The organism is Streptococcus oralis, assembly GCF_023611505.1.
Taxonomy (GTDB): Bacteria; Bacillota; Bacilli; order Lactobacillales; family Streptococcaceae; genus Streptococcus; species Streptococcus oralis_CT.
In genome coordinates this window covers 114926-172254 of sequence record NZ_CP097843.1, presented here as the reverse complement: position 1 = coordinate 172254, position 57329 = coordinate 114926, and the positions used below count along the sequence as shown (strand labels likewise).

At 40.7% G+C, this 57329-nt stretch carries 57 protein-coding genes and 3 pseudogenes (2 of these 60 running past the window's edge); 17 read left to right on the top strand and 43 right to left on the bottom strand.

Features of this window, described 5'->3' with window-relative positions; genetic code table 11:
* From dapD to pbp1b, 3 genes are all read right to left on the bottom strand, one after another.
* Positions 1 to 372, bottom strand: partial view of a 2,3,4,5-tetrahydropyridine-2,6-dicarboxylate N-acetyltransferase gene (gene dapD, locus M9H69_RS00960; protein ID WP_250315679.1) — the 5' portion only. The gene continues 327 nt to the left of window position 1, outside the view; 372 of the gene's 699 nt are visible here — the first part of the coding sequence; the start codon lies at positions 370 to 372; its stop codon lies beyond the left edge, outside the window.
* Positions 373 to 456: 84 nt separating this feature from the next.
* Positions 457 to 1368: a DMT family transporter gene (locus M9H69_RS00955; protein ID WP_061599196.1), complete on the bottom strand. Its 912-nt coding sequence runs from the start codon at positions 1366 to 1368 to the stop codon at positions 457 to 459.
* Between the two features lie 77 nt (positions 1369 to 1445).
* Entirely contained in the window at positions 1446 to 3947 is a 2502-nt protein-coding gene (gene pbp1b / locus M9H69_RS00950) for a penicillin-binding protein PBP1B (protein WP_049501515.1), read from the bottom strand.
* A gap of 140 nt (positions 3948 to 4087) precedes the next feature.
* On the opposite strand from pbp1b, the gene tyrS reads away from it, so the two are divergent.
* Entirely contained in the window at positions 4088 to 5344 is a 1257-nt protein-coding gene (tyrS, locus tag M9H69_RS00945; protein WP_250315678.1) for a tyrosine--tRNA ligase, read from the top strand.
* A 52-nt stretch (positions 5345 to 5396) separates the two neighbouring features.
* Positions 5397 to 6245 carry a putative RNA methyltransferase gene (locus tag M9H69_RS00940; protein ID WP_250315677.1) on the top strand — a complete coding sequence of 283 codons (849 nt, stop codon included), beginning with the start codon at positions 5397 to 5399 and terminating at the stop codon, positions 6243 to 6245.
* Positions 6246 to 6355: 110 nt separating this feature from the next.
* Here M9H69_RS00940 and M9H69_RS00935 read toward each other — a convergent pair whose 3' ends face one another.
* The 3 genes from M9H69_RS00935 to malQ form a co-directional block, all read right to left on the bottom strand.
* Positions 6356 to 6562, bottom strand: coding sequence for a hypothetical protein (locus tag M9H69_RS00935; protein WP_247955341.1), 207 nt, complete (start codon positions 6560 to 6562; stop codon positions 6356 to 6358).
* A gap of 251 nt (positions 6563 to 6813) precedes the next feature.
* A complete protein-coding gene (gene glgP / locus M9H69_RS00930) occupies positions 6814 to 9072 on the bottom strand; it encodes a glycogen/starch/alpha-glucan family phosphorylase (RefSeq protein ID WP_250315676.1) in 2259 nt (752 codons plus the stop codon).
* Positions 9073 to 9094: 22 nt separating this feature from the next.
* Entirely contained in the window at positions 9095 to 10612 is a 1518-nt protein-coding gene (malQ, locus tag M9H69_RS00925; protein ID WP_000747316.1) for a 4-alpha-glucanotransferase, read from the bottom strand.
* A 474-nt stretch (positions 10613 to 11086) separates the two neighbouring features.
* Between malQ and M9H69_RS00920 the strand changes: the two genes are divergently transcribed.
* From M9H69_RS00920 to M9H69_RS00895, 6 genes are all read left to right on the top strand, one after another.
* Positions 11087 to 12355, top strand: a complete 1269-nt coding sequence (locus tag M9H69_RS00920; protein ID WP_195217012.1) for an extracellular solute-binding protein — start codon at positions 11087 to 11089, stop codon at positions 12353 to 12355.
* Between the two features lie 124 nt (positions 12356 to 12479).
* Positions 12480 to 13772 carry a sugar ABC transporter permease gene (locus M9H69_RS00915; RefSeq protein WP_223330432.1) on the top strand — a complete coding sequence of 431 codons (1293 nt, stop codon included), beginning with the start codon at positions 12480 to 12482 and terminating at the stop codon, positions 13770 to 13772.
* Position 13773: 1 nt separating this feature from the next.
* A complete protein-coding gene (locus M9H69_RS00910; RefSeq protein WP_195217014.1) occupies positions 13774 to 14616 on the top strand; it encodes a sugar ABC transporter permease in 843 nt (280 codons plus the stop codon).
* Between the two features lie 181 nt (positions 14617 to 14797).
* A complete protein-coding gene (locus M9H69_RS00905; protein ID WP_250315675.1) occupies positions 14798 to 15598 on the top strand; it encodes a DUF1189 domain-containing protein in 801 nt (266 codons plus the stop codon).
* 9 nt (positions 15599 to 15607) lie between these two features.
* Positions 15608 to 16594 carry a LacI family DNA-binding transcriptional regulator gene (locus M9H69_RS00900; protein ID WP_250315674.1) on the top strand — a complete coding sequence of 329 codons (987 nt, stop codon included), beginning with the start codon at positions 15608 to 15610 and terminating at the stop codon, positions 16592 to 16594.
* Positions 16595 to 16664: 70 nt separating this feature from the next.
* A protein-coding gene (locus M9H69_RS00895) for an IS3 family transposase (RefSeq protein ID WP_250315673.1) occupies positions 16665 to 18016 on the top strand; the annotation gives its coding sequence in 2 pieces (ribosomal slippage) (positions 16665 to 17115 and positions 17115 to 18016; 1353 coding nt in all).
* A gap of 50 nt (positions 18017 to 18066) precedes the next feature.
* Here M9H69_RS00895 and M9H69_RS00890 read toward each other — a convergent pair.
* The 8 genes from M9H69_RS00890 to hisS all read right to left on the bottom strand — a co-directional run bounded on the left by M9H69_RS00890 (position 18067) and on the right by hisS (position 24582).
* Entirely contained in the window at positions 18067 to 19008 is a 942-nt protein-coding gene (locus tag M9H69_RS00890) for a YitT family protein (RefSeq protein WP_250315672.1), read from the bottom strand.
* Positions 18986 to 20749, bottom strand: coding sequence for an aspartate--tRNA ligase (gene aspS, locus M9H69_RS00885; RefSeq protein WP_250315671.1), 1764 nt, complete (start codon positions 20747 to 20749; stop codon positions 18986 to 18988). The genes M9H69_RS00890 and aspS overlap by 23 nt, the downstream gene beginning before the upstream one ends.
* Before the next feature lie 151 nt (positions 20750 to 20900).
* Entirely contained in the window at positions 20901 to 21119 is a 219-nt protein-coding gene (locus tag M9H69_RS00880) for a hypothetical protein (RefSeq protein ID WP_000832176.1), read from the bottom strand.
* Between the two features lie 17 nt (positions 21120 to 21136).
* Complete coding sequence (locus M9H69_RS00875; protein ID WP_250315670.1) at positions 21137 to 21778, bottom strand: CPBP family intramembrane glutamic endopeptidase; 642 nt, start codon at positions 21776 to 21778, stop codon at positions 21137 to 21139.
* 9 nt (positions 21779 to 21787) lie between these two features.
* The gene (locus M9H69_RS00870; protein ID WP_213988772.1) at positions 21788 to 22486 is read right to left on the bottom strand and encodes an ABC transporter permease; all 699 of its coding nucleotides are present in this window, start codon (positions 22484 to 22486) and stop codon (positions 21788 to 21790) included.
* Positions 22479 to 22955, bottom strand: a complete 477-nt coding sequence (locus M9H69_RS00865; RefSeq protein ID WP_250315669.1) for a DUF443 family protein — start codon at positions 22953 to 22955, stop codon at positions 22479 to 22481. Before M9H69_RS00865 ends, M9H69_RS00870 begins: the two co-directional genes overlap by 8 nt.
* Positions 22952 to 23158, bottom strand: coding sequence for a helix-turn-helix transcriptional regulator (locus tag M9H69_RS10350; RefSeq protein WP_000916948.1), 207 nt, complete (start codon positions 23156 to 23158; stop codon positions 22952 to 22954). The genes M9H69_RS00865 and M9H69_RS10350 overlap by 4 nt, the downstream gene beginning before the upstream one ends.
* A 143-nt stretch (positions 23159 to 23301) precedes the next feature.
* On the bottom strand, positions 23302 to 24582 hold the full coding sequence (gene hisS / locus M9H69_RS00855) for a histidine--tRNA ligase (protein ID WP_250315667.1): 1281 nt from the start codon (positions 24580 to 24582) through the stop codon (positions 23302 to 23304).
* A 167-nt stretch (positions 24583 to 24749) separates the two neighbouring features.
* On the opposite strand from hisS, the gene M9H69_RS00850 reads away from it, so the two are divergent.
* Entirely contained in the window at positions 24750 to 25091 is a 342-nt protein-coding gene (locus M9H69_RS00850; RefSeq protein ID WP_001204052.1) for a metal-sulfur cluster assembly factor, read from the top strand.
* A 59-nt stretch (positions 25092 to 25150) separates the two neighbouring features.
* On the opposite strand, the gene ilvD is transcribed toward M9H69_RS00850, so the two are convergent.
* Positions 25151 to 26854 (bottom strand): dihydroxy-acid dehydratase, encoded by a 1704-nt coding sequence (gene ilvD, locus M9H69_RS00845; protein WP_250315666.1) that lies wholly within the window; start codon positions 26852 to 26854, stop codon positions 25151 to 25153.
* A gap of 220 nt (positions 26855 to 27074) precedes the next feature.
* Here ilvD and rpmF point away from each other — a divergent pair, with 220 nt between their 5' ends.
* On the top strand, positions 27075 to 27257 hold the full coding sequence (gene rpmF / locus M9H69_RS00840; protein ID WP_000290417.1) for a 50S ribosomal protein L32: 183 nt from the start codon (positions 27075 to 27077) through the stop codon (positions 27255 to 27257).
* Positions 27258 to 27272: 15 nt separating this feature from the next.
* Positions 27273 to 27422 carry a 50S ribosomal protein L33 gene (gene rpmG, locus M9H69_RS00835; RefSeq protein ID WP_001265622.1) on the top strand — a complete coding sequence of 50 codons (150 nt, stop codon included), beginning with the start codon at positions 27273 to 27275 and terminating at the stop codon, positions 27420 to 27422.
* Between the two features lie 448 nt (positions 27423 to 27870).
* Here the strand turns inward: rpmG and M9H69_RS00830 are convergent, their stop codons facing one another.
* From M9H69_RS00830 to M9H69_RS00805, 6 genes and pseudogenes are all read right to left on the bottom strand, one after another.
* Positions 27871 to 28920, bottom strand: coding sequence for a DUF389 domain-containing protein (locus M9H69_RS00830; RefSeq protein WP_000126416.1), 1050 nt, complete (start codon positions 28918 to 28920; stop codon positions 27871 to 27873).
* Complete coding sequence (locus M9H69_RS00825; protein WP_001253404.1) at positions 28917 to 29240, bottom strand: potassium channel family protein; 324 nt, start codon at positions 29238 to 29240, stop codon at positions 28917 to 28919. The genes M9H69_RS00830 and M9H69_RS00825 overlap by 4 nt, the downstream gene beginning before the upstream one ends.
* A gap of 13 nt (positions 29241 to 29253) precedes the next feature.
* Positions 29254 to 29595 carry a hypothetical protein gene (locus M9H69_RS00820; RefSeq protein WP_000397556.1) on the bottom strand — a complete coding sequence of 114 codons (342 nt, stop codon included), beginning with the start codon at positions 29593 to 29595 and terminating at the stop codon, positions 29254 to 29256.
* Positions 29577 to 29822: pseudogene (locus tag M9H69_RS00815) on the bottom strand (TMEM175 family protein); the annotation flags it as partial. The gene M9H69_RS00820 and the pseudogene M9H69_RS00815, both read right to left, overlap by 19 nt.
* 398 nt (positions 29823 to 30220) lie before the next feature.
* Positions 30221 to 30559 (bottom strand): Cd(II)/Zn(II)-sensing metalloregulatory transcriptional regulator CadX, encoded by a 339-nt coding sequence (gene cadX, locus M9H69_RS00810; RefSeq protein ID WP_000711083.1) that lies wholly within the window; start codon positions 30557 to 30559, stop codon positions 30221 to 30223.
* An 11-nt stretch (positions 30560 to 30570) separates the two neighbouring features.
* Positions 30571 to 31185: a CadD family cadmium resistance transporter gene (locus M9H69_RS00805; RefSeq protein WP_000250556.1), complete on the bottom strand. Its 615-nt coding sequence runs from the start codon at positions 31183 to 31185 to the stop codon at positions 30571 to 30573.
* A gap of 28 nt (positions 31186 to 31213) precedes the next feature.
* On the opposite strand from M9H69_RS00805, the gene M9H69_RS10375 reads away from it, so the two are divergent.
* Positions 31214 to 31399: a hypothetical protein gene (locus M9H69_RS10375; RefSeq protein WP_009013804.1), complete on the top strand. Its 186-nt coding sequence runs from the start codon at positions 31214 to 31216 to the stop codon at positions 31397 to 31399.
* A gap of 286 nt (positions 31400 to 31685) precedes the next feature.
* Here the strand turns inward: M9H69_RS10375 and M9H69_RS00800 are convergent, their stop codons facing one another.
* The 13 genes from M9H69_RS00800 to M9H69_RS00740 all read right to left on the bottom strand — a co-directional run bounded on the left by M9H69_RS00800 (position 31686) and on the right by M9H69_RS00740 (position 42121).
* A complete protein-coding gene (locus M9H69_RS00800; RefSeq protein ID WP_000710706.1) occupies positions 31686 to 31898 on the bottom strand; it encodes a hypothetical protein in 213 nt (70 codons plus the stop codon).
* 66 nt (positions 31899 to 31964) lie between these two features.
* On the bottom strand, positions 31965 to 32156 hold the full coding sequence (locus tag M9H69_RS00795) for a hypothetical protein (protein ID WP_000177340.1): 192 nt from the start codon (positions 32154 to 32156) through the stop codon (positions 31965 to 31967).
* Positions 32157 to 32444 carry a hypothetical protein gene (locus M9H69_RS00790; RefSeq protein ID WP_000542381.1) on the bottom strand — a complete coding sequence of 96 codons (288 nt, stop codon included), beginning with the start codon at positions 32442 to 32444 and terminating at the stop codon, positions 32157 to 32159.
* A gap of 113 nt (positions 32445 to 32557) precedes the next feature.
* On the bottom strand, positions 32558 to 32785 hold the full coding sequence (locus tag M9H69_RS00785; RefSeq protein ID WP_009013763.1) for a hypothetical protein: 228 nt from the start codon (positions 32783 to 32785) through the stop codon (positions 32558 to 32560).
* Between the two features lie 72 nt (positions 32786 to 32857).
* Positions 32858 to 33073: a hypothetical protein gene (locus M9H69_RS00780; RefSeq protein WP_000043341.1), complete on the bottom strand. Its 216-nt coding sequence runs from the start codon at positions 33071 to 33073 to the stop codon at positions 32858 to 32860.
* 75 nt (positions 33074 to 33148) lie between these two features.
* Positions 33149 to 33331, bottom strand: coding sequence for a hypothetical protein (locus M9H69_RS00775; RefSeq protein WP_000780387.1), 183 nt, complete (start codon positions 33329 to 33331; stop codon positions 33149 to 33151).
* A gap of 617 nt (positions 33332 to 33948) precedes the next feature.
* A complete protein-coding gene (gene rpsD / locus M9H69_RS00770) occupies positions 33949 to 34560 on the bottom strand; it encodes a 30S ribosomal protein S4 (protein WP_000092756.1) in 612 nt (203 codons plus the stop codon).
* Between the two features lie 202 nt (positions 34561 to 34762).
* A complete protein-coding gene (locus tag M9H69_RS00765; RefSeq protein ID WP_250315665.1) occupies positions 34763 to 35797 on the bottom strand; it encodes a sensor histidine kinase in 1035 nt (344 codons plus the stop codon).
* Entirely contained in the window at positions 35794 to 36492 is a 699-nt protein-coding gene (locus M9H69_RS00760) for a response regulator transcription factor (RefSeq protein ID WP_000751225.1), read from the bottom strand. The genes M9H69_RS00765 and M9H69_RS00760 overlap by 4 nt, the downstream gene beginning before the upstream one ends.
* Positions 36493 to 36572: 80 nt before the next feature.
* Positions 36573 to 39107, bottom strand: a complete 2535-nt coding sequence (locus M9H69_RS00755) for an SSURE domain-containing protein (RefSeq protein ID WP_250315664.1) — start codon at positions 39105 to 39107, stop codon at positions 36573 to 36575.
* A gap of 157 nt (positions 39108 to 39264) precedes the next feature.
* Complete coding sequence (locus M9H69_RS00750; RefSeq protein ID WP_250315663.1) at positions 39265 to 39930, bottom strand: potassium channel family protein; 666 nt, start codon at positions 39928 to 39930, stop codon at positions 39265 to 39267.
* A gap of 13 nt (positions 39931 to 39943) precedes the next feature.
* A complete protein-coding gene (locus M9H69_RS00745; RefSeq protein ID WP_250315662.1) occupies positions 39944 to 41323 on the bottom strand; it encodes a TrkH family potassium uptake protein in 1380 nt (459 codons plus the stop codon).
* Between the two features lie 33 nt (positions 41324 to 41356).
* Positions 41357 to 42121 (bottom strand): nucleoside phosphorylase, encoded by a 765-nt coding sequence (locus M9H69_RS00740; RefSeq protein ID WP_250315661.1) that lies wholly within the window; start codon positions 42119 to 42121, stop codon positions 41357 to 41359.
* Positions 42122 to 42207: 86 nt separating this feature from the next.
* Between M9H69_RS00740 and M9H69_RS00735 the strand changes: the two are divergent.
* Positions 42208 to 42330: pseudogene (locus M9H69_RS00735) on the top strand (MerR family transcriptional regulator); the annotation flags it as partial.
* A 330-nt stretch (positions 42331 to 42660) separates the two neighbouring features.
* On the opposite strand, the gene M9H69_RS00730 reads toward M9H69_RS00735, so the two are convergent.
* From M9H69_RS00730 to M9H69_RS00705, 6 genes are read right to left on the bottom strand one after another with little or no spacing between them, the layout of a single operon-like run.
* Positions 42661 to 45792, bottom strand: a complete 3132-nt coding sequence (locus M9H69_RS00730) for a type I restriction endonuclease subunit R (RefSeq protein ID WP_250315660.1) — start codon at positions 45790 to 45792, stop codon at positions 42661 to 42663.
* Between the two features lie 2 nt (positions 45793 to 45794).
* Positions 45795 to 46979: an AAA family ATPase gene (locus M9H69_RS00725; protein WP_250315659.1), complete on the bottom strand. Its 1185-nt coding sequence runs from the start codon at positions 46977 to 46979 to the stop codon at positions 45795 to 45797.
* A gap of 19 nt (positions 46980 to 46998) precedes the next feature.
* Positions 46999 to 47607, bottom strand: coding sequence for a restriction endonuclease subunit S (locus tag M9H69_RS00720; RefSeq protein WP_250315658.1), 609 nt, complete (start codon positions 47605 to 47607; stop codon positions 46999 to 47001).
* Positions 47608 to 47611: 4 nt separating this feature from the next.
* Entirely contained in the window at positions 47612 to 48823 is a 1212-nt protein-coding gene (locus M9H69_RS00715) for a restriction endonuclease subunit S (RefSeq protein ID WP_250315657.1), read from the bottom strand.
* Complete coding sequence (locus M9H69_RS00710; protein WP_250315656.1) at positions 48823 to 49827, bottom strand: virulence RhuM family protein; 1005 nt, start codon at positions 49825 to 49827, stop codon at positions 48823 to 48825. The genes M9H69_RS00715 and M9H69_RS00710 overlap by 1 nt, the downstream gene beginning before the upstream one ends.
* Complete coding sequence (locus M9H69_RS00705; RefSeq protein WP_250315655.1) at positions 49817 to 51373, bottom strand: type I restriction-modification system subunit M; 1557 nt, start codon at positions 51371 to 51373, stop codon at positions 49817 to 49819. The genes M9H69_RS00710 and M9H69_RS00705 overlap by 11 nt, the downstream gene beginning before the upstream one ends.
* Before the next feature lie 342 nt (positions 51374 to 51715).
* On the opposite strand from M9H69_RS00705, the gene M9H69_RS00700 reads away from it, so the two are divergent.
* Entirely contained in the window at positions 51716 to 52033 is a 318-nt protein-coding gene (locus M9H69_RS00700) for a hypothetical protein (RefSeq protein ID WP_002879441.1), read from the top strand.
* 247 nt (positions 52034 to 52280) lie between these two features.
* Here M9H69_RS00700 and M9H69_RS00695 read toward each other — a convergent pair whose 3' ends face one another.
* Both M9H69_RS00695 and M9H69_RS00690 read right to left on the bottom strand, forming a co-directional pair.
* Entirely contained in the window at positions 52281 to 53516 is a 1236-nt protein-coding gene (locus tag M9H69_RS00695) for a carbohydrate-binding domain-containing protein (RefSeq protein WP_250315654.1), read from the bottom strand.
* A gap of 272 nt (positions 53517 to 53788) precedes the next feature.
* A pseudogene (locus M9H69_RS00690) lies at positions 53789 to 54352 on the bottom strand (sugar O-acetyltransferase).
* Between the two features lie 177 nt (positions 54353 to 54529).
* Here M9H69_RS00690 and M9H69_RS00685 point away from each other — a divergent pair.
* Genes M9H69_RS00685 through M9H69_RS00675 form a run of 3 tightly spaced genes read left to right on the top strand, consistent with a single transcriptional unit; the run spans position 54530 to position 56800 of the window.
* Entirely contained in the window at positions 54530 to 54838 is a 309-nt protein-coding gene (locus M9H69_RS00685) for a rhodanese-like domain-containing protein (protein ID WP_250315653.1), read from the top strand.
* A gap of 20 nt (positions 54839 to 54858) precedes the next feature.
* Positions 54859 to 56514 carry an FAD-dependent oxidoreductase gene (locus M9H69_RS00680; RefSeq protein WP_250315652.1) on the top strand — a complete coding sequence of 552 codons (1656 nt, stop codon included), beginning with the start codon at positions 54859 to 54861 and terminating at the stop codon, positions 56512 to 56514.
* Positions 56504 to 56800 (top strand): rhodanese-like domain-containing protein, encoded by a 297-nt coding sequence (locus tag M9H69_RS00675; RefSeq protein WP_250315651.1) that lies wholly within the window; start codon positions 56504 to 56506, stop codon positions 56798 to 56800. The genes M9H69_RS00680 and M9H69_RS00675 overlap by 11 nt, the downstream gene beginning before the upstream one ends.
* Before the next feature lie 359 nt (positions 56801 to 57159).
* Here the strand turns inward: M9H69_RS00675 and M9H69_RS00670 are convergent, their stop codons facing one another.
* Positions 57160 to 57329, bottom strand: the 3' portion of a protein-coding gene (locus tag M9H69_RS00670) for a metal-sensitive transcriptional regulator (protein ID WP_000185161.1). 88 nt of this gene lie beyond the right edge of the window; the window shows 170 of its 258 coding nt (coding positions 89–258); its start codon lies beyond the right edge, outside the window; it ends in the stop codon at positions 57160 to 57162.

Genomic DNA, 57329 nt, shown 5'->3' with positions numbered 1-57329 from the left:
GGTTCCTGCACCGATTTCAGCACCAATATTGATAACGGCTCCCATCATGATAACAGCATTGTCACCAATTTCAACTTGGTCACGGATAATCGCACCTGGCTCGATACGAGCGTTGATAGCACGTTTATCTAGCAAAGGAACTGCAGAGTTACGAGCATCTTGCTCGACAACATAATCTTGATTTTCTACCAAACCTTCAAGAAGCGGAGCGATATCCTTCCAGTCTCCGAATAAAACATTTCCTAGTTTAACAACAGAGCTTGGTACAGCAGTTGCGAGTTCTCCCTCAAAGGTTACTTTGACACTGGTTTTCTTTTCAGCATTGGCGATAAATTGGATAATCTCTTGAGCATTCATTTTTGTAGCAGTCATAGGCGCCTCCTGGTTCGTTATAATGATACCTATTCTACCAAAAAAGGCTTCAAATTTGAAGCCTCAACTATCAAATAAGCATCTTTACTTGGCTTGTTTTGCTTCTTCTACAGATAAGAAAATCATCGGAACGATAATCAACACCATAGCTAAGGCCAAAAAAACATCCATGACCAATCCTAGAAAAAGAACACTTAATAGAGCTGAAGAGAGAGGCTCGCTAGCGCTCACTACAGAGACAACGAGAGGGGAAACGAGAGAGACAGCCTTCATAGACAGGAAAAAGGCAAAAGCGGTGCCAAACACGGCAATCATCAGACAAATCAGCACGCTTACCAGATCCATTTGAAAGCTTATCTGATAGATAGGGTAAAGGAAATTACTAAAGAGCCCTGCCAGAATCATCCCCCAACCAACAGTAGGGACAAATCCATAGTGGCGGGCAAATCGTTGGGGAAGGATGACATTAAACATGACCCCTACCGCACTGAGCAAACCAGTCACTAGAGCCAAGGGCGTCATGGATAACTGGGACAAGTCCCCTTTTGTGGCCATCAAAAAAACACCTAGCATGGCAATCAAAACATAGAGAATCGCTGTAATCGAAGCCTTTTTCTGGTAGACAATGCGATTGTAAAACAGGATAAAAACTGGGCTGATAAATTGCAAAATGGTCGCCGTCGTCGCATTGGAATACTCAACGCAGAGATAGAAGAAAAACTGCACAGAAAAAATACCTAGAATAGCATAGGCTAAAAAAGGTAGATAATTTTTCTTATCACGCCAGATATCCAATAATCGAGTGCGCAACTGAAAGGCCGATAAGCCTAAAACCAAACTCCCCGCTACCAGTAAACGCATAGAAGTAATCCATCCAGAAGACACTGGATAATGAGTGAAAAAATACTCTCCTAAAATCCCACAGATCCCCCAGATTAGGCCTGAGAGTAGCGAATATAGTGTTCCCTTAACAATCTTTTTCTGATAATGATTCATATTATTATTGTAACACGAAACCAACAAAGAAAAAAGTAGCAACAAGGGGAAATTACTAACCTTGCTGCTACTCTATCTTAACGATTAAATAGACGTGAACGTCCTGAAGAGCCACTCTGAGTATTTCCACTCGAACTTGTTGTTCCCGAACCGCTACTTGAGCTTGGAGGAGTTACTGCAGGAATGCTTCCTAGAATATTCTTCCAAGCATTCTGATAATCTGCATCGCTTCCTCCAATAGCGAAGCGGTAGGCGGTTACTGGCGCCCCTTCTTTAGTAGCCCAGTAACTTGTTACGGTAGAACCGGAAACGTTAACTTCTTTGCCATTAATTGAAACCTTGCCCGGCTTCTCCCCTGTCGACTTGAGAACTTGTGACTTGGTCACACTTGAGTCAAGATTAAAGCGCTCATTCCCCCAAATGCCAGGTTTTGCTTGTTGAATAGCATTAACCAAGTGGGCCATATAGTTGGCATTGCGGTAGTGGCCCGCCCCTTTGGCTAGTGGTCGGTTGTCATCGTGACCTAGCCAGCCACCCAAGGTCAAGCGAGGCGTAGAAAGCATAAGCCACATGTTTTCATCTTCATTGGTTGTACCAGTTTTTCCAATCCAGTCGGCGCTAGCGAGGCTTGGATTGATGGTAGCCAAGTCTGTCTGGAAACTTGAGGTAATCCGAGATGAAATGACATCCCGAAGGAGACTTTGCATGATGGTCGCTGTCGCTTTTGAGTAAACTTGGACAGGTTTATCTTTATGTTCATAAACCACTCGACCATCTGTTGACTCGATCTTCGCGATCATGTGTTTCTTATGGTAAACTCCGTTGTTGGCCAGAGTCTGATATCCGTTAGTATGCTGAGCAACTGTAACGTCAATTCCTCCGCCCATCGGTAAACTCTCAATACCATATTCTGGGATTTCGTAACCCATTTTTTCCATATAGCCTTTAACATCAACACCCTTCTCTCGAAGTGTACGATAAGTCCAGTAGGCTGGGATATTCCATGAGTAGTTAAGGGCCTCCCCTAACGTCATCATGCCCGTACCAGGACTATTGACATACATGATGGGATTGCCGTTTGAAAAGTTGGTTGGATAGTTTGATAAGATACTTGCACTTCCCATCAGACCTTGGTCAATGGCAATACTGTAAGCCAATATCGGCTTAGTAGTCGAAGCAGGAGAACGTTTTGTGTCGATAGCGTGGTTATTCTGATTTTTTTGATAATTGCGACCACCGACAAATCCAAGAATAGCTCCCGTTTGGTTGTCCATGAGGACATTCCCCACCTCAGGCTGGCCTGTCGAATCATCTAGCAGATAGCCGTAGGTTGCCACCGCATTTTGCATCGCAGCATGAACATTTTTATTGATAGTTGTCGTAATCTTATACCCACCATTTTCAATTTCCTTAGTCGCTAAATCACGATAAGCTTTCTGGATGGATTCATTCTTTTGCTCTTGTACAGAAACATTATCTCTCTGAATCAGGTAGTCATACATTCGATCAGTAGCTTCTGCCAAGGTTGCGAAGTAGAGATAGTCACGCGAAGTACCGCTGACACTACCAGATGGTAAGAAGTCTTTCTTAAAATCATAATCCTTGTACTTGTCGTAATCTTCCTGACTTAGAGCCCCTGTCCGGTACATATTATAGAGAACATCTCTAGCCCGTTTGATCCCCAGAGCCAAATCCTCCTCACTCTTCATACTACCGTCAGATTCATAAGGGGAGTAACTGATTGGGCTCTGTGGCAATCCTGCAATAAAGGCTGCTTGAGGGACCGTTAAATCCGAAGCCTTAACCCCAAAGATTCCTTCTGCAGCCTGTTGGGCACCTGCAATATTTTGGCCTTTATGATTGCGACCAAAAGGAGCAATATTAAGGTAGGTTGTTAAAATCTCATCCTTACCCATAGCCCGCTCTAAAGCTAGAGCATCAATGATTTCTTTGGCCTTACGAGCTAGAGTGGGAGCATCCCCCACCACTTGCTGCTTGATAACCTGCTGAGTCAAGGTCGAACCACCACTGGATGACCCCAGACCGACAAAAGTTCCCAGGGTCGCACGAATAACGGCCTTAGGCACGACTCCCTTGTGCTCGTTGAAATTCTCGTCCTCTGTCGCAATGATAGCCTTCTTAAGATTGTCTGAGATAGCATCTGAAGCGACTGAAGTGCGCAACAAATCGCCCTCGATCGAGGCAATGGTACTGCCGTCAGAATAAGTGATTTCTGAGATAGAGGCAATATCCTTCACTTGCTTGACCAACTCTTCTGCTTGAGGTACCTGGGCCTTGTCAAATAGAGCGACTCCATAACCCATAGCCACCCCAGCACCAAACAGTCCACCGATAAAACCTAGGATAAAGAGAGTATTAAAAACTATTTTAAACCCACTCAAAACCTTAGCAAAATTAGATCCTGCCCTTCCAACTTTGTCAGAAGAGGTCCCCTTTTTACCGGTTTTCTTATTAGCCAGTTTTTCTGCTAGTCTTTTCTTCCATTTTGCAATTCGTTGCATTAGCTGCTGGAAAAAATGCAGCATTTTTGTTTTTAATTCATTAATTCTTTCTTTCATGAATGTCCTCGCTTTCTCTATTATACCATAAAAGGGAAACTTTCAATAAAATAGCCACTTTCTTCCCTATTCTACTAGGCTATTAATCAAGTTTGTGATACAATAGGTAGAAACAATATTTTATAAAGGAGAAAAGACACATGCACATTTTTGATGAGCTAAAAGAGCGTGGTTTGATTTTTCAAACGACTGATGAAGAAGCTTTGCGCAAAGCCCTAGAAGAAGGTCAAGTTTCTTATTATAGTGGCTACGATCCAACTGCTGACAGCCTTCACCTAGGCCACCTTGTCGCAATCTTGACCAGTCGTCGTTTGCAATTAGCAGGTCACAAACCTTATGCGCTCGTTGGCGGTGCTACAGGTCTCATCGGAGATCCGTCCTTCAAAGATGCTGAGCGTAGTCTCCAAACAAAAGACACAGTAGATGGCTGGGTCAAGTCTATCCAAGGACAACTTTCTCGTTTTCTTGACTTTGAAAATGGTGAAAACAAAGCTGTCATGGTCAATAACTACGACTGGTTTGGCAGCATCAGCTTCATCGACTTCCTCCGTGATGTCGGAAAATACTTCACTGTCAACTACATGATGAGCAAGGAGTCTGTGAAAAAACGGATTGAAACTGGAATTTCTTACACTGAGTTCGCTTACCAAATCATGCAAGGATATGACTTCTACGTCCTTAACCAAGAGCACAATGTTACCCTGCAAATCGGTGGTTCTGACCAGTGGGGAAATATGACAGCTGGTACCGAATTGCTTCGTCGTAAGGCTGATAAGACTGGTCACGTCATCACTGTCCCACTCATTACAGATGCAACTGGTAAGAAATTTGGTAAATCTGAAGGGAATGCTGTTTGGCTCAATCCTGAAAAGACTTCTCCATACGAAATGTACCAATTCTGGATGAACGTTATGGACGCTGACGCTGTTCGTTTCTTGAAAATCTTTACTTTCTTGTCACTGGATGAGATTGAAGACATCCGTAAACAATTCGAAGCAGCACCACACGAACGCTTGGCTCAAAAAGTCCTAGCTCGTGAAGTTGTCACACTTGTCCATGGAGAAGAAGCCTACAAAGAAGCCCTTAACATCACTGAGCAACTCTTTGCAGGAAACATCAAAAACCTTTCTGTCAAAGAACTCAAACAAGGACTTCGTGGCGTACCAAACTATCAAGTACAAACAGACGAAAATCACAACATCGTTGAACTTCTTGTATCTTCTGGTGTGGTTAACTCCAAACGCCAAGCCCGTGAAGATGTTCAAAACGGTGCTATCTACGTCAACGGCGACCGCATCCAAGACCTTGACTATGTCTTGAGTGACGCAGATAAGTTAGAGAACGAACTCACTGTTATCCGCCGCGGTAAGAAAAAATACTTCGTTCTAACATACTAAAAACAGACTGGATGCATTTGCTATCCAGTTCTTTTTTTGCTAGACTAAAACTATGAATACAAACCTCAAACCAAAACTCCAGCGCTTTGCTTCTGCTAGTGCCTTTGCCTGCCCTATCTGCCAAGAAAACCTATCCTTAGTAGAGAGCAGTCTCAAGTGTAGCAACCGCCATTCTGTTGACTTGGCAAAATTTGGCTATGTCAACTTGGCTCCGCAAATCAAGCAATCTGCCAACTACGACAAGGAAAACTTTCAAAACCGCCAACAAATTCTTGAAGCTGGTTTTTATCAGGCTATTTTAGAAGGTATCTCGGACTTACTAATAACTAATCCATCCGCAAAAACAGTCTTGGATATCGGTTGTGGCGAAGGTTTCTACTCTCGTAAGCTCCAAGAAAGTCACTCTGACAAAACCTTTTACGCCTTTGATATTTCAAAAGATTCCGTTCAAATCGCTGCCAAGAGCGAACCAAACTGGGCGGTCAACTGGTTTGTCGGCGACCTGGCTCGTCTTCCTATAAAAGACGCCAGCATGGATATCCTGCTTGATATCTTCTCGCCTGCCAACTATGGGGAATTCCGTCGCGTTTTATCCAAAGACGGTATTTTGATCAAGGTCATCCCAACTGAAAATCACCTCAAAGAAATCCGTCAAATGGTGCAGGACCAGCTGACAAAGAAGGATTATTCCAACCAAAATATCAAAGAACATTTCCAGGAACATTTCAGTATCCAATCTAGTCAGATTGCTTCCTTAACAAAACCTATCTCGGCTGAGCAACGCCAAGCCCTGCTTGCCATGACGCCCTTACTCTTTCACGTTGACCATACCAAGATTGACTGGAGCCAACTGACAGAGATTAACATTGAAGCAGAGATTCTAGTTGGGAAAGCACTGTAATTAAAACTTTCAGATAAGACAAAAACCCGCACCTCTTCTTGAGGTGTGGGTTTAAATCGCGATTCTTCAACTGTCTATCCGAAAAGTGGAAAAAATTTTAACCTCTCCATTTATCTTCGATTCGAAATGACAAATTTATCAATGAATAATAAGTGAAATGAGGCAAGTGTAATCCCCAAATAGCACCCATGATAAGAGATTTCTTGATGGGTAAGTGGAAAAAGAGTACGATTCCCCATCGAGAGTGATGACAAAACCACAAATAGTATCCAAAATAAATCAGTCCATTTATATTTTGAAAAATATTTTTTCCACATAAAAACACCTTCTTTCTTCACCACAATGCTATTATAATACAAATTATAAGCGGATACAAGAAATACGAGGCCATCAACTACGAAGAATCATGAGACTGAAATACAGTAAAAAGCAGTATTTCTAAAACTTCAACGTATCTATGATTTATCTCTTTTTAGACCTGATTGGCTAAAATCCACATCATTCAAAAAAGCGAATTTCAATTGAAATTCGCTTTTTTTTACAAAGTGATTAGTATAAATTTTGTATCTTAGTTCAAGTGCCAGATATCTTCGTTGTACTGAGCGATTGTACGGTCAGATGAGAAGAATCCTGCTTTGGCAATGTTAACGATGACTTTATCCAACCATGCGTCACGGTTTTCGTAGTCAGCAAGCATTTGCTCTTTGACCTTGATATAGTCTTCCAAATCAAGGAGAGTCATGAACCAGTCTTTGTTGATCAATTCGTTGTAAAGACGTTCCAAGCGTTCTTTCTTACCTACTGCAAGAACAGCATCGCTCACAATGAAGTCAACCAAAGGTTTGATAGCTTCACGAGCATAGAATTCGCTTGATTTGTAAGCTGCTTTTGCGTAAAGGTCGATAACAGTTTCTGAATCTTCACCAAAGATATAGATGTTTTCGTCGCCAACCAACTCAGCGATTTCCACGTTAGCACCGTCCATAGTACCAAGAGTCAAAGCACCGTTCAACATGAATTTCATGTTACCAGTACCTGAAGCTTCTTTAGAAGCAAGTGAGATTTGTTCTGAGATATCACATGCTGGGATAAGGAAGCTTGCTGCAGTAACGTTGTAGTTTTCAACCATAACCACTTGCAAGTGTGGAGCTACTTCTGGATCATTTGCAATCACTTCTGACAAGCAAAGGATCAAGTGAATGATGTCTTGGGCGATTGTGTAGGCAGGAGCTGCTTTACCACCAAAGAAGACTGTGATTGGACGAGCAGGGATGTTACCAGCCTTGATATCAAGGTATTTGTGGATGACATACAAAGCGTTCATTTGTTGGCGTTTGTACTCGTGAAGACGTTTGATTTGGATATCAAAGATAGAGTTTGTATTGATTTCCACACCTTGGTGATCTTTCAAGTGACGAGCCAATTTACGTTTGTTGTGAGCCTTGATGCTTTCCAATTTTTCTTTGACAGCTGCTTTGTCTTCGTAAGACAAGAGTTTTTCAAGCTCATCTGCTTCATGGTGCCATCCCTCTCCAATAATCTCATCCAAGTAGTGAGATAGTCTTGGGTTGGCATGCATGAGCCAACGACGGAATGTGATACCGTTTGTTTTGTTGTTGAATTTTTCTGGGTAGATGTCGTAGAAAGCTTTCAACTCTGAGTTCTTCAAGATCTCAGTGTGGAGTGCTGCTACCCCGTTAACACTGTATCCGTAGTGAATATCCATGTGAGCCATGTGTACACGGTCGTTTTCATCAATGATTTGAACAGCTGGGTCTTTGTATTCTGCTTTCACACGACGGTCCAATTCTTTGATGATTGGTACCAAGTGAGGAACCACTTCTTGCAAGAATTCAAGAGGCCATTTTTCAAGGGCTTCAGCAAGGATTGTGTGGTTCGTGTAGGCAGTCATGCTACGAACGATAGAGATTGCTTCGTCAAGTTCGATACCACGTGCAGTCAAAAGACGAATCAATTCAGGGATCACCATTGATGGGTGAGTATCGTTGATTTGTACAACTGCGTAGTCCGCAAGGTCATGCAAGTTGCTTCCTTTTTCGATCGCTTCGTCAATGATCAATTGCGCACCGTTTGAAACCATGAAGTATTGTTGGAAGATACGGAGCAATTCACCTTGCTTGTCGCTATCGTCTGGGTAAAGGAAGAGAGTCAAGTTGCGAGCGATGTCTGTCTTGTCAAAGTTGATACCATCTTCGATGATAGAAGAATCAACTGAATCCAAGTCAAACAAACGCAAGCGGTTTTTAGTAGCTGTCTTGTAACCAGGTACATCGATATCGTAAAGAGTAGATGTCAATGTGAAGTGTGCAAATGGCACTTGGTAGCTACGGCTTGAGCGTACCAACCAGTTTTGCTCTGTCAACCAAGCATTAGGAATCGTTTCTTGTTGGTTGTTTTTAAGAACTTGTTGGAAAAGACCAAAGTGATAGTTCAAACCAACACCGTCACCATTCAAACCAAGTGTAGCGATTGAGTCGATAAAGCAGGCAGCCAAACGTCCCAAACCACCGTTACCAAGTGATGGTTCCAATTCTACTTCTTCGATTTCGATTAAGTCTTTACCTGCAGCTGCAAGTTCTTTTTTCACATCGTCGTAAAGACCAAGGTTGATCAAGTTGTTTGACAAGAGTTTACCGATTAAGAACTCAGCTGAGATGTAGTAAACTTTTTTCTTACCAGTGTTGACTGGTTTTTGACTGCTAGCAAGCTTGCTGTAGTTGAGAAGAGCAAGGTAAAGCTCTTCATTGCTACATTCTGCAATGGTTTTATTGTAATGCTTTTGTACAAATTCTTTTAATGGTAACATTTTTGTGTCTCCTGATATTGTCTTATTTCTTTAATTCTACCAAATTTTCATTAATTCGGCGATAAATTGTAGTCAAGTCAAGCAAAGTTTCTTCAACAGCTGGTGTCAATTGATCTGCTGTCATACGCCATGACCAGTTTCCACCAAGAGTAGATGGGTAGTTCATGCGAGCTGCCTCATCTAGTTCTAGCAAGTCTTGCATGGTTGCAATAGCCATGAAGCTAACGGATGAAAATACTGTACGAAGCATTGCGTGCGGCACTGTTTCATACTCTTTACGGTTGGTGTAACGCGCCATGTACTCACGAGTTGGATCGTCGATCTCATTACGATACCAACCAAGAACTGTATTGTTATCGTGTGTTCCTGTGTACATAACAGAGTTGGCAGGTGCCAAGTGTGGGCTATCGATACTTTCGTCTTCTGGGTTGAAGGCAAATTGAAGAATCTTCATTCCTGGGAAGCCTGTGCGTTCACGCAACTCGATGACTTCATCTGTCATGAAACCAAGGTCTTCCGCGATGATGTTTAGCTCACCAAGCTCTTCCTTAACGGCTGCAAAAAGCTTGTAGCCAGGACCTTTCACCCATTTACCAGGAGCTGCTGTATCGGAACCAGCAGGAATTTCCCAGTAAGATTCGAAACCACGGAAGTGGTCGATACGAACGATGTCATAAATCTTGAAGCTTTCGCGCAAGCGTTCAATCCACCATTTGTAGCCGTCTTTGTCCATAGCTTCCCAGTCATAGATTGGGTTTCCCCAAAGCTGACCAGTGGCAGAAAACTCATCTGGTGGGCAACCTGCGATGCAGGTTGCTTTACCAGTGGCATCTGTCTTGAAGAGATGTGGATTTGCCCACATGTCGCTTGAATCTTCCGCAACGTAGATAGGCATGTCTCCAACAATTTCGATGTGGTTGTCGTTAGCGTAGGCTTTCAATTTCAACCATTGTTGGAAGAAGAAATATTGAGTCACACGGTGATAAACCAACTTGTCTGCCAATTTCTCACGGTAGCTTTCAAGTGCTGAAGCTTTACGAGCACGAGCATCTGCATCTGACCATTCTGTCCAAGCAAGATTGTCAAAATGCTCTTTAATCGCCATATATTCTGCGAAGAGTTCAAGCCATGATTGGTTGTCTTGAGCAAACTTCTCAAAAGCTTTGACGTCTCCCACTTCCAAGAAACGTTTAACTGCCTTTTCTAAAAGCGGACGACGTGCGTAATAAATCTTCGCATAGTCGACTTCCGATGCATCACTACCAAAGTCAACACCTTTAAGATCGCTAGCTTCCAACAAGCCTTGCTCTACCAAGATATCAAGGTCGATAAAATGCGTATTCCCAGCAAAGGCTGAGAATGATTGGTATGGAGAATCTCCATAGCTGGTTGTCCCAAGAGGGAGGATTTGCCAGTAACGTTGCTTGGTACGAACCAAGAAGTCAACGAAATCATAGGCAGTCTGACCAAATGATCCAATCCCGTATGCTCCTGGTAGAGAAGAGATGTGCATCAACACACCACTTTGACGTTTTTTCATAATAGCACCTCATGTGTTTGTTATAAAACGTTGCGCAACAAGGCGCAAACGTTTGCGTTAGGTTAAGTATAGCGTATTTTAAACACAAATGCAAGCGTTTTTAAAAAAATTTTTTGAATTATTTTTATCTAACTAAAACTTATTCCCACTGATATTTTACGAAATAAGCGAAAAAAATTTTAAAGATTTTCTGATTTAAGATAATTCATTCCCAATATCTGATCTATTTTCTGAAAAACCGAGCCGAATTTACGCAATCGTTTTCCTAATATATTTTCAATTCAAGAGAAAGAAAGATTTAAAGTTTTTTCCTATATAAGGGCATTGACAAATGTTTGAAACCTTAAAATTTTTTTAAAAAACTTTTTAAAAACGCTTGCAACCGTTTTCTATTTGTGCTATACTAAGCTCATAAAAGAAAACGTTTGCGTTTTCTAAATAAATTATACTGTTATTCTTTAGGAGGAATACACTATGTCATCTAAATTCATGAAGAGCGCTGCTGTGCTCGGAACTGCTACTCTCGCTAGCTTGCTCTTGGTGGCTTGCGGAAGCAAAACTGCTGACAAAGCAGCTGATACTAGCTCTTCAGAAGCGAAAGAAATCACTTTCTACGTTGAAGACCAATATAAAGCCTTTGCTGAATCAGCTGCAAAAGCTTACGAAAAAGAATCTGGCGTAAAAGTTACTATCAAAACAGGAGACCAAATGGGTGGTCTTGACAATCTTTCTCTAGACAACCAATCTGGTAAAGCTCCTGATGTTATGATGGCTCCATACGACCGTGTAGGTAGCCTTGGTACTGACGGACAACTTTCAGAAGTTACTTTGAGTGACGGTGCTAAAACAGACGACACTACTAAATCTCTTGTAACTGTTGGTGGTAAAGTCTATGGTGCTCCAGCCGTTATCGAGTCTCTCGTAATGTACTACAACAAAGACTTACTAAAAGAAGCTCCTAAAACTTTTGCTGACTTAGAAAACCTTGCAAAAGATAGCAAATATGCTTTCGCTGGTGAGGATGGCAAAACTACAGCATTCCTAGCTGACTGGACTAACTTCTACTACGCATACGGACTTCTTGCTGGTAACGGAGCTTACGTATTTGGTGATAACGGTAAAGATCCTAAAGACATCGGTCTTGCAAACGACGGAGCAATCAAAGGTATCGAATACGCTAAATCTTGGTATGAAAAATGGCCTAAAGGTATGCAAGATACTGAAGGTGCTGGTAACTTGATTCAAACTCAATTCCAAGAAGGTAAAACAGCTGCTATCATCGATGGTCCTTGGAAAGCTCAAGCATTCAAAGACGCTAAAGTAAACTACGGTGTTGCAACTATCCCAACTCTTCCAAACGGTAAAGACTACGCAGCATTCGGTGGTGGTAAAGCTTGGATTATCCCATCAAGCACTAAGAACCTTGAAGGCGCTCAAAAATTTGTAGACTTCCTAGTTTCAACTGAACAACAAAAAGCATTCTACGATGCAACAAACGAAATTCCAGCTAACACTGAGGCCCGTACTTATGCTGAAGGCAAAAACGATGAGTTGACTACAGCTGTTATCAAACAGTTCAAGAACGCTCAACCAATGCCAAACATCTCACAAATGTCAACAGTTTGGGATCCAGCGAAAACTATGCTCTTTGATGCTGTAAGTGGTAAGAAAGATGCGAAAACAGCTGCTAACGATGCTGTAACATTGATCAAGGAAACAATCCAACAAAAATTTGGTAACTAATTGATTTGTTCAAGGGGGGTGGAAGCAAAATCCCCCTTTGAATTTATAGATATGCTTCTTATCAGATGTACGTATCTTACGATTGAATCCGAGTTTAAACTCGCATCCTATGAAAGGAGTAATCATGGAAAAACAACAGCCTCGCAAAGCAGCCTTGCTGTCAATCATTCCTGGTTTAGGACAAATCTATAACAAACAAAAAGCGAAAGGATTTATTTTCCTTGGCATTACTGTTCTTTTTGTTCTGTATTTTCTAACACTTGCAAGCCCTGAATTGAGCAATTTGGTCACCCTTGGTGACAAGCCCGGTCGTGATAATTCACTTTTCATGCTAATTCGTGGTGCTTTTCACTCTATCTTTGTTGTCGTTTACTTACTCTTTTATATCTTTAATATCAAGGACGCACATACTACTGCTAAACGTATCAACAACGGTATTCCTGTAGCTCGTACCTTCAAGGATATGATTAAAGGTATTTATGAGAATGGATTCCCATACCTTTTGATCATCCCATCGTATGTAGCGATGACATTTGCGATTATCTTTCCAGTTATCGTAACCTTGATGATTGCCTTTACCAACTATGACTTCCAACACTTACCACCAAATAAATTGTTGGACTGGGTTGGTTTGACGAACTTCACAAACATCTGGAGCTTGAGTACCTTCCGTTCAGCCTTTGGTTCTGTTCTTTCTTGGACCATCATCTGGGCCTTGTCTGCTTCTACTTTGCAGATTGTCATTGGTATCTTTACAGCAATTATTGCCAACCAACCATTTATCAAAGGAAAACGTATCTTTGGTGTTATTTTCCTTCTTCCTTGGGCTGTTCCAGCCTTCATCACTATCTTGACATTCTCAAACATGTTTAATGATAGTGTTGGTGCCATCAACACCCAAGTCTTGCCTCTCTTATCTAAGGTCCTTCCATTCCTAGATGGAGCTCTTATCCCTTGGAAAACAGATCCGACTTGGACTAAGATTGCTTTGATTATGATGCAGGGTTGGCTTGGATTCCCATACATCTACGTTTTGACCTTGGGTATCTTGCAGTCTATTCCTAACGACCTCTACGAAGCGGCTTACATCGATGGTGCTAATGCTTGGCAAAAATTCCGCAACATCACTTTCCCAATGATTTTGGCTGTTGCGGCTCCAACATTGATTAGCCAATACACCTTCAACTTTAACAACTTCTCTATCATGTACCTCTTCAACGGTGGAGGACCTGGTAGCGTTGGTGGTGGAGCCGGTTCAACTGATATCTTGATTTCATGGATTTACCGTTTGACAACTGGTACAGCCCCACAATACTCTATGGCGGCAGCTGTTACCTTGATTATCTCAATCATTGTCATCTCTATCTCTATGATCGCATTCAAGAAACTACACGCATTTGATATGGAGGACGTCTAAGATGAATAACTCAATTAAACTCAAACGTAGACTGACTCAAACCCTCACTTACCTCTACTTGATTGGCTTATCAATTGTCATTATCTATCCACTTTTGATTACCATTATGTCAGCCTTCAAGTCTGGTAATGTCGCAGCCTTTAAACTAGATACTAACATCGACTTCAATTTTGATAACTTTAAAGGACTCTTCACTGAAACCTTGTACGGCACTTGGTACCTCAATACTTTGATCATCGCTTTGATTACTATGGTGGTTCAAACGAGTATCATCGTCCTTGCTGGTTATGCCTACAGCCGTTACAATTTCTTGGCTCGTAAACAAAGTTTGGTCTTCTTCTTGATCATCCAAATGGTGCCAACTATGGCCGCTTTGACAGCCTTCTTCGTTATGGCCCTTATGTTGAACGCCCTTAACCATAGCTGGTTCCTCATCTTCCTCTATGTCGGTGGTGGTATCCCTATGAACGCTTGGTTGATGAAAGGTTACTTTGACACCGTACCAATGTCTCTTGATGAATCAGCAAAACTTGATGGTGCAGGACACTTCCGCCGCTTCTGGCAAATCGTTCTCCCTCTTGTTCGCCCAATGGTGGCGGTACAAGCCCTCTGGGCCTTCATGGGACCTTTCGGAGACTATATCCTCTCTAGTTTCTTGCTTCGTGAGAAAGAATACTTTACAGTTGCCGTTGGTCTCCAAACCTTCGTCAACAATGCGAAGAACTTGAAGATTGCCTACTTCTCAGCAGGTGCCATCCTCATCGCTCTTCCAATCTGTACACTCTTCTTCTTCTTACAAAAGAACTTTGTTTCAGGACTTACAAGTGGTGGCGACAAGGGATAATCTATCCCTGCCACCCTTTTTTCATTTTGGAGCTTGTTGCTAAAGCTACACGATTGGGCACACGATCGCAAATAGTAGCAAAATCAGCTTTTCAATAAGCAATTTATCTACTAGACTTGAAATAAAGCACATTTCTCTATATAATAATACTCATATAGAAAACACTTTTAGAAAGATGCCTATGCTTCCATATCCATTCTCGTATTTCTCTAGTATCTGGGGATTTCGTAAGCCCCTGTCAAAACGTTTCGGACTCAACTGGTTTCAATTGTTTTTTACCGGTATTTTCTTGATTAGCTTGTCTATGGTTCCGATCGCCATTCAAAACAGCTCGCAGGAAACGTATCCGCTGGATACGTTTATCGATAATGTCTACACTCCACTGACAGATGAAGCGATCATGGATTTGTCGGAAAATGCACAAATCGTAGATGGAAAGCTGAACTACTCAGGAACTAAGAATCAACAACCTTCTCTTTTGATTGGCCCGAGCCAAAACAAAGAATTGCCAAAGGACTTGCAACTTCATTTTGATACGGAAGAACTCGTCATCAGTAAGGAAAGTAAGGAACTGACTCGCATTCGCTACCACGCGATTCAAACGGAGAGTTTCCAGAGTAAGGAAAGTTTAACCCAGGCTATTTCTAAAGACTGGTACCAACAAAATCGGGTCTATATCAGTCTCTTTCTCGTTCTCGGTGCAAGCTTTCTCTTTGGATTGAATTTCTTCATTGTCTCTCTTGGAGCTAGTCTTCTCCTTTATATCACAAAAAAATCACGCCTCTTTTCATTTAGGACCTTTAAAGAGTGCTACCATTTTATCTTGAACTGTTTAGGATTACCCACTCTGATTACGCTTATTTTGGGACTTTTTGGCCAAAATATGGCAACCCTTATCACTGTACAAAACATTCTTTTTGTTCTTTATCTGGTCACCATTTTTTACAAGACACACTTCCGTGATCCAGATTATCATAAATAGGAGATTTTTATGCCCGTTACGATTAAAGACGTGGCCAAGGCAGCAGGTGTCTCACCTTCAACTGTTACCCGCGTTATTCAAAACAAATCAACGATTAGTGATGAAACCAAAAAACGAGTTCGCAAGGCTATGAAGGAGCTCAACTACCATCCCAATCTCAATGCTCGTAGCTTGGTGAGTAGCTATACTCAGGTTATCGGCCTGGTGCTTCCTGACGACTCAGATGCCTTTTACCAAAATCCTTTCTTCCCATCTGTCCTTCGTGGTATCGCCCAAGTCGCTTCCGAAAACCATTATGCTATCCAGATTGCAACAGGAAAAGATGAGAAAGAACGTCTCAATGCGATTTCTCAGATGGTTTATGGCAAGCGTGTTGACGGTTTGATTTTCCTCTACGCTGAGGAAGAAGACCCTCTGGTCAAACTAGTAGTCGATGAGCAGTTCCCTTTCCTCATTCTCGGAAAATCCACTTCACCCTTTATCCCTCTTGTTGATAATGACAATGTACAAGCTGGCTTTGATGCGACAGAGTATTTCATCAAAAAAGGATGCAAACGAATTGCCTTCATCGGGGGTACAAAGCGACTCTTCGTAACGCAAGATCGTCTAACTGGCTATGAGTCTGCACTCAAACAACACCAACTTCCGATTGATACCAACTTAACCTACTTTGCGACCGAATTTTTAGAAGAAAAAGGTTATCAGTTCAGTGAACTCCTCTTCAATCACGATCCGCAGATTGATGCTATCATCACAACCGATAGTCTCCTAGCAGAAGGAGTTTGTGACTACATCAGTAAGCATCAGTTAACTGTTCCTGTCTTGAGCTTCGACTCTGTCAATCCTCGACTTGACCTTGTAGCCTATGTCGATATCAATAGCCTGGAACTTGGGCGCGTTTCCTTTGAAACCATTCTCCAGATCATCAACGATGCTAAAAACAATAAACAGATTTGTTACCGCCAGTTGATTGGACACAAAATTATCGAAAAATAAAGACCAGCCTCCAGTGAACTGCACCCCAAAAGTTAGACAGAAAAAATCTAACTTTTGGGGTGTTTTTATTATGAAATTGAGTTATGAAGATAAAGTTCAGATCTATGAACTTAGAAAGCAAGGATATAGCTTAGAGAAGCTTTCAAATAAATTTGGGATAAACAATTCTAATCTTAGATACATGATTAAATTGATTGATCGTTACGGAATGGAGTTCGTCAAAAAAGGAAAAAATCGTTACTATTCCCCTGAATTAAAACAAGAAATGGTTGAGAAAGTTCTGTTGGAAGGACATTCGCAAAGAAGTGTTAGTCTTGATTATGCCCTCCCAAACCAAGGAATGCTTTCAAATTGGCTGGCGCAATACAAGAAAAACGGGTATACTATTGTTGAGAAAATAAGAGGGAGAGTACCTAAAATGGGACTTAAACGGAAGAAAACTTGGGAAGAAATGACAGAACTAGAGCGACTCCAAGAGGAGAATGAACGCTTACGGACTGAGGTGGCTTACCTAAAAAAGTTAAAAGAGTTAGAGGAAAGGGACGAAGCCTTAGAGCGAGAAAAGCAGAGACAGTTAGAGAAATGGCTTCAGGAGGATTTCGACTAGATTTACTTCTTGAAGCGGCTCGTTTACCTCGCTCAACTTACTACTATCAGTTGAAGCAACTAGATGGGCTTGACAAAGATAAAGAGCTTAAAATCGAAATTCAGGCCATTTATAATGACCATAAAGGAAATTATGGCTATCGTAGAATTACTCTTGAACTAAGAAATCGTGGTTTTGTAGTGAATTATAAGAAAGTTCAACGTCTGATGAAGGTCCTTGGTTTAACAGCTCGAATTCGTCGCAAACGAAAGTATTCTTCCTACCAAGGAGAGATTGGCAAGAAAGCAGAGAATCTCATTCAACGCCAGTTTGAAGCATCAAGACCAAGGGAAAAGTGCTATACGGATGTGACAGAATTTGCCATTCCAAATAGCACACAGAAACTCTATTTATCGCCTGTTTTAGATGGATTTAACAGTGAAATTATTGCTTATCATCTTTCTACTTCGCCTAATTTAGAACAAGTAAAAACGATGTTGAAACAGGCCTTCACAGAGAAACACTACGAAAATACGATTCTCCATAGTGACCAAGGTTGGCAATACCAACACGATTCTTATCATCGGTTCCTAGAGAGTAAGGGAATTCAAGCATCCATGTCACGTAAAGGTAACAGCCCAGACAACGGTATGATGGAGTCCTTCTTTGGCATTCTGAAATCGGAGATGTTTTATGGTTATGAGAAGTCATTTCAGTCGCTTAACCAATTGGAACAAGCTATTGTGGACTATATTGATTACTACAACAACAAACGAATTAAGGTCAAACTAAAAGGACTTAGCCCTGTGCAATACAGAACTAAATCCTTCGCTTAAATTATTTGTCTAACTTTTTGGGGTCAGTACACAGAGCTGGTTTTTCATGTCTAATTGTCTGTTTCTACAAATCGTCCTAGGATGTGGACATTTTCGGATACAGAGACAAAGGCTGTCGGATCGACCTGTTTCATGATGTGTTTAAAATCATTAAACTCTGCTCGCGTGATAACCGTAATCAAGACTGCTTTTCTCTCATGATTATAGGTTCCTTCTGCATCGTGGATCATGGTTGCTCCGCGGTGCAATTTTTTATGGATTTTTGCGATTACCTTGTCAGGATTATTGGTCACAATCATGGCCTGCATGCGTTTTTGCTTTGTAAAGACCGCATCTGTCACACGGCTCGATACAAAAATGGTGATCATAGAGTAGAGGGCGTATTTCCAACCAAAGGTCAAACCTGCTATCAGCATGATAGTCCCATTTACCAGGAAAGAAATACTACCGACATTCTTACCCGTTTTCTTTCGAATGGTCAGACTGACGATATCTGTACCTCCGCTAGAAATATTGTTACGGAGCGCAAAACCAATTCCCAAGCCCATGACAACACCCCCAAAAAGGGCATTGATGATGGGATCCTCTGTCAAGGTCACAACTGGCACAAGCTGGATAAAGAGGGAACTCATGGATACTGTGATAAAGGTAAAGACCGTAAACTTATGCCCAATCTGATACCAAGCCAAAATCATCAATGGAAAATTGATAGCATAAAAGGTTAGCGATATCGGAATGTAAAAACCAAACCAGTGATTACTCAAAGCAGAGATAATCTGTGCCAAACCCGTCGCACCACTGGAGTAAACGTGTCCTGGTTGAAAAAAGAAATTGACTGCTACTGCTGACAAAAAGCCATAAACCAGAGAAGCCGAGACTTTCTCATCATATTTTTCCCGAGAGATACTTTGTAAAACTCGTAAGATTTTTATCTGATAAGCAAAGCGGCGCAGATAATAGCGCCACCGCTTAATTCGTTTTGCTTGTTTCATCTTCTTCTACTTGTAAGCTGAGTTCCTCTAGTTGTTTGAGAGCGACTGTTGATGGAGCTTGTGTCATTGGATCGGTTGCCTTGTTGTTCTTAGGAAAGGCAATGACTTCACGGATATTTTCTTCTCCTGCTAAGAGCATCACAAAACGGTCAAGACCGATAGCCAAACCACCGTGTGGTGGGAAACCATAGTCCATAGCCTCAAGAAGGAAACCAAACTGGTCATTTGCTTCTTCGGCTGAGAAACCAAGAGCCTTGAACATGCGTTCTTGAAGGTCTTTTTGGTTGATACGAAGGCTACCACCACCAAGCTCATAACCGTTCAAGACGATATCGTAAGCAATGGCACGAACCTTAGCCAAATCACCTTCTAATTCGTGAGCTGTTTCTTCCTGTGGAAGGGTAAATGGATGGTGGGCGCTCATGTAGCGGTCTTCTTCTTCAGACCATTCAAACATTGGCCAATCAACCACCCAGAGGAAGTTGAATTTAGCGTTATCAATCAAGCCAAGTTCTTTGGCAATACGACCACGAAGGGCAGCAAGGGTTGCATTCGCCACTTCAAGTGTATCAGCCACAAAGAGAACCAAATCCTTGTCTTCTAAACCAAGGGCATTTGTCAACTCTGCTTGAATGCCAGTCAAAAACTTAGCAACTGGTCCGTTCAATTCTCCATCCACAACCTTGACCCAAGCAAGTCCTTTGGCACCGTACTGCTTGGCTACTTCGGTCAACTTGTCGATGTCTTTACGTGAGTAGTTGTCCGCAGCTCCTTTGACTACAATGGCTTTAACAGCAGGTGCTTCTGAGAAGACTTTAAAATCAACACCCTGGACAACTTCTGTCAAGTCCTGAAGCAACATGTCAAAACGGGTATCAGGTTTGTCAGAACCGTAAAGAGCCATCGCGTCATCATACTTCATACGAGGGAATGGAAGCGTCACATCAATGCCTTTGGTTTCTTTCATCACGCGCGCAATCAAGCCTTCTGTGATATCTTGGATTTCTTGCTCCGTAAGGAAGGATGTTTCCAAGTCGACCTGGGTAAACTCAGGCTGGCGGTCACCACGCAAGTCCTCGTCACGGAAACATTTAACGATTTGGTAATAACGGTCAAAACCAGCATTCATCAAGAGCTGTTTCGTGATTTGTGGACTTTGAGGAAGAGCGTAGAAATGTCCTTTGTTGACACGAGATGGAACCAAATAGTCACGCGCCCCTTCTGGTGTTGACTTAGAAAGGAATGGCGTCTCCACATCAATAAACTCCAACTCATCCAAGTAGTTACGGATAGAATGAGTCACCTTGGCACGAAGTTTGAGATTTTCCAACATCTCTGGACGACGAAGGTCAAGGTAACGGTAACGCAAACGTGTATCGTCATTTGCCTCAATCCCATCTTTAATCTCAAAAGGTGTTGTTTTGGCTGTATTCAGCACTGTAAGAGCTGTCACGTCCAACTCAACTGCACCCGTTGGCAACTTATCATTGGCTTGCTCACGCGCAGCAACTTGTCCAGTCACCTCGATAACAAATTCGCTACGAAGACTTTCAGCTGTTGCCATAACCTCTGCAGAAACTTTTTCAGGGTTGATAACCAACTGCATGATCCCTTCACGGTCACGAAGGTCGATAAAGATCAAGCCACCCAAGTCACGACGACGGCTAACCCATCCTTTCAAGGTAATTTCTTGTCCGATGTGTTCCTGACGAACACGACCAGCATACATACTACGTTTCATTGTTTCTCTCCTCTTTTATTCTGTTACTATTTTACCATAAAAGCGCAGGCTCTTCATGAAAATCAGCAGAAAAGTTTGATTGTCTTTAGAAATCAAAACGAACAGACAAAAAATCCGATGAAAACATTATCGGATTCTCTGATTATGATTCTTAACCTTTTTTACGCTTTTCAGCAATCTCAGCTGCCTTTTTAGGTAGAACAATCTCCGTCGCATAAGCCGAAGCAAAACGCAAGACACCTGCAATAGGCGCAAAGACAACTGCTAGATAGTTGTAAAAGAAATCGCCTTTAAAGGCATAGGCAAGTGCCCCGATGATAAAGAAGAGAACGACCGCCTGTATCACTGCTAATAAAATTACTCGTTTCATGTGACCTCCTGACTCTATTATAGCACGAGTATCATCAAAAAGCCGATTAAATTATTCAAAGCGTGGAGAGAAATGCTGTAAAGAAGACCTTTTCGGCTCACATAAGCCAGTCCCAAACTCAATCCCAGACTAGCATAAACTAAAAACTGTTGCAAAGTCCCTGGAAAATGAATCAAGGCAAAAAGCACACTCGATACGAGGAGAAACAGAGCTGTCTGTTTGCTGTTGTTCTGCTTAGGAAAGAGATAGCGCGCCAGCAACCCTCTAAAGATGAGTTCTTCCGTCAGAGGAGCAAAGACCACTACCATAAAGAAACCAAAGACAGGCTGAGCAACTGTCAATTGTGATACGATTTGTTGATTGACTGACGGATCTTCTGGCAAAAAGAACTGGGCTGTAATCGCCACTAGCAAAACCAGAGTAGGCAACCAGATATAACGATTAAAAGCTGTTGTCTGGATGCTAACCTTTTCTGTCTGATACCATCTGTAAACTCCATAAACATAGGCCCCTGACAGGACGACATAAAGTGGCAAGACTCCAAAGATTGAAGCCCCTAGGTCAAGCGCTGATAAAGCCATACTCTGAACCAGACCATAGCCAAAGAAAAAGGATAGAACAGCTAGAAGAAACCAGCCAAGATTTTTAAGTAAGTTCATATGGGCCTCCTACTTTCCTTTATAACTATTTTTCAATACAAAGAGACTAGCTAGTCCTAGCAAAAGGACCCATGCTAGCAAGAGAGCAAGACTTCTCAAAGATAACTCTCCACCACCTTCTTTTAACAGACTTACCAAAGGACCAATGAAAGAATAGTCCAACAATTTTTGCGCAGTTTCATTTTGAACGGCAAGAACGGGCAAGAAAGAGACGGTCAACATAGGAAAAATACTATACACTTGCGCCTTAGACTGGGTATCTGATACTGCACCTATAAGAAGATTAAGAAAGATTATACTGATGGTCGCTAGAAGCAGATAGAGTCCATAGGTAAGAAAGTAGTTTGTCAAATCAACTTTAAGATAGAGAGGGAGAACAACCATAGAAAGAAGCATCACGAGAAGAGGAAGAGCCATCATGCTCAGAGTATACTCTGTTGCTGTCACACCACTTAGTATGAGTGATTTAAGATTGCGTTTTTCCTTATCCTCAGCCATCATAATCGATACCATATAACCACTTCCCATACTCAAGACCATCGTCAAACTCATAGAAAGAAGAAACATGCTCAATTCTCCACTCTTGTTTAAGAATTCATTATATAGGATAGCAATACCAAAGGGCATCAATAATGTCGCTAGTAACGTTGAATTACTAATAAGAACTTGTAACCTTAACCAAAGAAGGGCATTTAATTTTCTAAACATCTAACTTTTCTCCTGTCAATCTAATAAAGATTTCTTCTAAAGTCGGTTCACAATAATTTGCAACAGCAAAAGAAAAGAACATTAAAACAAGTGAAAAGATGAAAAGATAAACATTCTCAATTACTGGAGAAGTGACAATTACTAAACAGCAAAGCATCGCAATCATCAAAGTGTTCGAAGCAACTGTTCCATAGTTCAAGAAGCGATAAGCACTCACATATGCCTTTTCATTAGCTTCTTCCTCTTCTACTGTTTGGTAAATCACGTAAGCTTCACGACCCTTTCGAAGGTAGTACACAGCTAAAGCGAGAGATATTACTCCAACAATTGCAATAAGACCGAAAGAAGTATATAAAACTTGTTCGATTTGAATCTGATTGAATAGTCCTCTTAGAGCGAGACTAAGCATTCCCAGAAAGAAACCTAAAACCCCTGCTCCAATTCCAATCCATTTATGTTTGTGTTTCATTCCTCATCCTCCTCTATACGAAATACCGACTCGACTGGTTCATTGAATATCTGTGAAATCTTCAAGGCGATCACAACTGACGGGGTATACTCATCCCTCTCTAGCAGACTGATAGTCTGCCTGGAGACCCCTGCTAGCTTGGCAAGTTCGGTCTGATTGAGACCATCGCGAGCCCGAAGCTCTTTTAAACGATTTTTAAGCATTCCTTTTTCCTTTACTCTTAACTTGCTTATATTGTAACACATCTTTTTCTTTTTGACAATAATATTTGTCAAAAAGTTTATGATTTTTGTCATTTTGCAAAAGAAAAAGGTCAGGAATAAGATCCTGACCAGTTTGTCTGTCATTAAAATCCTAATTTTTCAAAGACTTGAGAGAAGTTTTGGCTGATGGTCTCAAGGGACGCTTGCACTTCTTCTCGTGTTTGGTTGTTCTTAACCGTCACTTGTCCGCTTTCAACTTCACTCTCGCCTAGAGTAATGAGAGTCTTAGCCACAAAGACATCGGCGGATTTGAACTGAGCTTTGAGCTTCCGGTTGAGGTAGTCACGCTCTGCTTTGAAGCCTTGTTGGCGAAGGGCTTGTACCAATTCCAAGGCCTTAACATTTGCTTCTTCGCCCAAGACTGCGATATAAACATCTAGAGCGTTCTCGATAGGAAGGGCCACACCTTGTTTTTCAAGGATGAGGAGCAGACGCTCTACACCAAGTCCAAAACCAAATCCAGCAGTCTCAGGGCCACCAAAGTAGGAAACCAAGCCATCGTAGCGACCTCCTGCACAGACGGTCAATTCATTGCCCTCGATTTCAGTGATAAACTCGAAAATCGTGTGGTTGTAGTAGTCCAGACCACGCACCATATTGGTATCGATGATATAGTCTACACCCAGATTTTCCAACATCTGACGCACAGCATCAAAATGAGCTTGGCTTTCTGCATCAAGGAAGTCCAAGATAGACGGCGCATTTTCTACTGCCACCTTGTCTTCTTTTTCCTTAGAGTCCAAGACACGGAGAGGATTTTCCTCCAAACGACGTTGGCTATCCTTCGACAAGGTCTCCTTGAGCGGTGTCAAATAGTCGATCAAGGCTTGACGGTAGGCTGCACGACTCTCAGGATTTCCAAGAGTATTAAGATGCAATTTGACACCTTGGATGCCGATTTCTTTCAAGAAATGAGCCGCCATAGCGATGGTTTCCACATCGGTAGCTGGATTGCTTGAGCCAAAACACTCAACACCAATCTGGTGGAACTGACGCAAACGACCTGCCTGTGGACGTTCATAACGGAACATAGGACCCATGTAATAGAACTTACTTGGCTTTTGCACTTCTGGGGCAAAGAGTTTATTTTCCACATAGGAACGGACAACGGGCGCAGTTCCTTCTGGACGAAGAGTGATATGACGATCACCCTTGTCATAGAAATCATACATTTCCTTGGTTACGATATCGGTTGTGTCCCCGACAGAACGGCTGATGACCTCGTAATGCTCAAAAATAGGCGTGCGCACTTCTGCATAGTTGTAGCGCTTGAAAATTTCACGGGCAAAGCCCTCAACGTACTGCCACTTAGCAGACTCAGCAGGTAAAATATCCTGCGTTCCTTTTGGTTTTTGTAATTTCATAGGGAATCCTCTTTAAACTTAATAGTCTTATTTTACCACAAATAGAGGGATTAAAACAGTGAGAGGAGAAAATCTCAAGAGAGTCTTTTCAGAAAATTCATCAAAAACTTGCCAAATTGTCAGAATTATGAGAAAATAGAGGATATTTATCACGTGGAGGGACTGTTATGAGAGACGATATCAAAATCAATGACCGCGCTTTGGCTTTACAAGACCAAATTATCGAAAAACTAGAGAAGGTTTTTGATACAGATGTGGAGTTGGATGTTTACAATCTAGGCTTGATTTATGAAATCAATCTGGATGAAACAGGTCTCTGTAAAATTGTCATGACCTTTACCGACACTGCCTGCGATTGCGCCGAAAGCCTGCCTATCGAAATCGTGGCCGGTCTGAAACAAATCGAGGGTATCGAAGATGTCAAGGTTGAAGTTACCTGGTCGCCTGCCTGGAAGATCACACGAATTAGTCGCTACGGCCGCATTGCCCTTGGGCTACCGCCTCGTTAAGCAGGCAAATCACTTTTGAAGATGAAAAGAAGCAAGCCGAAATGGCTTGCTTTTCTTGTTTATTTTTTACCTGACTTGTCCGTATTCCAGAAGTCTGTCACGGCTCCGCGTGAAGCAGATGATACGATATGGGCATATTTACCGAGGACACCACGGCTGTAAAGTGGTGGCAAGGTTGTTTCTGCCTTGCGTTTTTCAAGTTCTTCTTCGGATACGGCCATAGAAATTTCTTTGGTATCTTGGTCAACCGTAACGATATCACCTGTACGAAGGTAAGCAATCGGTCCACCATCCTGAGCTTCAGGGGCGATATGTCCGACAACCAGACCATATGTACCACCAGAGAAACGGCCGTCTGTCAAGAGAGCAACCTTGTCTCCCTGACCTTTACCAACGATCATGGATGAAAGGGATAGCATCTCAGGCATACCAGGACCACCCTTAGGTCCAACGAAACGAACAACGACAACATCGCCATCAACGATTTCGTCTGTCAAGACAGCCTGGATAGCATCTTCTTCTGAGTCAAAGACCTTAGCTGGTCCAACGTGGCGACGCACTTTCACACCTGATACCTTAGCTACCGCACCATCAGGAGCAAGGTTCCCGTTCAAGATGATAAGCGGACCGTCTGCACGTTTTGGATTTTCAAGTGGCATAATAACTTTTTGACCTGGTGTGAGATCTGCAAAGTCAGCCAAGTTCTCAGCGACTGTCTTACCAGTACATGTGATGCGGTCGCCATGAAGGAAACCATTTGCCAAGAGGTATTTCATAACCGCAGGGATACCACCGACTTCGTAGAGGTCTTGAAAGACATACTGACCAGATGGTTTCAAGTCAGCCAAGTGAGGCACGCGCTCTTGGATCGTATTGAAGTCCTCAAGTGACAAGTCAACATTAGCCGCATGGGCAATGGCAAGCAAGTGAAGAGTGGCATTTGTAGAACCACCGAGAGCCATAGTTACAGTGATGGCATCTTCAAAAGCTTCACGAGTCAAGATATCTGATGGTTTGAGACCAAGCTCCAGCATCTTGACAACAGCACGTCCTGCTGCTTCGATATCTTCTTTCTTGTCAGCTGATTCAGCTGGATGAGATGAAGATCCTGGCAAACTCATACCGAGAACTTCGATAGCAGTTGCCATGGTATTAGCTGTATACATACCACCACAGCCACCAGGGCCAGGGCAGGCATTACATTCGAGACGTTTCACGTCCTCAGCTGTCATGTCACCATGGTTCCATTTTCCGATACCCTCAAAGACAGAAACCAAGTCAATGTCTTTGCCATCAAGATTTCCCGGTGCAATAGTACCACCATAGGCGAAAATAGCTGGAATATCCATATTGGCAATGGCAATCATAGAACCAGGCATGTTCTTGTCACAGCCACCGATAGCGACAAAGGCATCCACGTTGTGACCACCCATCGCAGCCTCAATAGAGTCCGCGATGATGTCACGAGATGTTAGAGAGAAACGCATACCAGGCGTTCCCATGGCGATCCCGTCTGCTACGGTAATGGTTCCAAACTGAACAGGCCAAGCGCCCGCAGATTTGACACCTTCTTTAGCCAATTTCCCAAAATCATGCAAGTGAATGTTACATGGTGTATTTTCCGCCCAAGTTGAAATCACTCCCACAATCGGTGTTTCAAAGTCCTTATCTGTCATTCCAGTGGCACGAAGCATGGCACGGTTTGGTGATTTCACCATACTGTCATAAACGCTACTGCGGTGACGTGTATCTAATTCTGTCATTTGTTCCCTCCCATTTCAGTTTTTACCATTATAGCACAATTTCCGCATGAAGAACAGAATAAAATTCTTGAATTTTCAGAAAATTTCGATTACTAGCTTCTAATTTTTTTATCTTTTTTTGTCAAGTAACTTTACTTTACAAAAAAAATGTGTTATCCTAGTATGGTTGATGAAAATCACTAGATTGAATCGAATTTAAATACCTAAAGGAGAAAAGAAAATGGCAGTACCTGCACGTCGCACCTCAAAAGCGAAGAAAAACAAACGTCGTACACACTACAAAGTAACAGCTCCATCTGTAAACTTTGACGAAACTACTGGAGATTACTCACGTTCTCACCGCGTATCACTTAAAGGATACTACAAAGGACGTAAAATCGCTAAAGCTGCATCAGCTGAATAATAGAAGGGAGATACCATGCGCGTAAATATCACACTTGAACACAAAGAATCTGGTGAACGCTTGTACCTTACTTCTAAAAACAAACGTAACACTCCAGACCGTCTTCAATTGAAGAAATACTCACCAAAACTTCGCAAGCACGTAGTGTTTACAGAAGTTAAGTAGGGGTTCAATACGAATCAATACATAAGAAAAACGCTGATTTAAAGCGTTTTTTCTTTTTGCCAAATGCGATATATTGCACTGTATTTCAATCCAAACTCTACCTTTTTCTCTACCTTTTTTCTTAAGACCTGGTTTGGAAAGTATGAATTTCAGTTGGACTAAAAACAGCGTAATATCAAGACTTTTCTCCGCTTTTATAAAAGCGTTTTTCCAATCAAATTCAACTAATTTTATCTAAATGGTGTGGATTTTACCCCCAAAATTACAGAGAATGGAGCTGATAAACACTAAACGTTCACACCATTAGTTAAATGATTTTTTTCATCATTTTTCTTAGATGATAGAACTTCTAATTTATTTCTTATTCAAGCAAAAACAACCTGCTATAAGTAAGAAAGAGGAAGATACAAGAAAAACACGGCGTAAAAACCGATTCAGTTCATTGTCCTCAATCCTTGTCTGCTTCATTTTCTTTTACGAGATCGTTTTGTGAATCTTTTTCAGAGAGTTTTTGATCAATATACTTGTCAATGTTTTCATAAAATTCCTTGGTCGCTTCACTATCTAATGTTGGCGAGTTCTGAACTTGATTCACTTTCAATTGAACAGATTGAATACCGTAAGAGGCTTGTTTTTGGTGGAGTGTTTCTAATTCTTCTTCTGAAATCGGATCTCCAACAACCGTCAAGACCAATTCATTGTTACTTGACTTGTAGACTTGATTAATAACCGTATAATTGGCGAACTCTTTTCCTACAAACTGTTTGATCCCTTCTTTGCGCGCTTGTTCTATTGTCAGAGTAACTGCCGAATAGCTAGCTGGAAGAATCAACAATACAATCAAAGAAATCAAGCCAATTCTCATTTTAATGCTCAGCTCTTTAAATGAAGTTAAAGGAGATTTTCTCATCAAAATTCTTGTTCCAACAATGTTGGCTAGCATGATAAAGACACAGTTGATCAAGAAAAGATAGAGAGCCCCCAATAAAAATCGTACATTCCCATTAGCTAAACCATAGCCAGCAGTACAGATAGGCGGCATCAAAGCTGTAGCAATGGCTACTCCTGGCACGATATTGTTTGCTTCTTTTTTCCTTGAACCGATCACACCAGCAATCCCACCAGCAATAGCAATGAGAACATCCCAAATGGTTGGAGAGGTTCGTGCGATCAACTCGCTACTTGCATAAGACAAGGGAGAAATCCAGAAATACAGAGTCGAGACAAGCAAACTGACCAACACTTGAGTCAATAAAACCTCTAGAGATTGCTTGATTAAACGCGTATCAAAAATAGCTAAACCGAATCCCAGTCCAACAATCGGTGTCATGAGAGGTGAAATTAACATGGCTCCAATAATAACAGCTGTTGAATTCATATTTAGACCGATAGAGGCAATAAAAATTGCACACATCAAAATCGCTGTATCTCTCAATCGAACATGAAGGTCATCGTATAATTTCTCACGGTATTCCCGTGTTGAATAATTGGCAGTCATTTGTCCTCTCCTCTTTCCTTATTTAAATCGGTATAATAATTAATAATAACAGCTGATAAACAGCCAAAAAATATGAGCCCATAAATCGTCAAGAAGACACTGGTAATCCTTCCAATCAAGGTCACAGCTAGGAGATCCCCGTAGCCGACAGTCGTCGAAGTCACAAAAGCATACCAAAGACCGTCTCCGTAATTTGTGATAGCAGGTTCAACTAGGAAAAGCACGCCTCCTGACCCAAAAACAAAGGTCACAAAACTCAGAGCAAACCGAGTAAAACCCGTAACCTGTATAATATGCCATAACATTTTTAAACGTCTCATTTGTTCTCCTTATTCATACTAGCTCCTGACCGAGCCGTTTTTTCCAATAATCAAAGTGAAGATAGGACATGATCTCCATCAGAGAAAGATAGACAAACTGATAGATCTGATTTAAGCTGATTATCAACTGATATTGTTTGAAAAATGACTGGAAGAAAGACCAGATATGACTGTCTTGAATCAGTCCCTTCTTAACATCAGACAGGATATTAGCTAAAGCTCCCAAGGACTGAAACGGTAAATCCTTGACATTTATATAGATCCGGTCCACCACATCATTCAGACTGGTATCTTGGATGGCATGAAATTCTCCAAAGAGAACTCCTGCCGCTCCAAGAGTAGAAACAAATTCCACCAAATAATTTCTGAGGAAATTTTCTCAACCTTTTCCCATAATGTGTTTAGTGCCATCCATAACGATCCCAACCAGAAAAAGGAAAGAAAATAAGCAAAGAAATTTTGCCGTAAATCCCAAAAAGCTTGAAGACTTGGTGTCGTTGGTTTTTCTAACTCTAAAATCAAAATGGTCATAATAATTGCTAGAACAGCATCTGTCAATGCAATTAATCTATCTTTCTTCATCAGATTACGTTGCCTTTCATTTTGTAGTATTCTATCTCATCGTATAATATTTATTAATCTTAAATATTGGATAGTCACTTCATATTTTGAGTACAAACAAGATACACTAAAAAGCATGTATCTGTCATATTTTATTTAACTTTAGAAATATTCATCCATCTAATCAATAAATATATCATATTTCACAATAAATGACTACTATCAAAGATACATTTTCTTTCAGATTTCTCCCTTTTAAACTTGGCTAACTTGACCTGCATTACCTAGGTCGCTTTGCTTTAAATTATACTTTTTTCTTAAAGATTTGCTACGAGTAGTCTTTCATGTGAGTAATTTTTATCAAAAAATTTCATAGATAAGTCCTATATATAATCATGATAAAGTAGTAAAAATAGTTGTTATCCTAGTTGATTAAAAAAGTCTTTGATTTCCTCATCTTTTATAAAATAATATATAATTTTCCCCTCTCTTCTAGTATCCAAGATGTTTTGATTGGCTAGTTTACGAAGATGGTGGGAGGCAGATGCCATACTGAGATTTAGTAAACAGGCTATATCACAGACACAGAGTTCTTCAACAGCAAGGAGATAAAAGATGATATTTATCTGTTTATTATCGGTAAACTTTGATAAAATACGAAGTGATTTTTGGACTTTTTCCTTTTCAAGGTAGTTCGTTGCGGTTGTAACATTTTGCTGATTTATAATATTCACTTGGCAGATACTATCTTTTTTCATAATTTTTTCTCCTAGCCGAACACAGTCCTTAGCATGTTAAAGCTGTTGTTTTCAATCAGGATATACATCCCCAGTCCTAAATAAACAACGGCAATAAACCATCTGCTATATTTTTCCAAAGTTTCTCCAACAGAAGGGACTTGTGCCAATTTTTGGGCAGAAAAAACCAAGAGATAAATCATGACTAGAAAGGTAAGTAAAGCCACTATCAAATTCGCTAAATTTAAGGTAATAAAATATGGGACAAAAACACCAATATTGTCAGCACCACAACTTGCAAAAGTAATCATAGCGACTAGAAAAATCAGGTTTTTATTATCTTTGCGCAAACCATCTTTTGCAATAGCTTCTCCATCAGAATCTCCTAAAAGCAAAACTTTGAGTCCTAGGAAAATTGGAATCAAACCGAGCAAACCTAAAATCTCTTTACTAGGAATATAATTTAAGACAAATGCAAAAAGTAAACTTAGCAATATTAGACTAACAGAGCCTAGAAATTGTCCTAAATAGATGTTAATGATGTCTTTTCTGCTTTTTCTTTTGGCAAAAAATAACATTAGGATAATAAGTAAGTCTACGGCTGTCCCAGAATACAGGATTATTGAAGTAACAACATTTTGAACCATAAAGCACCTCATTCAAATATATTTTTGAATGTATTTTAACATTAAACTTTGTAGATGTCAACTTCAGCTCCATCAAAATATAGATAAGAAGGTAGTGTCCCAAACATTAAAAAGCCCTGCCATCGAAATGATAGCAGGGCTTAACTTCAATATCCAGATGATATATTTATCTAAAAAAGGTAGAGTAAAAGGTAGAGTTTTTATTGATTTGTAGTGCGATATAATGAGTTTCCAAAAATCAAAAATCGCTTAAAATCAATATTTTGACATCTATTGACGTGTACTGAAACCCTTACTTAACCTCTGTAAGGATATAATTACGGTACCAGTATATCATAAATAATAACAAAATCTTGACTTTCCGAAAAATAAGTATTTTCCGGAAAAATATCGAAATTAAATCAAAACTAAAAATATCTCATACATTTGAACTGCACCCCAAAAGTTAGACAGAAAAAATCTAACTTTTGGGGTGCAGTTCATCAAAGGTGCTTTTCATTTTAAAAAACTTGTGGAAAAACTTCATCCCATATATCTACTAAGCTTTTCCCGTCAAATACTTTAGCTTCCATAGCTTCATCAATTGTATCAAACTGCTGACCTTCATAATCATAACCAACTACACATATACTCGATAAAAAGCAAGCACCTCGGCTATTATAATTAAATTCAAGATCTTTGTCTAAATATTTTTTAATTTCATCCTTTTTCATATAGGACCATCCCAACTAAAACAATCTCAACAAACAAGATTTTTTCCTTAGATTCTATTCCCACTACTAGCTTTCTATGATGCTGACGATTTCATCTTCAAAATATTCATAAAGAGTTCCATCAACATCTACCAGCAAGGAGTCAATCTCCTCGTCATTGTCAGAGGCGTCACAATAGTCTTCTACAAATCCTCTAACTACCGCGCCATTTTTTAACGTGATAATTACATCTGTACGGTTAAATTTCCAGAGTGTCATTTAAATATTCCTTTCAATATTGGCTAATTGCTTTGCTTTTTCGTAGTAAGGTGTTAAGAAATCGATAAAACCTTGTTTGTCGCTTGGATCATGTTCCTCTAAAAATATCATCAACTCAAAGTCATTGAGAGCGTCAAACATTTCAGAGTTTTCATTATCCCAAGCCTCGGAAAATTCCGCATCTTCTCCAAAAAGAGCGTTAAACGTAAAGGAAAAATCCCAAAAATTATCAATCTGACCACTGACTGTTTGCTGGAGCATGTCTAATACTTGTTGACTATAACCCATTACCCTTCCCCTCCTAATAAGAACGTTGTAGCATATTGAGCTACGTTCCAAAAATTTAACAGACAAAATCTAATTTTTGGGGTGCAGTTCATTCATCAAAGATGATTTTTATTTTAATAATACTGCACTTCAATTCCATCCATAATTTCTACTAAAGTGTTATCGTCAATTTTTAGAGAAATCAGATCAATGAATGATGATACCTGGTATTCCTTATCTCCAATCACCACTACAATATCATGAACAGAATTAGGAAAAATCCCACATACTTGACCATTATAATCAAAAGAGGCATCCCAACCATTGTCATATAACTCTTGTAAATCATCTAATATTGCCATATAAACTAAATCCTTTTCCATAGTGTTTTCTTTCAAATAAGGCAGGTAAAAGCACCTAGATTGTTCTAAGTCCTATGAGATTGTTTTAATCGAGACAATCTCACTCTCAAAGAGAGAAATTTCAGTAGCTTCATCTGGACTAGGATTAGCAATGAGAATAGTGATTTCATCTTGCTCATCATTGTCCATTTCGTCAACAAAGTCTATGACACGTCCCTTGATTATCTTATCGCAATTAGTGACTATCTGAACCCTTGATCGAAGATACTTCCAAAGCTGTTTACTCATTTATTTTCCTCTCTGCTATTTTTTCGATAGTTCTTATACTTTTTATAGTTAGTCGATAAAATCGCCTAGGTTGAACTAAGCACTAATAATTTTGATTTTCTTGATAATATCTTCAGGATATGAGCGATCACCTATAACTATTTCGTCAGGACCATCTAAATCATAACCGTCAAACCAATCAACCACCCTACCCTTGATGGAGGTCCCATCTTCTAAAATAAGGCGAACATTTTTATCAACATATTCCCATAATTTCATTAAGTTCCTTCTCTCTAACATCGGAACAATATGACCCAATATTAGTTATTTACTAATGGCTTTTAGTTCCTGTTAAAAGCATTATAGCACACCTTACTTGCTAAAGTACAACAAGCACCCCATTAGACTAACCTGCTACTTTGCTTTCTTGTAAAAATGTTGTATACTTAAGTAAATAAAGGAAGTAATCTTGTTCCCCCCTGTCTACTATGTGGTCGGAATGATGGTTACTTCTTTTTTCCCCCTTACTATCTCAATAGCCTTGTATTTAAAAGTTTTTTAGGCTATAATTAAATTAACGAATAGAGGTTTTCCATCTCCCCTTGAAACAGATCTTTCTGCGGTAGGAGGTGGGACGCCTCTATTTGTTTTTTAAGTCAAAATGATGTAAAATTAATTCAAGAAAGAAGTGTGGTTTTCCCGCCTAAAAGCTCTATAGCTGTGGGAGGGTCACGCTTCTTTTTACCTCTCAAAAGAGAACGCAAAAAAAGCCGTCTCATTCTTTGAAGCAGCAATGAAATCAATCTAGCAAATATCTAAGCAAACCCAGAAATCAACCTTTTAAGACAAAGCAAAAAGCCCACTGTTGTAGGCTTTCTGTAAGATATTTCTTAAAATTAAAGCATCTTGTTGTAGAATTCAACGACAAGTGCTTCGTTGATTTCTGGGTTGATTTCGTCGCGTTCTGGCAAGCGAGTCAATGAACCTTCCAATTTTTCAGCATCGAATGATACGAATGCTGGACGTCCAAGAGTAGCTTCTACTGCTTCAAGGATTGCTGGAACTTTCAATGATTTTTCACGAACTGAGATTACTTGACCTGGAGTTACACGGTATGATGGGATATCAACGCGTTTTCCGTCAACAAGGATGTGACCGTGGTTTACGAATTGACGAGCTTGACGACGAGTAGTCGCAAGACCAAGACGGTAAACAACGTTATCCAAACGACGTTCCAAAAGAAGCATGAAGTTGAAACCTAGGATTCCGCCTTTGATTTTTGTAGCTTGTACGAACAAGTTACGGAATTGTTTTTCACCTACACCGTAAGTGAAACGAAGTTTTTGTTTTTCAGCCAATTGCAAACCGTATTCTGACAATTTAGAACGGTTGTTTGGTCCGTGTTGTCCTGGTACGTAGTTACGACGTGCCAATTCTTTACCTGTACCTGTAAGTGAAAGGCCAAGGCGACGAGCTTGTTTCCAAGATGGTCCTGTATAACGTGACATATGTATGTCCTCCTGATATAAATAATATTTCGGTGGAAATAGTCACTTAGAAAGCCCTGATTCGTGCAGATGCCCTTCGCCTAAACAGCCAAGGTTACTTGTCATAAGACACCTGTTGACGAGCTTCATGCTTTCCTGCTGCTATTTCACACAAAGGCTATTATACCATGAAAAGCTAGATATGTAAAGGGATTTTACAGCTTTATTTCAAATTGAGGCTGAATGTAAATTTGCTTCCTAAGCCATATTGACTTTCTGCTGTGATTTCGCCACCAAGCTGATGGGCTAGTTCGCGTGCAATCGCAAGTCCTAATCCATGTCCACCTGTCTTCATATTGCGCGAAGTTTCTACACGATAAAGTCGTTTAAAGATCTTTTCCAAATCCTCAGGAAGGATTCCCTGACCCTCGTCTTTCACACTGATTCTCAGCTCTTGTTCTGTTAATTGGGCAAGAACCTCGATTCTGGTTCCTGGTTCTGAATATTTAAAGGCATTGTTTAACAAATTGACCAGAATGCGAGAAAGTTTGTCAGAATGGCTCTTGATTTTCGCCGACTCAGGTGATACTTGAATGTAAACATCTCGCTCCTCTTGTTCAATCTGGAGTTGAAATTCACTCATTGACTCAACCAACAGCTGATCTAAAAAGACCTCTTCGACTTCTTCATCAGCAGTATCTTGAGGTTGGGTGTTAAGAGTCAGAACATCCAATTCCTCCACTAGCTTGTTTAGACGCTCGGTTTGCCGACCAATCGTGGTTAAGTAGTGGAGCCGCTCCTCTTCCTTGATCACTCCATCTAGAATTCCCTCCACAGTAACCTGAATGGAGGTAATGGGAGTTTTAATATCGTGAGAGAGCTGCGCAATCATCATTCTCTTTTCTTGCTCGCTCTCATCAAGTGATTGAAAGGTAGCTTGCAAATTGTGAGACATGTCATTAAAAGCCTGGCCCAGCTCTTGAAATTCTAATGGTCCTTTGGTTTCGATTTCTGTGCTGAAATCCTTGCTTGCTATATCCTGAGCTTGTTTTTTCAAATGTTTCAGAGAAGAGAACACAGGCGACAAAAGAAAGATGCTCACTGCAGCGCCAATGAAACTAGCAATCAAGGTCATTCCAACGAGAAAGTAAACTTCACTTTTCTCAATCAACATTCGTTGGACTGCCCAGAAAACGACCAAAATCGTTAGTAGAGTCGACACTAGATACCCCACTAAAATATAGTTTTTTAATTTCATTTTCTACCTCTTGGTCTTTCCATCTTATAACCCAAACCCCAGACAGTTTTGATAGCAGGAGCATTTGAATTTGTATACTTGGTCAACTCTTGCCTCAAAGCATGGATATGAACATTGAGTGTATTGGTATCATCCACATAGTCCTCTTGCCATACCTTCTCGTAAAGTTCCGTCTTTGAAAAGACTCTCTCGGGATTGCTGGCTAATACCCATAGAAGTTCAAAGGATTTTACTGTCAATTCCAAAGGTTGCTCCCCAATGCGAACCTCATGAGTCACATGGTTGATTACCAAGTCACCAAACTCTATCTGTTCTGTCTCTCCTCCACGGCTAAGGCGACGCAAGATATTATTCACTCTTAAAACCAATTCGCGTGGGCTAAAGGGTTTGACTATAAAATCATCTGCCCCCAAACTTAAGCCATAAATCTTATCCTGTTCGCTTGTCTTAGCAGTTGTAAAGAGGAAGGGTTGATCCGGAGCGATATACTGAACTTCACTGATAAAATCATAACCGTCCATATTGGGCATCATGATATCTGTGATAATGAGGTCGATAGATTTTTTTCTGAAAAGTTCTAATCCCTCCTTACCATCATGGGCGACCAAAACATCGTAACCTGCCTGTATAAGATAGCGGTTTTGAATATCTAGAATATCTATCTCATCATCAACCAGCAAAATTGTCTTTTTCATCTGACACTCCTTTGATAAAAACAGTGTTATACTTGCTTTAGTATAACACTATTTTCTCTAATATTTAAATGATTTGAATCTTAATCTTCTCGTTTGGTTGTCAAACCCAAAAGTCCAACAAGGCCTGCCAAGGCTAGACCAAAGATACCAAGGCCAGCTGTAGCTGTTTTAGCTTCCCCAGTATTTGGTAGCATCGCTTTATCATCTTTTTTCATCATATTAGTCATTGGGCTAGAAGCCGGTTGATCGGTCTTCATGTCTGACATACGATGATTTGTGCCCATCATACCCTCAGTTGTACCTGTAGAGCCTGTTTCAGAAGGTTTCGTATTCATCTGACCTTGTTGAGATGGTGTTGACGCCATTTCTTTTCCACGAAGCTGAATCGTTACTTGACGAGTAGCTACTAGATTGCTCAAATCAGGTTTGCCATCTTTAGAACCATACACTTTGATAGTAGCTTGGTAAGTGTGAGTGCCATTGGCCCGAAGTTGGTCTAGAAGGGCTTGTCCTTCTTTGCCTGTCGTGTTGCCATTCAAATCTACTTCGTAGAAATATTGGCCTTTAGCCAAGCCTTCAAGTGGCAATAACGCTGGGTTATTCGCTGTTCCATTGTCTGACCATGGAGCTTTGTCTGATGCTTTTAACAAGAGGCGAGTCAACATACCATCTCCACCAAAAGCTTCGTATGGAATAACTTGGTTGACACCGGCCAAGAAAGGTCCAGGAACCTTAGCCTTATCAAGGTAGCTAGCTGGAACATCAATCATGTCTTTGATATTGTTAACAACAGACTTTTTAACCTGATTTGGTGTGGTCAAGCCATTCAAATTAACAGTCAAATCTTTAGTCGCTACGAGATTAGTTAAGTCAGGTTTGCCGTCTTTTGCACCGTACACCTTGATAGTAGCTTTATAGCTTTGTGTACCATTTTGTTTCAAGAGGTCAAGTAGTTCCTTGTCAGATTTTCCTTGAGTTCCAGCCAAATCCACTTCATAGAAGTAAAGGCCTTTGCCCAATTTCTCTACTGGTGGAAGGGCGGGATTCTTAGCTGTTCCGTTGTCTGACCATGGAGCCTTATCGGATGCTTTCAAGATAAGACGAGTCAACATGCCGTCACCAGCGAAGAATTCGTATGGAATGACTTGATTGACACCAGCTGTAAATGGACCTGGGAAATTGGCTTTGTCAAGGTAGCTAGCCGGAACATCTACTGTATCTTTGGTGTTGTCAGCCACGCCTTTTTGCACTTCAGCTGGAGTGGTCAAACCATTCAAATTAACAGTCAAATCTTTAGTTGCTACGAGGTTAGTTAAGTCAGGCTTGCCGTCTTTCGCACCGTACACCTTGATAGTAGCTTTATAGCTTTGAGTACCATTTTGTTTCAAGAGGTCAAGCAGCTCTTTATCTGATTTTCCTTGGGTGCCTGCCAAGTCTACTTCGTAGAAGTAAAGGCCTTTGCCCAATTTCTCTACTGGTGGGAGAGCTGGATTTTTAGCTGTTCCATTGTCTGACCATGGGGCTTTATCTGAGGCTTTTAACAAGAGGCGAGTCAACATACCATCTCCACCAAAAGCTTCGTATGGAATGACTTGGTTGACACCAGCTGTAAATGGACCTGGGAAATTGGCTTTGTCAAGATAGCTAGCTGGGACATCTACTGTATCTTTGGTGTTGTCGGCCACACCTTTTTGCACTTCAGCTGGAGTGGTCAAACCATTCAAGTTAACAGTCAAATCTTTCGTTGCTACGAGATTAGTTAAGTCTGCCTTGCCATCTTTCGCACCGTACACCTTGATGGTAGCCTTATAGCTTTGTGTACCATTTTGTTTTAAGAGGTCAAGTAGTTCTTTGTCAGATTTTCCTTGAGTGCCTGCCAAGTCTACCTCATAGAAGTAGAGACCTTTGCCCAATTTTTCTACTGGTGGGAGGGCAGGATTTTTAGCTGAACCGTTGTCTGACCATGGAGCTTTGTCTGAAGCCTTCAACAAGAGGCGAGTCAACATGCCATCACCAGCGAAGAATTCATATGGAATAACTTGGTTGACACCGGCTGTAAATGGTCCTGGGAAATTGGCTTTGTAAAGGTAACTAGCTGGGACATCTACTGTATCTTTGGTGTTGTCGGCCACACCTTTTTGTACTTCAGCTGGTGTGGTTGCTGCTTGCTCTTCACTGGCTTCACGGTCTTGTCCAGAAACTGTAGACGCAGGACTTTCCACAGGTTTAACTGCATCTTCTGTTTGTTTCTTAGAGTCAGGTTGTGCTTGCACTTCTTCTTTTGGCGCTACTGCTGGCTCTTTAGCACCTGCATCTGCTTTTTCTGGAGAGCTTGCAGTATCCAAACTTGCTTTAGGTGTTGGAACAGACTGTTCTGAAGGAAGAGCTACATCGACTGCTTTTTTGAGAACCTCTGCTGGTAAGTCGCTCTTTTCACTCACCGAAGCAGCGTCTGGTACGACTTGGGCAGGAGTCGGATTGACGACATCAGCACGTGCAGAACTTGGTTGACCAACTAGGACAAAGAAGCCACTAGCCACAACAACTGAAGCAACACCGACACTGAGACGGCGAATAGACCAACGAGTATATCTCTGATTTGGATTGAATTTCATAGGTTTCTCCTTAGAGTTTTCTTTTTTTTGATGACTCTAGTATAATCTCCTAAAATTAAAAAGGATTAAGAAAAAGTTAAAATTTTTCTTAAATCCCTCTTATAAAATACTTATATTGATTCATTAATCATTGAGGAAGAAAACAGCCCTTCCTCTCCTACTCACTAAGCTCTGTTAGAGTATCCAAATGTTGGTTATTAATCACCGCCATGATATAGGCGCCTGACCGTAAAAGGTCATCGGGACCGAATTGAACATCTAGAGGAGAATTTTCATAGTCACGAAATCCAAGTACATTGAGATTGTATCGCCCACGTAAATCTAGCTGGCTAAGGCTTTTCCCCCCCCAAGATTGGGGGATTCTCATCTCGACAATTGAAACATTCTTGTCCAACTGAAAGACATCTACGCTGTTATGAAAGAGAATTCTCTGCGCTAACGAACGCCCCATTTCAAACTCTGGAGAGATGACTGCGTCCGCACCGATTTTTTCTAGAACTTTTTTAGCTGTATGACTTTTGACCTTGGCAATGACGGTCGGCACTCCTAGACTCTTGCAGTGCATAACCGCAAGAACACTGGACTCCAAATTTTCCCCCGTTGCGACAACTACGGTATCACAGGTGTCAATCCCCGCTGATAGAAGGAGTTCTTCATCCGTGATATCTCCAACTACCCCACGCGCCAGCACGGGTTCAAATTGATTAATGCGCTCCTCGTGGTCATCAATAGCAATGATATTCATATGATGCTTGGCAAGAGCAGCCAAAACACTGCTCCCAAAAATTCCCAAGCCTAAAATTCCAATCGTCCGATCTGACATCGTTCTTCCTTTCTTATCCAATGGTGATATCTGCTTTCATATAGTGAATCAAATCTTTCTTGTCTGGCTGGTATTCCGCTACACTGACCAATAGTGTCAAGGGACCAATACGGCCGATAAACATCAACAACATCACGATGCTGAGAGCTAACTTGCCTAACTCCGGCGTTAAATTTGCCGTCACTCCAACTGTCGCAAGGGCTGAAATGGTCTCAAACATGAGGTAGATAAAGCGCGGATTTCCCTCTGCTGTTATCCCTAACAGGATCAAGCCCAGCAAGAATGTTAGCAAGAAGATAATAAAGACACTGAAAGATTTTTGCACGGTTCGGGGTTCAATGGTCCTCCGAGCCACATTGGCATGAGGCAAGCCCAATAGTTCGCTACGGGCAAAGACCAACAAGACAAAGAAGGTCGTAATCTTGAGTCCCCCTGCTGTTCCTCCAGGCGCCCCTCCCAGAAACATCTGTAGGATATAGATGAACAAGGTCACCGGTCGAGCCTGGGTGTAGTCAATTGAAGCAAATCCTGCTGTTCTCATGCTGACGGTCTGGAAAAAGCTAACCAGCAGTTTCTCTGGGAAACTAAGATTTCCAATCGTCCCTGAATTGTTCCACTCAATCAAAAGGGTCGATACCGTTCCAAAGAATAAAATTCCCGCTGTTAGAAAGAGAACTAGTTTGGTATGGAAACGCAGGCGTCGTTTTTTCTTTTTCCCAAACTGGGTCGCTAGATCAAACCAGACCATAAATCCTAGACCACCCGTGATAATTAAGCCTGCAATCACTAGATTAATCAAAGGGTCCGTCTGAAAGACTGCCAAACTCGTACTTCCAAAATTATCAAATCCAGCATTGCAGAAAGCTGAAATAGCCAAAAAGATAGAGGTTAAAATCCCTCGTCCCCAGCCAAATTCAGGAATAAAGCGGAAACTCAGGAGAAAGGCACCGAGTCCTTCCACCAGAAAAGTCGTCAGAAAGATCGAGCGGATAAAGTCCTTTAAAGACTGGGTTTCCCCATAACTAAAACTTTCTTGAATAGTCTCACGGCTACGAAGACTGAGCTTTTGTTTCCCTTGGATATAAAAGATTCCAATAAAGGTCATAAGCCCCAAACCACCGATCTGGATTAAGAGCATACAGATCAACTGGCCCCAGATATTGTAAGTAGAGGCCACCGGCTGGGTGAAGAGCCCTGTCACACAGACCATGGACACAGTCGTAAAGAGATGGTCAAAGTAGGTTGCTTGTGACGTTGTTGCTTGAACCAAAGGGAGGCTTAAAAGGAGCGAGCCCAAGAAGATAACTATGGCAAAACTTAAAAAGATGCGACGGGCTGGCGATAACCGAACCAGCGTCGTCTTGATTTTTTCCAAAAAAGATTTGAATAACATAGCTACATTGTACCATAAAAACAGTAAGAGCACTCACATGTGATGCACAATAGCAAGACAGAGTTCGAGCGCCTTATCAAAAGCTTCCGAACCCCAGTCACGACTGTCGTAGTTATCTAGATCCGCCAGGGAATCTGCGGTAAAGAGCAGTTCTCCCCAGACAACCCTACGTAACTGAGCTACTGCCGCAAGAGCAGAGCACTCCATCTCCACAACAGCACAGCCTTCTTCCTTACGATAGGCAACCTTTTCAGCTGTCTCTCGGTAAAAACCATCTGTCGTCCAAGTCATAACCTCCTCGTAAGGAATGCCTCTTTGTTCCAAGACTTGCTCAATGGCAGAGATAGCCTCAATCTGCATCTCCATATAACGAGAAGGTGCTACATAGTGGTAGCTGGTCCCCTCATCTCGCAGAGCGCGAATAGGGATGAGAAAGGCATTTTCCTCTATATCGGCTAGGACGCCACAGGTTCCAGTGGATATGATTTGCTCCACACCATAGCCAATCAACCAATCCATAAACTGGGCCGCTGGGGCAGACCCCACGGGCGCCTGGGCCAGACAAATCTTCTCACCCTTGTAGTTGAGGACGTAGACTGGATAAGTCTTGGTGGCTGAAACGAACTCACCAACACAGTCCGCTCCTGCTTCCTGAGCGTAGCGGTCAATCTCTTCCTCCAAAAATGCATAGATGCATTTCTTTGGCAACTTTAAGTCTAAACCCTCGTGATTGGACATAAGGACCGCTTGGGGATTGTCGTCAAACTCTAAAATGGGAATCGCATGCTTCTGAATCATAGCCCACCTCCTCTAATTTTGTACTATTGTATCAAAAGCTGACGAAGTGTCAAGGAGTTGATGTGGGAGGTCTATTTTAGTTATAAGCTCTGCCACATTTTCACCAAGCTCTAATCCAAGCTGAATATACTCCTGTGGGTAATTATATCTGCGAGGTCATCCAGGAGCAGCACCGCGATATGTTCATCCGGATGCAAGTTCAGATATAGGGATAAAAACGTCTAGACGTAATCAACCTAATTAATTTTCAAATAATAGTTCAGCAACCAACCTCAGAAATTTTTAGAAAAATCCTTTATCCTAGTATATTCTAGAAAGCAACTATCATAAAGATTATCTGGATTAAGAAGCGTCCTTCTAATAAGTCCAACAAGATAGCCACCATCTTCACCTTAAGTATATTTTGAGATTCTCAAAAATGATAGAAACAATTTCCTAAAAGCAGAAAATAGAATAATAAAAAAGCAGCCCTTAAGCATATTTGATAGCTACTTTTTATTGTTTAGGCAGATTTATTTCGTTACTCAATCAAATAATTCTTAAATATCTCCACCAATTCCCTTGAATTTTTCAACAAAACGACTGATCTTTTGAAAAACGGTTTGTTTTTTTGTACGATATTGTGGATTTAGTGGGCTCATTTTCGGCAGAGCTTCATTCAAATCATTTCCATTTTCACTAGCATACTCACGCTTCAACGAAGCTTGTATGTAGCGCTTAGCACTTTGTTCATTTAATCCCTCAATCCGTATCAACTCATCCGCTTCCCTTTTCTGCTCACCTTGCGCAAAAATAAAGAACTGTTCAATGATATCTGATTTATCAGCAAAACTATCTAAGTCACTGTCATGGATGAAAGCGACTATCAAATCTTCCTTAGCTCGATTGCCAAGACTTGCTCGAATCGTCCGAGTAATTTCCGAAACCAGTTCATCCTTATCTGAAACCTTTTTATTAGTCTCAAAAATTAGCTCTAAGATATAGTCTAGATTGATTTCTTGGGATTTTAGTAATTCAACTTCAAAAACAATCGAATCCCAATCAACTTTAGATTCGTTATCTTCCCGATTACGGCGTTCATTTTCATACCATGACTTAATGTCATTATAGGTTGAACGGTAGTCTTGAATTTCCCTAGTACTTGGGATGTCTAGCCTAGATAACTCCTCCAGAGTTTCATCGTCCACATGGAAACGTTCCTTGAAAGCCTCTACAGCCTTATCATCTAAGATATCAAGTTCTTGTAAAGCTCGTAGACTCATGAAATCATCGTAGTTTTGTAAGATATTATCTAAACGAAGAAATTGACCAAATAAAGAGACAAATTCTTTCTTATCACGCTCTTTAATGATAGCTTGCGGATCCGGAAATTTTTCTTGTAACTCTTGAACAACGTCCATATAACCCTTTTGCTCTTCACCGGCCTCCGTAAAACCTATCATATACTCTTGATAAGATCGTTCGAGCAAGACTTCTGCTGTCTCAGTCTTTCCAAATAGCTTAATAGCATCAGTTGTAGCCTTCTCTAAATCCCAGAAGGTTACAATATTTCCAAATGACTTGGTAGCATCATAAATTCGATTGGTGCGTGAAAAAGCTTGGATTAAACCATGATATCTCAGATTTTTATCCACAAATAAAGTATTTAAAGTCGGTGCATCAAAGCCAGTCAAGAACATCCCAACTACAATTAAGAGATCCACTTCCCGATTTTTGACGCGTTTAGCCAAATCACGATAGTAATTCTGGAAATCATTACCGTTAATCGTAAAATTAGTGCCAAATAACTGATTATAATCAGCTATACAGCTACTCAAAAATTCTTTACTACTAATATCCGCTAAATCTGCCGGTGAAAAGCTCTCATCATCAATTTCACCAATAGCCACCTGAGACTCATTCGCAGCATAGGAAAAGATAGTCGCAATCTTCAATGGTTTTTCAGAATCTTTTTGCTGATTTTGCAACTCTTGATAGTAGGCTTTTGCTGCATCAACACTTGAAACAGCAAACATAGCATTGAAACCTTTACCAGTTAATCGATGCGTTTTTTGATCAAAATGATCTAAGACATACCTAGATATTTCAGCAATTCGAGTCGGATGAAGCAGCGCTTTTTTATTTTCAGCTGCAGACAACTTGGCCAAGTCCTGCTCGCTTTCAATTGACTTAAACTTCGGACGAACGTCGTTATAATCCACCATGAACTTCAGAACTTTTTGATCTCGAATCGCATCAGTAAGCACATAGGCATGTAACTCACGACCGAAAACAGATACGGTCGTGTCTGTCCCTAATGCATTTCCCTTTCGAATTAGTTTACCTGAGGCATCATACTTGTCTGGTAAAATCGGTGTGCCCGTAAAACCAAACTGACAATATTTCTTAAATTTCTGCCTGAGCCGCTTTTGCGCTTCACCAAACTGAGAACGATGACATTCATCAAAAATGAAAACCACTTGCTTTTGATAAATTTCATGCTGGCTCTCACTGCTCATAAAATTGTTAAGCTTCTGAATGGTCGTCACGACAATTTTATTATCATCCTTCTCGATATTGCGTTTGAGTCCTGCAGTGCTATTTGAACCGTTGACTGAGTCAGGTGAAAATCGCTGGTACTCTTTCATAGTCTGATAATCCAAGTCCTTGCGGTCCACCACAAAGAAAACCTTATCCACTTCTTCCATCTCAGTAGCAAGTCTAGCAGCTTTAAAACTTGTCAGGGTCTTCCCTGAACCGGTAGTATGCCAAATATAGCCACCTGTATCAGGACCGCTTTTGATTTTTGAAGCAATAGCTGAACGTATCTTCCAGATGATTCTCTCAGTTGCCGCAATCTGATAAGGACGCATGATGAGAAGAGTGTCATTAGTATCAAAGACAGAATAATTTATCAAGACATTTAACAAGGTCTGTTGACTTAAGAAAGTTGCTGTAAAGTCCTTCAAGTCCTTAATAGGATTATTATTTTTCAAAGCCCAGTTCATGGTGAACTCATAAGAATTCTTATCTCGCTTGGTCGTATTAGCAAAATACCGAGTATCCGTTCCGTTTGAGATGATAAAAATCTGAAGGTACTTAAAGAGAGAATTCTCCTCATTGAAACTCTCTTTACTATATCTGTGCACCTGATTAAAGGCCTCTCGAATCGCAACTCCGCGTTTTTTAAGCTCAATTTGTACCAGAGGCAATCCATTTACCAGCAAGGTCACATCATAACGATTGCTGCTGGTACCAACTTGCTTCATTTGATTAATGACTTGCAGTTTATTTCGACTAATATTTTTCTTATCCCATAGATAGATATTCTGGATATGCCCATCATCAAAGATAAAATCATAAATATAGTTGTCATGAAGTTTTCTGGTACGATCAATCAAACTGTCACTGGGTTTATTGAGGTACTCATCCAAGAAGCGCAACCACTCAGCATCTGTAAAAACCACATTATTCAGAACTTCCATCTGGGTCTTGAGATTAGCCAAAAGCGCCTCTGGGGTCGTCAAATAAGTAAGATACTCGTATCCTTGCTGGCGCAAGTCAGCAATCAGCTCCTTCTCCAAGTCCGCCTCTGTCTGATACTGACTAGGCTGTTCTAGCTTGGTATACTTTTCTAAAATGATAAAATTATCTGACTCAACAATAGCTGTAGTGAATGTACTTTCAGACATAATTACTCCTTATAATTGCAAGTGCTCTCTAAATGCTGTAACAGGTTTTTTAAAAGCGCAGTTTCTGGGAGGGTTACTAGTTCATCTTCCTCGGTTGATACTTTAGAATGACTAGAAATATTTAATATCCTTGACTCATAGTTACTAAAACTTCCTTCATTATCACGTGGCAATAAATCCTGCCAATTTTGATACCCTAGGAAAGTTGCTGTTTTCTCGTAAAGATTTCTTAAAAAATTAAAATGATATTTATAAACCAAATTGTCTTCTATAGCTTTATGTAATGATTTTCTTAAAAAATTATGATAAGCAAAAGGAGAGTCATCTGGTTGAGGTATCAGCTTATATGATCCATCTTCTAATTTTTCAAATCTAAATCTACTACTATCAGGAACTTTTCGGGTGTCAATATAGGTTCTATTCTCTCCAGTTTCTTCGTCAATAGCTCGCTTACTATATCTCTCATTCCTTTTAATATTTTTTAACTCATTATATAAGACGTTATAGAATAAAGGATTGTGAGTTGTTATTATAAATTTAAGATCAGACTTACTCGTTCTAATTAACTTACCTAAATTTGATGCAACTTCTATCAAGTGGTTTTCATCTAATGATGAAACTGGGTCATCAATAAATACATACTTTAAATCATCAAACTCTCTAGTACTACGTTCATCAGGTTCTAGTATATCAAGCTCACTAATAACTAGCTCTAGCAATGTATAAAAAATAGACCAAATAAAATTGCTCTCTTCACCTTTGGATAACTTAATTTGTTCGTTTAGTCTATCCTCACCATCACCACTTTGAATAGTGAAAAGAATATGACCATCTGACAAAAGAAATGAAGGTGTCATTTTATCATTTGTATAATGCTGAAAATGCGAAATAATATTCTGATCCTGTCCCTGCTCTTGAATAATCCAAGATATAAAAGAATTTGGCTGAATCTTCAGTTTAAAATCCCGATTGCCGTCAAGATCATTATCCCAATAGAACAAGTCCTCAGTAAAAGCATTATAATAAAGAATCTTATCTCTCGTAAGACCGCCTTCTTCAGCTTGAAACAACTTAGCAAACTCTTTAGAGAGTCTGGTCTTTCCTGTCCCATTAAAGGCGTAAATCAGCTGAACTTTCTGATCCGAAGCTTTTAACTCTTGTGCAATATCACTTAGCGCTTTTGCCATATCCCTTTCCTATTCTTTTCTATAAATCAAAATTTAGCAATTGTTCCCGCCAGTATTCATACTGTTTCTGTCTCAGTTCGATTTCTTTTGGAAGACCCTCAGAAAGAGAGTTGGTTAAAGTATTGAAATTGTCAAGAATGGAGACGATTCTTACTTGTTCTGTAAGGGATGGGAGGATGATTTGAAATTTTTCTATATCCTTCGAATTGATACGAATAACTTTTGTGCCCGTCACTTTTCTTTCCTTTTGAGTTTGAAAAGAAGTAGATCTCAGCCAATAATTTAAGTAACGTGAATTTTGGGTAGTTTGAATGATATAACTATCTCCAGAAATACCGATCTCTTCTTTTCCTTCCCAAACAATTGCTTTTCCAACATCTTCAACATTCTCAGATGTAGTTGCCATTACCAAGTCATTTGGTTGTGCTTTTTTTAACTTTTTGAACACTATTTCACTAGTTTTTGAGAGAGTTTCAGAGACTGAAAAATCGTATTTAGTGTAAATTTGTCCGTAGTGAACAACAGATTTCCCAATTTCTGTAAAATCTTTCTTCTGAAGTCCATTCCCTCTTACAAAGTCACATATAGCTCCCAATTCCACCCGAATTGGACCAAAAACCCAGTTCAAGAGCCTAATGAGGTCTTGTCTGTACTGTACTGTCAGTGTACACGCCTTCGGCGGTGAATGTCAAGAGTTTTTCTCTAAAATATTCATACTGTTTTTGACGAAGTTCAATCTCCTTAGGAAGTCCGATGTTTAGGTCATTACAAACCATATCAAAATTGTCCAGAACTTGAACAATACGAGATTGAATTTTAGGTTCCACATATGGTATTGGAAAATTTCTTAATTTCCCAAGTCCAAGAAACACTTGACTACCTTTACTACTATTGCTTAAAATATAATCTTTGGCATATGTTGACTGTAAATAATGTAATAAATATCTTGCTAAAATCCTACTTTGCGTCTTAATTAATCCTACGTTTTTAATAGCAAAGTCTGGTTCCTCAGTAATATGAGCTACTTCTCCAACAGTTCCAATCATAGTAAATAACAAATCATCAATATCAACTTTACTTCTTTTGTTAATATTATCAAAGTCAGATTCACTTATAAAATAAGCACTATCAAAATTTATCGAACCATTTTTGACATTCTTGGAGGTTATTAAATATTTACCAAAAGCTTTTTTATTTGGCGAGTCATGTGTTCCATCGCGCACATCACAGACTTCTCTCAGCGTCTTCCACTCAACCTGATAAACCTCATCCTCAAATGATAAAAGTTTATCTCGATAAAAAGAATATTGCTTTTTACGTGAGGTCAATTCTGAGGTCAATTCTGAGGTCAATTCTGTAACATACTCAGTGAATTTGTCAAGTATTTGCACGATTTTTTCTTGAATTTCTAGGGGAAGAATAGGGATTTTGATTTTTCCCATAACATTAGACATCAGTTTTGGATTTCCCATTCCAGATGAAACATATTTCTTAGTTGAAATCGTTAAATAATAATAAACAAACTTTGTAAGGAGTTGGTCACTATTAATCTCTACTAATCCACAGACATTGGTGATACTAAATTTTCCTTTGCGATAAAAAACTGTTCCTGCGTTTGCCCCATCAGTTGTCCAAGTTATATACTCTCCATCGTATTCAAAACTTGAAATTCTTCCGATTTCTCCATTGTTAGCTGTTTGAGAAGAATATACTGGATATTCTCCTTTATTTTCTTCTAAGAACTGTTTTGACATTACCTTGCCACGAGATAATTTCGCTACATTTTTATCTCCCAACTCTTTCCACTCAACGGGACAGTTCTGGATTTCTTCTAGGATGTTCATCACTTACCTCCTTCCTTGGCTAGATTTTCAATGCTTTTAATTTCCTTGAGGTAATCTTTTTCAACTTGACTAAGGGTCTTGGCTTGGTATCTCTTATATTCCTTATCTACCTTCTGCTTCATCTGTTCACGAGAGATCGAACCACTGTTATCCAGCAAGTCTTCTCCAGTAGTCTGAAGGATACGATCTACATGTGTCACCCAGTCCGCCATAGTCATGACTTCTTCTCGCTCTGCCTGTCTTTCAGCAAAGTCTAGATATCCTGATACAAGCTGATTAAGCCCACGGAGTTCCTTTTCTGTCAGATAGTTCTTGGCAACTTTTGCTTCAGATAGAGTAGGAAGGTCTCCCTTAAAAGTGGTTAAGCCCATAAACTCCTTTTCACTATCAACACGGTTATAAATGAGTTCACTCGCAGTATTGTGGTGAATGGCATAATGCATCTTGTTTTGCACCGTCGCAAAGAATTTCTTTGCCTCTGGTGAGTTTGCATTGTAGTCACTTGATGTCGCAAAAAGATCTAAAACCTGACGGTAAAAGACTTTTTCACTTGAGCGAATGTCTCGGATTCTTTCCAGGAGTTCTTTAAAGTAAGAGCCTCCACCCAAGTTTTTCAAGCGCTCATCATCCATAGCAAAGCCTTTGATCAGATACTCTTTCAAGACTGTCGAAGCATAGTGTCTAAACTGGACTCCACGAGGGGAGCGCACACGATAGCCAATCGCCAAAATCATGTCGAGATTATAGTAGGCGACTTTTTTTGACTGAGTTTTACCAGCTATTGCACCGTGACGAGTGGTTGTCAACTGATAGTTGACAACCACTGTTTCATCCAATTCACCATCTTCAAAAATCGCCTTGATATGTTTACTAATGTTTTGCTTGGAAGTTTGAAAGAGCTCAGCTAGTTCTTGTTGAGTCAGCCAGACCGTTCCATTATCCAAGTGGAGTTCAATAGCGGACTCTCCGTCATCAGTTCTATAGAGAATCACATCATTTGCCATGGCTCAATTCCTCTACAATCTTATCTATCTCCATACGCAAGTGGTCAATCTTGGCAACAGTCTCAGCGATTTCTTTATTGAGCACATCAATATCAATCTTCTCACGTGTATCTTCTTTTTCTACATAAGTGGACACTGAAAGATTATAATCTGCTTCTGCTACTTTTTCTTGTGCCACCATACAAGAAAAGTAATCTTCATTTTCTTTCTTTTCAACACTGTCTAAGATTTTTTCGATATTCTCTTCTGTTAAGACGTTATTATTAGTTTCTTTCTTAAACTGCTTACTTGCATCAACAAAGAGGATATCAGTCGTTGGCTTATTCTTCGCTAAAATAAGAATACAGGTCGCAATGGAGGTCCCAAAAAAGAGATTATCTGGTAGCTGAATAACCGCTTCAACAAAGTTATTGTCTACTAGATATTGACGGATCTTTTGCTCAGCACCTCCACGATAGAAAATACCTGGGAAAGTTACGATTGCAGCTCGTCCCTTATTTGACAAGTATGACAAGCTATGCATAATAAAAGCAAAATCAGCCTTAGATTTAGGCGCCAATACACCCGCAGGTGCAAAGCGGTCATCGTTGATGAGCGTCGGATCATCGCTTCCTATCCATTTGATAGAGTAGGGTGGATTTGACACAATAGCATCAAAAGGCTTATCGTTTACATGCTTAGGATCAAGCAAGGTATTGCCACGCTCAATGCTAAATTTATCATAATTGATATTGTGTAAAAACATATTCATCCGAGCTAGATTATAGGTGGTCATATTAATTTCCTGACCATAAAATCCATCTTCAATTATGTGCTCATTAAACTGCTTTTTAGCTTGCAGAAGCAACGAACCCGAACCACAGGCAGGATCGTAAATTTTATTGATGTTATTTTTTTCATTCTTACCCAGCATAACAATCCGCGCCAAGAGTCTCGATACACTTTGCGGTGTAAAAAATTCTCCACCAGATTTCCCAGCGTTAGAAGCATAATTAGAGATTAGATACTCATAAGCATCCCCAAAGAGATCAATATGGTTATCTTCAAAGTTTCCAAAATCAAGACTTGCGATTCCTTCAAGAATCAGAGCCAAGCGCTGATTCCTCTCCGGAACCGTACTACCTAACTTGTTACTTCTGGTATCTACATCATCAAAAAGACCCTTAATGTCATGTTCACTCGCATAACCAATCGCACTAGACTCAATATCATCAAAGATATCTTTTAAATCTGTATTTAAGTGCTCATTTTGACGAGCAGTTTTGACAACATTGGAAAACAACTGCGAAGGCATAATAAAATAACCCTTGGTTTTAATGGCATCATCTCGAACTTCAGGTGTAATTAAATCTTCAGAAATCTCTTCATAGTTAATTGATTCATCGCCACCTTCGATATAGGTTTTGAAATTTTCACTAATAAAGCGATAAAATAGAATTCCCAAAATATACTGCTTGAAGTCCCAACCATCTACTGCACCACGAACTTCATCAGCAATTTTCCATATCTTTCTATGTAGCTCTTGCCTTTGTACCTGTTCTGACATCATATTTCCTCATTAACTTTTTATTCTTTTTATTATATCATTTTTCTCATTATTTAATTCCGTTAGAGTAAATTTATCAAGAGTTTTTATCAAGCTAACCATCATCTTATTGATTACCAATCAAAAATCTACTTAGGCCTCGACAACAAAATTGAAACGACTAATCATTAGGTAAACTATCTTAAATCGATTTACAAGCATAAAAAAGAACACCCCGAAGGTTGTTCTATGTAAATATAGCAACTCTCTCGAATTAACGTTTACTAAATTGTGATGCCTTACGAACTTTCTTAAGACCTGATTTTGGGAGACTTCTTCGCCTTCAACCAAGGACTAAATAAAATGGGCGACGAAGCGCTCCCTTCTAAAGTTCACCCCGAACATTTTGTATTTGCTGGGGTGCACGGTGGACAGGAAGTGATGAAGTTGATTGGAGAGTACGGACAACCAACTTATCAAAAAATCTTTATCAGTCTAGATGCTGAAAAACCAGTCATTCCTGATGCTGATACAAAAATTTCTATGGCAGGTGATACTGCTACTCTCATGCCCGATCCAAGCCTTGATATCAAGATGTATGGTATGCATCAGTTCAAGATGAAAAAAGGTGGACTCCGCATCAAATTAGGCGTCTTTTCCCCAGAAGCAACCTCAAGCTAGATGGAGTTCGGTCACCAGGAACACCTAGCAGTTGAATTTTTCAATTCCCTCACAATCGCCTACCAAAACAAAACATTTAGAGGAAAACTACTCAATACTCTCTTAAAATTCAAGAAATTTAAGTAAACACAAATGAGTGGCTTAACAATTTATCCTTGAAAGCTACAACTATAAAACCACTCGTAACATATCAATCTATTACCCATATAAAAAGATAGCAATTCTAATTGAATGCTATCTTTTTTGCTTATCCTTGTCCGCCAGGGGCTGGACCTGTGCCTTGAGGTCCCCCAGCCGGTCCACCACCTCCAGGCATAGAGTTGACGATTTCCGTTTGCTTTTCACCGTTGAGGTAGATATCTCCACCTGTGTAGGTCGCAGTTCCATCAAAGTCAAAACCTGTCTGACCAGTCATTTTAATGGTTCCGCCTGTGACCGTGATATTGCCGTTTGAGTCAATTGGGTCTGTATCCCCTTGACCAACTTCTACTGTCAGGTTACCACCGTTCATGGTAAAGAAAATCTCACTTTGTTGGGCGTTTTTATTAGCTGCATTGACTCCATCATCTGTCGAATAGATGGTAATGTCCCCACCGTTGATAGTGATGGACTTACCTTCAAGTCCTTCTGTCGAATTCTTGACGGTGTAGGTACCACTATCGATGACCAAATTACCTGATGCGTGGATGCCATCATCTCCTGCTGTGACTGTTATGGTATTGTTAGCCAAATACATATTGCCGACAGTCATATCGTCATCATTGTCGACCTTGACCCCATCCTCTTTGGCATCAATGGTCATGGTCGTACCAGTGATATTGAGTTCATCATTGACATTAAAGGCATCGCCAACTGCTGTGATGTTATAGGTTCCACCCGTAATGTGAAGAGTGTCGTTAGCCTTGATACCATTGTTCTTCTTGCCATCTACATTGAGGGTTCCTTTCCCGTTGATGGTCAAATCCACCTTAGAAAAGAGAGCTGCGTCGGCTTTTTCGTCACTGTTCGAGCTTGAGTCAGAGAGACTGTTGGTGGTTCCTTCTGCCAGAGTCAGGTAGACATGGTCAGCCGATGTCGCAGATATCGCTGCATTGGTATTGGTCATGGTTGTACCTTTTAGGACTAGATGAACATCTGCAGACTTATCTGCCTTGACCTTGATCTGCACTCCGTCAGACTGACCTGAAATCACATAGGTTCCAGATTTTGTGATGGTCACTGTTGATTCAGAGACTGTTACCCCATCTCCAGAGACGTTTGCTGATGAGCCAGATAGCTCAATCTTAGAAGCTGTACTTTCATCATAAGAAGTATCATTATCCTTCTCTGTAAAATAGGATGATTGATTTGTCTTTGTTTCAGTTGTTGTAGAACTATTTGTCGTTTCATTGGTATTGGATGAAGTTATTGACTGGGAACATGCTGCCATCAACACCATTGCCGTTAAACTCGTTGCGAGTAGGGTCCATTTCTTTGATTTCATACCTTTTTCCTCTCCTTCGTATGATATAGCTAGACAGTCTACTGAAGATCCCTGAAACAAAACTAAAACTTTTCTGAAAGTTTCCTTAAATCTAGTTTCACTCAGTATTCTTTTGAAAGGGCTACTAGAAACAATTTGAGAGTACTAAAATGCATTTAATAGTTTTTAAAAGCAACATCCCCAAGTGCGATGTCACTCTATTCAAAAAAGCAAAAAAGAAGAAAAATCTATAAGATTAGAGTTCATAAAAAGAACAGCCCAGGCTGTTCTTTTTAGTTTTCTTTTACTGGTATTTCCTTGATAACACGCGCAGGATTGCCACCTAGGACAACATTATCTCCGAAGGATTTGGTAATCACAGATCCAGCTCCTGCCACTACGTTATTGCCCAGTGTCACTCCAGGAAGGACGATGACGCCACCTCCAGCCCAGAAATTGTCCCCGATGGTGATGGGCTTGCCGTATTCGACCCCTGAATTGCGTTCATGCGGATCCAGTGGATGGAGTGGGGTTAAAAACTGACAGTTGGGGCCAATCATGGCATTGTTACCGATGCGAATCGGACAAACATCCAGCATGGTCAAATTCCAATTAGAATAAAAATTTTCCCCTAGATGGATATTGACTCCATAATCGACCACCAGGCGTGGATTGACATAGAGATTTTACCCAGTTGAGCCAAACCAAGTCTTGATAATATCCGCTCCCTTCAAGGGATCTTCTTCCCGGTTAAAGGCAGCCTGTTTTTGGCGAGAAGCCTGAGCCAAGACCCGTAACTCGGAATCAAACGGATGATAGGGTTCTCCTGCTATCATTTTCTGGTATTCACTGGTCATAGTATCACCTCATACTTACTTTGGAGCCCATCATATCAAAAAGCCTTTGAAAGGTCAAGAATAGCCTGCTTTCTAAACTCTCAAAACCAAGCCCTCTCCCAAGTCAAAACAACTTGCTTGACAAAAGCTTGACTTCATGGTTTAATATACCCCATAAGGGTATATTTGGAGGTGCCTATGTTTCACTTATTATTTACAAAAATTGACAGTATTTCTACCAGCGAGTTAGAAGTTAAACTCAAGGAACCGATTCAACTACTGGATGTTCGGACGCCTACGGAATTCCGTAGAGGTCATATCAAAAACGCCAAGAATGTTCCTTTAACAGAAATCGGTTCTTACACACCTGCAACAAAAGAAACACTTTATGTCATTTGTCATTCTGGTGTGCGAAGCAAACTAGCTGCGAAGAAGCTAAAGAAAAAAGGCTACGATGTCATCAATGTCCGAGGCGGTATGAGCGCTTGGACAGGTAAGGTCATCTAGAAGCATAAAGGAGAAAATCAATGAAAATTATCATTGTCGGGGGAGTTGCAGGCGGTATGTCAGCAGCAACCCGCCTCAGACGTCTCATGGAAGACGCTGAAATCACTATTTTTGAGAAAGGTCCCTTTGTTTCCTTTGCAAACTGCGGACTTCCTTACTATGTTTCAGGAGAAATTTCAAACCGTGATAGTTTATTAGTACAAACTCCTGAAAGTCTCAAAGCACGCTTTAATCTCGATGTGCGACCATTTCACGAGGTCATCAGCATTTCGCCAGCAGATCACACTGTGACCGTACGCTATGATGGACAGGAATTCACAGAAAGCTACGACAAGCTGATCCTCTCCCCAGGAGCTAAACCATTTGTTCCTACCATTGAAGGTTTGGCAGAAGCTAAGAATGCCTACACGCTCCGCAATGTTCCCGATCTTGACGAGATTATGGCGGCCTTGGACAATCATCCAAAAGAAGCTGTCGTTATCGGTGCAGGCTTTATCGGGCTTGAAATGGCTGAAAACCTGGCGAAACGAGGATTGCAAGTCACCATCGTGGAGAAAGCACCTCATGTCTTGCCACCATTAGATCAGGAAATGGCGGCCTTTGTCCAAGCAGAATTGCTGGCAAATGGTGTCCGCGTTATCACTTCCCAGTCTGCGACTCGATTTGAAGACCAAGGAAAAATCATCGTTCTCGAAAACGGTCAAAAGATCACTTCTGACCTCACCATCCTTTCTGTCGGTGTTGAACCTGAAAACGGACTAGCAAAAGCTGCGGGGATTGAACTGGGACTTCGTGGTGGGATCTTGGTCGATGAACATTACGAAACCAGTCAAAAAGATATTTTTGCAGTTGGGGATGCCATCGTCGTCAAGCAAGAGATTACAGGCCAAGACGCTCTCATCTCTCTCGCTTCTCCTGCCAATCGTCAAGGACGCCAAGTGGCGGATGTCATTGCAGGACTAGGTCGTACAAACAAGGGCAGTATCGGCACTGCTATCGTTCGTGCCTTTGATATGACAGCTGCTTCGACTGGTCTCGGCGAACGTATCCTTCGCATGAATCAACTTCCTTACAAGGCACTTCATGTCAGTGGAAAAGATCACGCTGGTTATTATCCTGGCGCTACTGATATGACCTTGAAACTCCTCTTTGACCCAACCACTGGAACAATCTATGGTGCCCAAGGAGTTGGGAAGAAAGGTGTTGACAAGCGAATTGATATCCTAGCAACTGCTATCAAGGGAAATCTCACCGTCTTTGACTTACCAGAATTGGAGTTCACCTATGCGCCACCATTTGGCTCTGCTAAGGATCCCGTCAATATGCTGGGCTATGCAGCCTTGAACCTAATCGAAGGTTTAAGCGACAATATTCAATGGTACCAACTAGAAGACGAACTAGCCGCCGGTAAGAAATTCCTAGATGTACGGACAAGTGGCGAATTCCAGAGTGGCCGACTCAAAGTCGATACCATCCACATCCCCCTAAACGAACTACGGGAACGCTTGGACGAACTGGACAAGAATCAAGCCTACATCGTTAGCTGCCACAGCGGTTTACGTAGCTATATCGCAGAGCGTATCCTCAAGCAAGCAGGATTTACCGTCCAAAACCTTGACGGCGCTTATTCACTATACAAAATGGCTAAACCAGAAGGAGTAGAATATGGTAACTAATATCAGCATGGCTGACTTTTATGAAAAATATCAACATGAAAATCTAAATCTTATTGATGTACGTGAAGTACATGAATTCCAAGCAGGACATGCACCAGGTGCAAAAAATCTGCCTTTAAGTACCTTGGAGCAAGGCTACAAAGAACTCAATCCTGACCATGCATACCATGTTATCTGTCAAGGTGGAGTACGTTCTGCCTCTGCCTGTCAATTTCTCAGCGCCCAAGGTCTCACCGTTACCAATGTAGAAGGTGGTATGAATGCTTGGCCCGGTCAAATAGAATAAGCAAATGGAACTGGGCAACAACTCAATTTCAGGAGAAAATGAAGTAATACTCAATGAAAATCAAAGTGCAAACTAGGAAGCTAGCCGCAGGTTGCTCAAAGCACTGCTTTGAGGTTGCAGATAGAACTGACGTAGTCAGTAACATATATACGGCAAGGTGAAGCTGACGTGGTTTGAATTTGATTTTCGAAGAGTATAAATCTCCCCACAATAAAACGCATAGTATCAAGGCTTTTCAACACCTGATAGTATGCGTTTTTTAATTTTAAAGACTTTTTACCCAGCCTCTTTTGATTCAAATTAAACTATTCTATTAATAGTTAGATATGCCTTTGCAACTATCGTCTCAAAAAATTAGTTCATTTCCGTTTAATCAGGTATCGGATGGCCTTTTCTAGGCGTTCCTTTTGAGCCTCGGGATCATCTAGTGGTTGGTTAATGCAGGCGGTGAGATTTTCCGTAATCATCATCTCAATCACGCGCTCAACACTCGATTTCACTGCTGTCAACTGCGTCACAATATCAGCGC

What these genes read in the sequence shown, in the direction of transcription:
- malQ (WP_000747316.1), bottom strand. Translation starts at nt 10,612, where the DNA reads ATGAAAAAACGTCAAAGTGGTGTGTTGATGCACATCTCTTCTCTACCA.
- M9H69_RS00920 (WP_195217012.1), top strand. Translation starts at nt 11,087, where the DNA reads ATGTCATCTAAATTCATGAAGAGCGCTGCTGTGCTCGGAACTGCTACT.
- M9H69_RS00705 (WP_250315655.1), bottom strand. Translation starts at nt 51,373, where the DNA reads ATGTCAGAACAGGTACAAAGGCAAGAGCTACATAGAAAGATATGGAAA.
- M9H69_RS00750 (WP_250315663.1), bottom strand. Translation starts at nt 39,930, where the DNA reads ATGTCAGATCGGACGATTGGAATTTTAGGCTTGGGAATTTTTGGGAGC.
- M9H69_RS00910 (WP_195217014.1), top strand. Translation starts at nt 13,774, where the DNA reads ATGAATAACTCAATTAAACTCAAACGTAGACTGACTCAAACCCTCACT.
- glgP (WP_250315676.1), bottom strand. Translation starts at nt 9,072, where the DNA reads ATGTTACCATTAAAAGAATTTGTACAAAAGCATTACAATAAAACCATT.
- hisS (WP_250315667.1), bottom strand. Translation starts at nt 24,582, where the DNA reads ATGAAATTACAAAAACCAAAAGGAACGCAGGATATTTTACCTGCTGAG.
- M9H69_RS00730 (WP_250315660.1), bottom strand. Translation starts at nt 45,792, where the DNA reads ATGTCTGAAAGTACATTCACTACAGCTATTGTTGAGTCAGATAATTTT.
- rpmG (WP_001265622.1), top strand. Translation starts at nt 27,273, where the DNA reads ATGCGCGTAAATATCACACTTGAACACAAAGAATCTGGTGAACGCTTG.
- rpsD (WP_000092756.1), bottom strand. Translation starts at nt 34,560, where the DNA reads ATGTCACGTTATACAGGACCATCTTGGAAACAAGCTCGTCGCCTTGGC.
- M9H69_RS00675 (WP_250315651.1), top strand. Translation starts at nt 56,504, where the DNA reads ATGGTAACTAATATCAGCATGGCTGACTTTTATGAAAAATATCAACAT.
- ilvD (WP_250315666.1), bottom strand. Translation starts at nt 26,854, where the DNA reads ATGACAGAATTAGATACACGTCACCGCAGTAGCGTTTATGACAGTATG.
- M9H69_RS00795 (WP_000177340.1), bottom strand. Translation starts at nt 32,156, where the DNA reads ATGACACTCTGGAAATTTAACCGTACAGATGTAATTATCACGTTAAAA.
- M9H69_RS00715 (WP_250315657.1), bottom strand. Translation starts at nt 48,823, where the DNA reads ATGAACATCCTAGAAGAAATCCAGAACTGTCCCGTTGAGTGGAAAGAG.
- M9H69_RS00695 (WP_250315654.1), bottom strand. Translation starts at nt 53,516, where the DNA reads ATGAAATCAAAGAAATGGACCCTACTCGCAACGAGTTTAACGGCAATG.
- pbp1b (WP_049501515.1), bottom strand. Translation starts at nt 3,947, where the DNA reads ATGAAAGAAAGAATTAATGAATTAAAAACAAAAATGCTGCATTTTTTC.
- M9H69_RS00740 (WP_250315661.1), bottom strand. Translation starts at nt 42,121, where the DNA reads ATGATTCAGAAGCATGCGATTCCCATTTTAGAGTTTGACGACAATCCC.
- M9H69_RS00790 (WP_000542381.1), bottom strand. Translation starts at nt 32,444, where the DNA reads ATGGGTTATAGTCAACAAGTATTAGACATGCTCCAGCAAACAGTCAGT.
- M9H69_RS00745 (WP_250315662.1), bottom strand. Translation starts at nt 41,323, where the DNA reads ATGTTATTCAAATCTTTTTTGGAAAAAATCAAGACGACGCTGGTTCGG.
- tyrS (WP_250315678.1), top strand. Translation starts at nt 4,088, where the DNA reads ATGCACATTTTTGATGAGCTAAAAGAGCGTGGTTTGATTTTTCAAACG.
- M9H69_RS00940 (WP_250315677.1), top strand. Translation starts at nt 5,397, where the DNA reads ATGAATACAAACCTCAAACCAAAACTCCAGCGCTTTGCTTCTGCTAGT.
- aspS (WP_250315671.1), bottom strand. Translation starts at nt 20,749, where the DNA reads ATGAAACGTAGTATGTATGCTGGTCGTGTTCGTCAGGAACACATCGGA.
- M9H69_RS00830 (WP_000126416.1), bottom strand. Translation starts at nt 28,920, where the DNA reads ATGACTGCCAATTATTCAACACGGGAATACCGTGAGAAATTATACGAT.
- M9H69_RS00870 (WP_213988772.1), bottom strand. Translation starts at nt 22,486, where the DNA reads ATGTTTAGAAAATTAAATGCCCTTCTTTGGTTAAGGTTACAAGTTCTT.
- M9H69_RS00955 (WP_061599196.1), bottom strand. Translation starts at nt 1,368, where the DNA reads ATGAATCATTATCAGAAAAAGATTGTTAAGGGAACACTATATTCGCTA.
- M9H69_RS00700 (WP_002879441.1), top strand. Translation starts at nt 51,716, where the DNA reads ATGGGCGACGAAGCGCTCCCTTCTAAAGTTCACCCCGAACATTTTGTA.
- M9H69_RS10375 (WP_009013804.1), top strand. Translation starts at nt 31,214, where the DNA reads ATGTATTTTAACATTAAACTTTGTAGATGTCAACTTCAGCTCCATCAA.
- M9H69_RS00755 (WP_250315664.1), bottom strand. Translation starts at nt 39,107, where the DNA reads ATGAAATTCAATCCAAATCAGAGATATACTCGTTGGTCTATTCGCCGT.
- M9H69_RS00850 (WP_001204052.1), top strand. Translation starts at nt 24,750, where the DNA reads ATGAGAGACGATATCAAAATCAATGACCGCGCTTTGGCTTTACAAGAC.
- M9H69_RS00875 (WP_250315670.1), bottom strand. Translation starts at nt 21,778, where the DNA reads ATGAACTTACTTAAAAATCTTGGCTGGTTTCTTCTAGCTGTTCTATCC.
- M9H69_RS00805 (WP_000250556.1), bottom strand. Translation starts at nt 31,185, where the DNA reads ATGGTTCAAAATGTTGTTACTTCAATAATCCTGTATTCTGGGACAGCC.
- M9H69_RS00865 (WP_250315669.1), bottom strand. Translation starts at nt 22,955, where the DNA reads ATGAAACACAAACATAAATGGATTGGAATTGGAGCAGGGGTTTTAGGT.
- M9H69_RS00775 (WP_000780387.1), bottom strand. Translation starts at nt 33,331, where the DNA reads ATGAAATTATGGGAATATGTTGATAAAAATGTTCGCCTTATTTTAGAA.
- cadX (WP_000711083.1), bottom strand. Translation starts at nt 30,559, where the DNA reads ATGAAAAAAGATAGTATCTGCCAAGTGAATATTATAAATCAGCAAAAT.
- M9H69_RS00880 (WP_000832176.1), bottom strand. Translation starts at nt 21,119, where the DNA reads ATGAAACGAGTAATTTTATTAGCAGTGATACAGGCGGTCGTTCTCTTC.
- rpmF (WP_000290417.1), top strand. Translation starts at nt 27,075, where the DNA reads ATGGCAGTACCTGCACGTCGCACCTCAAAAGCGAAGAAAAACAAACGT.
- M9H69_RS00680 (WP_250315652.1), top strand. Translation starts at nt 54,859, where the DNA reads ATGAAAATTATCATTGTCGGGGGAGTTGCAGGCGGTATGTCAGCAGCA.
- M9H69_RS00710 (WP_250315656.1), bottom strand. Translation starts at nt 49,827, where the DNA reads ATGGCAAATGATGTGATTCTCTATAGAACTGATGACGGAGAGTCCGCT.
- M9H69_RS00725 (WP_250315659.1), bottom strand. Translation starts at nt 46,979, where the DNA reads ATGGCAAAAGCGCTAAGTGATATTGCACAAGAGTTAAAAGCTTCGGAT.
- M9H69_RS00685 (WP_250315653.1), top strand. Translation starts at nt 54,530, where the DNA reads ATGTTTCACTTATTATTTACAAAAATTGACAGTATTTCTACCAGCGAG.
- M9H69_RS00905 (WP_250315675.1), top strand. Translation starts at nt 14,798, where the DNA reads ATGCTTCCATATCCATTCTCGTATTTCTCTAGTATCTGGGGATTTCGT.
- M9H69_RS10350 (WP_000916948.1), bottom strand. Translation starts at nt 23,158, where the DNA reads ATGCTTAAAAATCGTTTAAAAGAGCTTCGGGCTCGCGATGGTCTCAAT.
- M9H69_RS00935 (WP_247955341.1), bottom strand. Translation starts at nt 6,562, where the DNA reads ATGTGGAAAAAATATTTTTCAAAATATAAATGGACTGATTTATTTTGG.
- M9H69_RS00765 (WP_250315665.1), bottom strand. Translation starts at nt 35,797, where the DNA reads ATGAAATTAAAAAACTATATTTTAGTGGGGTATCTAGTGTCGACTCTA.
- M9H69_RS00915 (WP_223330432.1), top strand. Translation starts at nt 12,480, where the DNA reads ATGGAAAAACAACAGCCTCGCAAAGCAGCCTTGCTGTCAATCATTCCT.
- M9H69_RS00785 (WP_009013763.1), bottom strand. Translation starts at nt 32,785, where the DNA reads ATGGCAATATTAGATGATTTACAAGAGTTATATGACAATGGTTGGGAT.
- M9H69_RS00780 (WP_000043341.1), bottom strand. Translation starts at nt 33,073, where the DNA reads ATGAGTAAACAGCTTTGGAAGTATCTTCGATCAAGGGTTCAGATAGTC.
- M9H69_RS00760 (WP_000751225.1), bottom strand. Translation starts at nt 36,492, where the DNA reads ATGAAAAAGACAATTTTGCTGGTTGATGATGAGATAGATATTCTAGAT.
- M9H69_RS00900 (WP_250315674.1), top strand. Translation starts at nt 15,608, where the DNA reads ATGCCCGTTACGATTAAAGACGTGGCCAAGGCAGCAGGTGTCTCACCT.
- M9H69_RS00825 (WP_001253404.1), bottom strand. Translation starts at nt 29,240, where the DNA reads ATGAGACGTTTAAAAATGTTATGGCATATTATACAGGTTACGGGTTTT.
- M9H69_RS00800 (WP_000710706.1), bottom strand. Translation starts at nt 31,898, where the DNA reads ATGAAAAAGGATGAAATTAAAAAATATTTAGACAAAGATCTTGAATTT.
- M9H69_RS00890 (WP_250315672.1), bottom strand. Translation starts at nt 19,008, where the DNA reads ATGAAACAAGCAAAACGAATTAAGCGGTGGCGCTATTATCTGCGCCGC.